This is a genomic window from Janthinobacterium sp. Ant5-2-1, from assembly GCF_001445815.1.
Taxonomy (GTDB): Bacteria; Pseudomonadota; Gammaproteobacteria; order Burkholderiales; family Burkholderiaceae_D; genus Janthinobacterium; species Janthinobacterium lividum_E.
This window is the reverse complement of record NZ_LNCE01000030.1, coordinates 1-42,048: the sequence shown is the minus strand read 5'-3', so window position 1 is coordinate 42,048 and position 42,048 is coordinate 1. Positions and strand designations below refer to the sequence as shown.

The following is a 42,048-nucleotide window of genomic DNA, read 5'->3' as shown; positions in this document are numbered from 1 at the left end:
TAACCTTAAAACGTCAGTTTCCGGAACATCCGGTTTCGATTTTCATGGAAAAGCATGGACATCGCTAGCTCATCGTGTATTATTAAAAAACGAGATGAAATGTCCCAATTTTTTAAACATTATGAGCGGACCCGCATGAAAACCAACTCCTCAGCGATAACACGCGTTGTCGACAAGAACATTCCCTACCTGTCTTCCGCCGTTGCCATCTGGCGTCCCCGCGCCGTACTGCGCAGCTGGCCGGGCGTGGCCATCGCGCTGGTGATCGCCCTGTCGGCTACCTTTATTTCCAGCAATTATGGCGGCCCGCAACTGCTGTATGCGCTGTTCTTCGGTCTGGCCTTCCACTTCCTCGCGTCCGATCCCACCTGCAAGCCCGGCATCGAGTTTTGCAGCAAGGTGTTGTTGCGCACGGGCGTGGCCCTGCTGGGGGCGCGCATCACCTTCAACCAGATCGCGTCGGTCGGCGTGACGCCGTTATTGATCGTCGTCGGCGGCCTGGTGGCGACTTTGGGCTTCGGCTATCTGCTGGCCAGGTGGCTCAAGCGCCCCATCACGGAAGGGATCTTGTCCGGCGGTTCCGTCGCCATCTGCGGCGCGTCGGCCGCGCTGGCTATCTCGGCCGTGCTGCCGCAAACGAAGGAAAACGAAAAATTCACCCTGCTGACGGTGGTCGGCGTGACGACCTTGTCGACTCTGGCCATGATCGTCTACCCGCTGCTGGTCAAGCTGCTGGGTTTTGATCCCACGGAAGCGGGCGTGTTCATTGGCGGCACTATCCACGACGTGGCGCAAGTGGTGGGCGCCGGCTACCTGGTCAGTAACCACACGGGCGACGTGGCCACCTTCGTGAAACTGACGCGCGTTGCCTGCCTCGTGCCCGTCGTGCTGGGCCTGTCGATCATGTTCAAGCGCAAGGAAGGCAAGAGCGAAGTCGACGCGCCGCCGCTCGTGCCTTTCTTCCTGATCGGCTTTGTCTGGCTCGTCATTACCAACAGCCTGGGCCTGATTCCGCAGGAAGTGAATGGCTGGATCAACAACGCTTCGCGCGCCTGCCTCGTCATCGCCATTGCCGCACTGGGCGTGAAAACGTCGTTCCAGTCGCTGGCCTCGCTGGGCTGGCGTCCCGTGATCATGCTGGTGATGGAAACCGTGTGGATCGCCGCCTTCGTCGCCATCGCCGTGCTGCTGACGCGCTAAGCCAGGGCCAGCCGCCATGAATATCCTAGTCCTCGGCGCCGGCGTGGTCGGCACGGCATCGGCCTGGTACTTGCGCCAGGCGGGCCACGACGTGCGCGTGCTCGAGCGCCAGGCGGGCGCTGCGCAGGAAACGAGCTTTGGCAATGGCGGCCAGATTTCCGTCTCGCACGCGGAGCCGTGGGCCAATCCCGCCACCCTGCACAAGGTCGTGCGCTGGCTGGGCAAGGACGACGCGCCGCTGCTGTTCCGTCCCCGTCTCGATACGCTGCAATGGCAGTGGGCCTTGCATTATTTGCGCGAATGCCTGCCGGCTAGGGTGTCGCGCAACATGCGCCAGATCGTCGCCCTGGCCGAGTACAGCCGCCAGAGCCTGCAAGCCTTGCGCCGCGAGACGGGCATCGCGTATGACCACCTCGAGCGGGGTATTTTGCATTTCTATACGGACCAGCAGGAGTTCGATAAATCGCAGTCGGGCGCCGCGCTCTTGCGCGAGCTGGGCTGCCCGCGCAACACCGTCAGCGCCGATGAAGTGATCCGGCTGGAACCGGCCCTGCGCCACGCGCGCGGCCAGATTGTCGGCGGCGATTTTACGGCCAGCGACGAGTCGGGCGACGTGCATTTGTTTACCACGGCCTTGGCGGTCCGCGCGGCCGCTGCCGGCGTGGATTTTCAGTACGGCACGACGGTGACGCGCCTGCTGGCGGATGGCGAACGCATCACGGGCGTGGAATGCATCGATGCGCACGGTCGCCACCGCCTGGAATACGCGGATGCCGTGGTGGTGGCCATGGGCAGCTTTTCCGCACCGCTGCTGCAGCCGCTGGGCATCCGCCTGATGCTGTATCCGGGCAAAGGTTATTCCGCCACGTATCCGATACTCGACCCCGTCAGCGCACCGGTCGTGTCGCTGACGGACGACGGCCACAAACTGGTGTTTTCACGGCTGGGCGAGCGCCTGCGCGTGGCGGGCACGTGCGAGCTGAACGGCTACACGCGCGAACTGAACCCCGTGCGCTGCGCCGCCATCACGCGCAGAGTGCAGGCGCTGTTTCCTGGTGCTTGCGATTACAGCGACCCCGTCTATTGGGCCGGCTTGCGCCCGCTCACGCCATCGAACGTGCCGTACATCGGTACGACGCGCTACCGCCAGCTCTACCTCAACACGGGCCACGGCACTCTGGGCTGGACCATGGGCTGCGGCGCGGGCAGGGCGATCGCCGACCTCGTGTCGGGACGACGGCCGGAAGTCGATTTTGCGTTTTGCGGGGAACGCTTGGCGCCGCAGTCTGCGGTAGAGGAATTCCGGGGTCAGACCCGCCGGGGAAATGTACCCCAATGGGGCACATTTCAATCCCGACGGGACTGACCCCAGCTTTAACTTAGGAGATCACGATGAGAGACGACGCCACCCCCAGCCAGCCACCGATCGGCCTGACCCTGGCCGGCACCACCTACCAGTCGCGCCTGCTGGTCGGCACGGGCAAGTACAAGGATTTCGAGGAAACGCGCCTGGCCATCGAAGAGAGCGGCGCCGAGATCGTCACGGTCACGATCCGCAGGGTCAACATTGGCCAGGAAAAGGGCGAGCCGAACCTGCTCGACTTCATTCCGCCATCGAAATATACGATCCTGCCCAACACGGGCGGCTGCTACAACGCGCGCGACGCCGTCTACACCTTGCAGCTGGCGCGCGAGCTGCTGGGCGGGCACCAGTTGTGCAAGCTGGAAGTGCTCGGCGATGAAAAGACCCTGTTCCCGAACATGCCGGAAACGCTGAAAGCGGCGCAGGAGCTGGTGCGCGACGGCTTCCAGGTGATGGTGTACTGCAGCGACGACCCCATCCAGGCGCGCATGCTGGAAGACATCGGCTGCATCGCCGTCATGCCGCTGGCGTCCCTGATCGGCTCGGGCATGGGCATTTTGAATCCGTGGAACCTGTCGCTGATCATCGAGCAAGCTCGTGTGCCCGTGCTGGTCGACGCCGGTGTCGGCACGGCGTCGGACGCGGCCATCGCCATGGAGCTCGGTTGCGACGGCATCCTGATGAATACCGCCATCGCGGCGGCGCGCGAACCGGTGCGCATGGCGCGTGCCATGAAACTGGCAGTGCAGGGCGGACGCGAGGCCTATCTGGCCGGACGCATGCCCCGGAGGGCAGGCGTCATGAGCGCCTCGCCCTCGTCGCCGATGGCCGGGCTGATCGCCTGAGCCCGATTTGCAGCAAGGCAGTTGATGATTGTTTCAAGCGTTTATAAAAACCACAATACCTGGAGATGACATGAAACACACACTCGTAGCGGCAGCCGTCCTGGCTTCCTTCTTCGCCGGCAGCGCCAGCGCCCAGTCGTCCGTCACTGTGTACGGCTTGCTCGACGCGGGCCTGACGTCCGAACACGGCGGCGCGGACGGTTCCGTCACCAAGCTGGCGACCGGCGTGCAGTCGGGCAGCCGCATCGGCTTCAAGGGCACGGAAGACCTGGGCAACAACCTGAAAGCCAACTTCCTGCTGGAAAATGGTCTCGACGTGGACACGGGCGCCAACCGCCAGGGCGCCCTGTTCGGGCGCAAGGCTTACGTGGGCCTGTCGGGCGGCTTTGGCGCCGTGAACCTAGGCTTGCAGCATAACCCGCTGTTCACCGCGCTGGACAATATCGACCCCTTCGAGACGGGCATGACGGGCGCCTCGATCAACCTGATGAGCGTGGCCAGCCTGCGCACGAAAAACTCCATCATGTATGAAACGCCGAAGGTGAACGGCTTGTCGGCCGCCGTGATGGTTGGCCTCGGCGAAAAGCCGGACAGCAACACCCTGGGCCGCACCATCGACTTTTCAATCGATTACGCCAACGGCCCGCTCGTGCTGACCCTGGCGCACGACAACCGCAAGGACACGCCGCTGAACACGGCCAAGGTGACCTTGCTGGGCGGCACCTACGACTTCGGCCCCGCCAAGCTGCACGCCGCGTATGAGACGGACAAGGATGACGCGGGCACGGATTTCCGCAGCTACATGCTGGGCGCGTCGGCCCCCGTGGGCGCGGCGGGCAGCGTGATGGCGTCTTATATCAAGAAGGATGACCGCACGAATGCGCGCCGCGGCGGGCGCCAGCTGGCCATCGGCTACACCTATGCCTTGTCCAAGCGCACGAACCTGTACACCTCGTACGGCCGCATCAACAACGATGGCGCGGGCACCAACTTTGTCGGCGACGCATCGAGCGGCGGCAGCGTGCCCTTGCCTGGGCATAACTCGAGCGCCTTCACGGCCGGCATGCGTTTGAAGTTTTAAGCACGGCGAGGCTGGTAGAGATGGCGGCTTGTCTGTTGCGGATAAGCCGCCATTGTTGTTTCAGCGGTGGACCTAAGTCGCGGATTCCGGATTCAGGAATGAAACAGTCCGATTTTTCATGAATTTTCATTGACAGCACATTTCGCAACCGTTAAATTGAACATGTATTTCAAATATCGGAACAAAATATACCGATTTTTCATAAAACTGTAAGGAGACTGAGCCATGACCGATTTGTCCGACCAAAAAGCCGCCGCCGCTGCCGTTCCCGTTGGCCCGCAAAAGATGACGCCTTCCGAAGCGTTCGTGGAAACCCTGGCCGCCAATGGCGTGACCGACATGTTCGGCATCATGGGCTCGGCCTTCATGGACCCGATGGATATCTTTGCCCCCGCCGGCATCCGCCTGATCCCTGTCGTGCACGAGCAGGGCGCCGGCCACATGGCTGACGGTTACGCCCGCGTCTCGGGCCGCCATGGCGTCGTCATCGGCCAGAACGGCCCCGGCATCAGCAATTGCGTGACGGCGATTGCCGCCGCCTACTGGGCGCACACGCCGGTCGTGATCATTACCCCGGAAACGGGCACGATGAGCATGGGCCTGGGCGGCTTCCAGGAAGCGAACCAGTTGCCGATGTTCGAGGAATTTACGAAGTACCAGGGTCACGTCACCAATCCGGCCCGCATGGCGGAATTCACGGGCCGCTGCTTTGACCGCGCCATGTCCGAAATGGGCCCGACCCAGCTGAACATCCCGCGCGACTATTTTTATGGCGAAATCAAGGCCGAGATCCCGAAGCCGAACCGCCTGGACCGTGGTGCCGGCGGCGAACAAAGCCTCAACGATGCGGCCGAACTGCTGGCCAAGGCCAAGTTCCCCGTGATCATCTCGGGCGGCGGCGTCGTCATGGGCGAAGCGATTGACGAGTGCAAGGCGCTGGCCGAGCGCCTGGGCGCCCCGGTGGTGAACAGCTATCTGCACAACGACTCGTTCCCCGCCAGCCATCCGCTGTGGTGCGGTCCGCTCGGTTATCAAGGTTCGAAAGCGGCGATGAAACTGATCGCCAAGGCCGACGTCGTCGTCGCGCTCGGTTCGCGCCTGGGCCCGTTCGGCACCTTGCCGCAGCACGGCATGGATTACTGGCCAAAGAACGCGAAGATCATCCAGATCGACGCGGACAACAAGATGCTGGGTCTGGTAAAGAAAATCTCCGTCGGTATCTGCGGCGACGCCAAGGCGGCCGCCAAGGCCATCCTGTCCCGCCTGGACGGCAAGAGCCTCGACTGCGACGCGACGCGCGACGAGCGCTATGCCACTGTGCAAGCGGAGAAGGCCGCGTGGGAAGAGGAATTGACCGACTGGACGCATGAAAAAGATGCGTACAGCCTGGACATGATCGAAGAGCAGAAGAAAGAGCCGGGCAACTACCTGCACCCGCGCCAGGTCTTGCGCGAGCTGGAAAAAGCCATGCCGGAAGACGTGATGGTGTCGACCGACATCGGCAACATCAACTCGGTGGCGAACAGCTACCTGCGCTTTGAAAAGCCGCGCAGCTTCTTTGCGGCGATGAGCTTTGGCAACTGCGGCTATGCCTTCCCGACCATCATCGGCGCGAAAGTGGCCGCACCGCACCGTCCGGCCGTGTCGTATGCGGGCGATGGCGCCTGGGGCATGAGCCTGATGGAAACGATGACCTGCGTGCGCCACAACATACCCGTGACGGCCGTGGTCTTCCACAACCGCCAGTGGGGCGCGGAAAAGAAAAACCAGGTCGATTTCTACAACCGCCGTTTCGTTGCCGGTGAGCTCGACAACCAGAGCTTTGCCGAGATTGCGCGGGCCATGGGCGCCGAAGGTATCACGGTCGACAAGCTGGAAGACGTGGGTCCGGCCTTGAAAAAGGCGATCGACATGCAGATGAATGAAGGCAAGACGACCATCATCGAAATCATGTGCACGCGCGAGCTGGGCGACCCGTTCCGCCGCGATGCGCTGAGCAAGCCTGTTCGTCATTTGGACAAGTACAAAGACTACGTTTGATGCGCTGGTGTTGTTGGATTACGCCCTCTGGGCTAATCCAACCTACGGGTACTGCATCCGCATGCGCGTAATCCCACAGCACCCTGACCGATCCTTGTATGACCCCGGCAATCGCGCCGGGTTTTATGTGCCGGAACCATGCCTCATGCTTCCATGGTTCCGGCATTTTTTTACCGAATTGGAGTCGCCATGAAAGCCCTGCACCGCATCATCGCGCAAGCCCGCGCCGTGCCGAAACACATCGTCTTGTGCGAGGGCGGCGATGCGCGCGTATTGCAGGCGGCCGCGCGTGCCGCTGCCGAAGGTCTGGCGCACATCACCATCGTCGGCCAGCCGGCCGGCATCCTGGCCCTGGCGCAAGAGCACGCGCTGGACCTGGACGCCGTGCGCCTGGTCGACCCGGTAGAGTCCAGCGAGTCGGAACACTACGCCCAGCAATTGTTCGTGCTGCGCCAGGCCAAGGGCATGACGGTGGAGCAAGCGAGGATCGCCGTGCAGGACCCGCTGTGCTACGCCAACCTGATGGTGCGCCTGGGCGATGCGGACGGCTGCGTGGCGGGAGCCGTGCACACGACCGCCGACGTGGTGCGCAGCGCCATCCAGATCATCGGCGTCGATCCGGCCTTCAAGCTCGTGTCGAGCTTTTTCCTGATGATGCTGTGCGAACCTTTCCACAGCCTCAAGGGCGGTTTCATCTTTTCCGACTGCGCTTTGGTGGTCGATCCGAAGGCCGAGGAATTGGCCGACATTGCCATGGCCGCCGCCGACAGCGCGCAAGCCTTGCTGATGGAAGAGCCACGCGTGGCCATGCTGTCGTTTTCCACCAGCGGCAGCGCCCACCACGCGGCCGTCGACAAGGTGCACGCGGCAACGGACAAGGTCAAGGCCCAGCGCCCGCTGCTGGCCATCGATGGCGACGTGCAGCTCGATGCGGCCATCGTGGCCGAGATTTCGCAGCGCAAGGTCAAGGATTCAGTCGTCAACGGCCGCGCCAATGTGCTGGTGTTCCCGAACCTCGATGCGGGCAATATCGGCTACAAGCTGGCCGAACGCATGGGCGGCGCCGTCGCCATTGGCCCCTTGTTGCAAGGCTTGAAGAAACCGGCCAACGATCTGTCGCGCGGCTGCAGCGCGATTGACGTGTATAACGTGATTGCGGTCACGTCTGTGCAGGCCCAGGGTGGGCGCTGAGTTGTTCAGCTGGCCCGTGCTGGCGCTGCTGGGCGTGGTGGCGGCGGGCACGTATTTCCAGACCGTCACGGGCTTTGGCCTGGGCATGATCGTCATGGGCGTGGCCAGCGGCCTGGGCCTGGCGCCCGTGCCCGCGCTGGCGGCCCTCGTCAGTTTGCTTTCCCTGGCCAATTGCCTCGTGGCCTTGCCGGGCGCCTTGCACCACCTGGACTGGCGCGCCATCCGCGCGGCCAGCATCGGCTTGCTGCCGGCCATGGCGGCCGGCGTCTTGCTGTTGGGATATTTGGACCAGGCGTATGCGCCCATCCTGAAACTCTTGCTGGGCGCGGCCATCGTGTATGGCGGCGTCAGCATCTTGCTGCAGGCGCCGCCGGGGCCGGGCGCGGCCGACAAGCGCAGCTTCTTCATTAGCGGCGTGTGCGGCGGCCTGTTCTCGGGCCTGTTTTCGCTGGCCGGACCGCCGCTCGTGTACCAGTTCTACCGCCAGGAAATGAGTTTAAAGACCATCCGCTACAGCCTGATTTTTTTGTTCGCCATCAGCGCGGGCGGGCGCTCCTTGATGGCGGGCAGCCAGGGCCAGCTCGACGCAAAAGTGCTGTTGCTGTGCGCGCTGGCCTTGCCCGTGGGCGTGCTGGCCACCATGGCCGGCAAGCGCTACCCGCCGCCGATCGCGCAGCGCGGCATGCGCCGTATCGCGTTTGCCGTGCTGACCTTGATTGGTCTTTCCTTGATGGCGGCGGCCGTGCCGCAATTGTTCGGTTAATCGTGCGGCGCTTGCAAAATATGCAAACAGCCTTTATATTCGCGGTTCTTTCTAGAACCTCTTCCTTATTGGAGCCAAAAGTGCCTCGCTTCTTCGCCATCACCTGCTAACGCTGACGAAATGCTCTTTGCAGCATCGTTCGGCGCGTTGACGCCCCCGATTGCTGCGGCACTGCTCTTTCCGCACACGTATCCAAGACTACGCTCTTGATCGTCCACGCCCGAACACGTCGTCAGCACCCCTGACCCTGTATGGACACGCCCCGGTGAACGCGGCGTGGGACGCTATGTTTTTACAATCTCTACCCTTATTCAAATACCCGCGCACGCCGCACCTGGAAGGCTCGCGCCTGCAGGATGGCGACGACGGCTCGGACCAGATGCCCCTGAAAAAGCTGGCCGGACAGTACGTCGTCATCGAGGAAAAAATCGATGGCGCCAACTCCGCCGTGTCGTTCAGCGATGCGGGCGAAGTGCTGCTGCAGTCGCGCGGCCATTACTTGGCGGGCGGCGGCAGCGAACGCCAGTTCAACCTGTTGAAACCGTGGGCGCATGCGCACGAACACGCCTTGCTGGGCTTGCTGGAAGACCAGTATGTGCTGTTTGGCGAATGGTCGTACAGCAAGCATTCCGTGTATTACGACCGCTTGCCCCATTACTTCAATGAGTTCGACGTGTATTGCCGCCGCAGCCAGATGTTTTTGTCGACGGCGCGCCGCCACGCCATGCTGGCCGGCTCGCCCGTGCTGTCCGTGCCCGTGCTGTATGCAGGATTGATGCCGGCCACGCCGAAGCAGTTGTGGCAGTTGCTGCGCCATTCGCTGGCCAAGTCCCGTCTGTGGCGCGACGCTTTTGAAAGTGCGGTGGCGCGCGAGCGCCTGCCTTTGGACTTGTGCTGGAAGCAGACGGACAAGTCCGACCACGCGGAAGGCCTGTACCTGAAAGTGGAAGACGACGAGCAAGTGCTGGCCCGCTACAAGCTGGTGCGCCATGACTTCACGCAAACCATCCTCGACAGCGGTTCGCACCACAGCACGCGGCCCTTGATCCCGAACCAGCTGGCCGAGGGCGTGGACCTGTACGCGCCGCAGCCGCTCGTCAGCTGGGAAAGCCTGGGCTTGCATACCTGCCGTTCGCTCGACGAACTGGCAGCTTTATCGAGGAGTACAACATGATGAACTGGAAAACCCTGCAGCAACTGGTGCCCGTGCCTGGCCAGTCGCCCGATTTCAACGCTTGCCTGGCCGCCTTCCCGCAGCTGGAACTGGCGAAGATGACGCCGCAAAATCCCGTGTACCACGCGGAAGGCGATGTGTGGACGCATACGATGATGGTGGTGGAGTCCTTGCTGGCCATGCCCGAGTACCAGACTGCCACGCGCGCGGAACAGGAAATCGTGTTTCTTGCCGCCTTGCTGCACGACGTGGCCAAGTGCAGCACCACGGTGATCGACCCGGTAACGGGCGCTATCGGCCAGCCCGGCCACTCGCGCAAGGGCGCACTCGATGCACGTATCGCCCTGTGGGATTGCGACGTGCCGTTTGCCGTGCGCGAAGAAATCTGCCGCCTGATTAATGTGCACCAGGTGCCGTTCTTTGCGCTGGAAACGTCGCGGCGCGGCGTCACGCCAGAGTTCACCGTGCGCGAACTGTCGTGGCAAGTCGATATCCGCTTGCTGGCCATGCTGGCCGAGGCCGATATCCGCGGCCGCATCTGCCCCGATCCGCAGCGCATACTCGACGCCATCGAGCTGTTCCGCGAACTGGCGCGCGAGGAGGGCTGCTATGGCCAGCGGCGCGCATTCGTCGACGATCACACGCGCGTCAAATATTTTCGCGGCGCCGAGGCGCATCCCGATTACCCCCTGTTCCAGGAGCCGGGTTCGCACGTGATCGTCATGTCGGGCTTGCCCGCGTCGGGCAAGAATACGTGGGTGGACAAGCACCATCCGCGCCTGCCCGTCGTGTCGTTCGACGATGCACGCATCGCCCTGGGTTTGAAGCACGGCAAGAACGAAGGGCAGGTGGGCGACTATGCGGAAGAGCGGGCGCGCGAACTGTTGCGCCGTAGCGAGCCGTTCGTGTGGAACGCCACGCATCTGTCCAAACTGATGCGCGAAAAGACGCTCAACCTGCTGTACAAGTACCACGCGCAGGTGGAGCTCGTGTACCTGGAGCAGCCGCGCAAGGAATTACTGCGGCGCAACGGCCAGCGCGACACGTCGCTCAGCAACAAAAAGCTGCAGGGCATGCTGTGGAACTGGGAAATCCCGCTGCCGATGGAAGCGCATGCCGTGCGTTACTGTGTGGACTAGCCCTGCCGCGGTCAAGCGCCGTTGAAAGCGCTTGACCGGGCGGGCGCCACGCGCCATGCTGGGCGCATGACACTTGTTTTCCCTTCTTTCCTGTAAGCCAGCCGCAGTGCCGCCCCGCTGGGGGTGGGCCGCCGCATGGCCATCTTTGATCTCATCACATCATCTGCGAGCGCTGCCGCCCCGGCATGGGGTGCGCCTGCGCTCGCCAAAGGAAAAGAACATGAAAACAATGCATCTCGCCGTCGCCGGCGCCTCCGGACAAATGGGCACCCTCGTCGTCAATGAGCTCATCGAGCTGCGCGCCCGCCATCCGGGCATGACGCTCACCGCCATCACCCGCACGCCTGAGCGTCATGCGGCGTGGCAAGAACAGGGTATCTGCGTGCGCTTCGGCGACTTTGACCAGCCGCAGGGCCTGGCCGCCGCTTTCCACGGCGTCGAGCGCCTGCTGTTGATCAGTACGAATACCATCGACGATACGGGACGGCGGCTGGCGCAGCACCGCCATGCCATCGAAGCGGCGCGCCAGGCCGGCGTCGGGCATATCGTCTACACCTCGTTCATGCAGCCGGAAGAGGGCAAGAGCTCGCTGCTGAACGACGACCACCGGGCCACGGAAGCGTTGCTGAAAGAGAGTGGCATCGGCCACACGATCTTGCGCAATGCGTTTTACCAGGATTTGCTGCTGGTGGTGCTCGGCACTGCCGCCGTGGATGGCCAGTTGCGCACGGCGATGGGGCAAGGCCATGTGTCATACGTAGCGCGCGAGGATTGCGCCCATGCCGCCGCCGCGGCCCTGGCGGATGGCTACCTTGGCAGCCGCATCCTGGACATTACCGGCCCGGCTGCCATCGATGCGCAGGCGCTGGCCGCTATCGCCGCCCAGGTATTCGACAGGCCCATTCAGGTCGTGGCTCTCGATGCGGAAGAGCGCGTGCGCCATTTCATTGCCGGCGGCATGGCGGCGCCGATGGCGCAGATGCTGGCAGGCATCGAGCGCTGGCTGGCCACCGATGCGATGCACATTGTCAGTGACGACTATGGCGCGTTGACGGGCAGGCATGCGTCGCCCGTGCAAGCCTTCCTGCAGGCGCTTACGCCGGCATAACGATCACTTTTTCCGCCCACCGAGCAACTGCGCGATCTCGCTGAACAGTTCATTGTTCAGCGAGGCGGGCAGGGTGGTGGCCAGGCTGCGGCTGTAGTAGGCGCCCAGGTCCAGCCCCAATCCCAGACCGCAGATTTCCACGGCGCCCTGCGCTTCGCGGCGCGCCACCACTTGTTTCAGATGTTGCGCCAGGTAAAACTCGTCGTTGGCCAGATTCGTGGCCGTGTCCATCGGGCAACCGTCGGATACGACGAGCAGGATGCGCCGTCGTTCCGGGCGCGCCAGCATGCGCTTGCACGACCAGTCCACGGCTTCGCCATCGACGCCTTCGCGGTACAAATCCGCCTTCAGCAAGGCCGCGATGTCGGGCCGCGCGCGGCGCCAGCTGGTATCGCCATCCTTGAAGACCATGTGCACGAGTTCATTCAAGCGGCCGGGGTTGGCGGGCGAGCGGGCGCGCATCCAGTCGCGTTTGGCTCGTCCGCCGTTCCACTCGCCCGTCGTAAAGCCCAGCAACTCGGTGGCAACGCTGGCCTGATCCAGCGCGCGCAGCAATATGTCGAGCAGCACGGCCACGGATTCCGCATGCGTCTTCATGGAACCGGAGCAGTCGACGAGAAAGGTGACGAGGCAATCGGTCTGGGGCAGGAATTGTTCCTTGCGAAACAGTCTGCGCTCTGACGGTGAGCTGATCAGCTGCGCCAGCCGCCGGCCGTCGATGTATCCCTCTTCCTCGCCAAACGACCAGCCGTCGCGCTGAGGCACGGCCAGCAATTGCGTGAAACGTCGCGCCAGGCGGGCCGTGTTGATGCCCAGGCTGGCGATGCGAGCATCCATGCGTTCGCGGTATTCGAGCAGCAGGGCGCGGCGGACCAATTCACCCGCTTTTTCTTCGCGGTCGTATGGGGTGGAATAGGCCTTGTAGCCGCCATCGCCGTCGCTGAAGGCGCGGCTCTCGCCCAGCGGGGCGGCATCGGGAAGGTGGTCGTTATCGCTGTCGAAATCGAGCAGCAGCTTGAAGGCGGCCTGCGCCTTGGCGTCGCCTGCGTCGTCCTGGCCGCCATCGCGAGCCGATTGCGCGTCTTTCAGCATGGCATCGACGGCGTGGGCAATAGCCAGTGCATGGTGTGCAAAGGCCGCCTGGGACAACCGGTGGCGGCGCAATCCTGCCAGGTCGCCGCTCAGTTGCGAGGACACAGACCAGCGTGTCGCTTCGATAAAATCTTCCGTCTTTTCCAGCACGGGCCTGGCCGTCAGGCGCGACCAGCACATCTGGAATACCGTGTACAGCAGCAAGCCCGAAGCGCCCTCGGCCAGGCCGGAATCGTAGAACGCGTGCGACCAGGCCGTGAAACGGTGGCGCAGGTTGCCGATCACGCCAGCGTGCTGTTCGGGCGCCAAGGTTTCAACCCTTAACTGTTCCAGTAATTCAAAGACGAGGCGCGCCACCGGTTCGGCCGGACACAGTGAGCGGTGCAGCTTGGCGTCCGTATGCAGCAGGCGCAGGGCCACGCTGTCGGCCGCGCCGCGCAAGGACGGCAAGTCCCGCAGCGCCGCATCGGGCTGCAGATGGGCTGCGTGGATGGGCAGCGGTCGGTGGCCGTCGTGCAGGCGCCGGCCCCGGTAGCGTATCGAGGGAGCAGCGCTGAGGGCGCGGATGGCGCCCGCGCACAGTTCATCCGTTTCCTGCTGCTCGCGCGTGTAGGCGGCAGGCGCCGTTGCTTCGGCGCTCATGCCTGGCTCGCCAGCAATTCCTCATTGAAACAGCGCTGGTAATACTCGGCCACCATGGGCCGCTCTGCCTCGTCGCATTTATTGAGGAAGGACAGGCGGAAGGCCAGCGCCGGGTCGCGGAAGATCTGGCAGTTTTCCGCCCAGGTAATCACCGTGCGTGGCGACATCAGGCAAGCCAGGTCGCCCGCCGCATAACCATGGCGCGTGAGGCTGGCCACGGCCACCATGCTGGCGGCCAGCTGGCGGCCCGCCTCGTCGTTCATCGCGGGGACACGCGCCAGCACGATCTCCGTTTCCTCCTCCTGCGGCAAGTAGTTCAAGGTGGCAACGATGTTCCAGCGGTCGATCTGCGCGTGGTTGAGCACTTGGGTGCCGTGGTACATGCCGTTCAAGTTGCCAAGACCCACCGTGTTCGAGGTGGCGAACAGGCGGAAGTGGGGATGGGGCGTGATGACCCGGTTCTGGTCGAGCAGGGTGAACTTGCCGTCGCGCTCGAGGATGCGCTGGATGACGAACATCACGTCGGGGCGGCCCGCGTCGTACTCGTCGAAGATCAGGGCCACGGGCCGTTGCAGCGACCAGGGCACGATGCCTTCCTGGAATTCCGTCACCTGCTGCTGTTCGCGCAGCACGATGGCGTCCTTGCCGACCAGATCCAGGCGGCTGATGTGGCCGTCGAGGTTGACCCGCACGCAAGGCCAGTTCAGGCGCGCCGCCACCTGCTCGATATGCGTGGACTTGCCCGTGCCGTGCAAGCCTTGCACCATCACGCGGCGGTTGTGTGTGAAGCCGGCCAGTATCGCCAGGGTCACGTCCTTGTTGAAGCGGTAGGCGGGGTCGATGTCGGGCACGTGCGGGTCGCGCTCCGTGAAAACGGGCACGAGCAGGTCGCTGTCGATATGGAACAGGCTGCGCACGGACTGCAAGGTTTGCGCTGCTGCGGCGGGGGGATGTTGGCGTGAATCTGGCACCTTGTTCTCCTGTGAAACCGCAGCATGGGCGCTACGGCGGTTATGAATGACCGGTTTGCAATGCGTCGTCGTCCCCGCCCGTCGTCGGCATGGTTTCCGATTCGATGGCGGCCAGGGCTTGCGCGGCGCGCTGCAATGCTGGCAAGAAATGTAAAGCTTTGTCGTGCGTCAAGCGGATGATGGGCGCCTGGATGGCCACGGCCAGGTTCGAGCGGCCGTTCGGGTTCGGCACCAGCACGGCCACGCACAGCAGGCCGGGCAGGAATTCCTCGTCGTCCAGCGCATAGCCGTTGCGGCGCACCAGTTCCAGTTCGCGTTCGAGCTTGACGGGGTCCGTTTCCGTCTTGTCCGTAAAGCGCGTCAATTCCATGTGGCCCAGCAGGCGGCGTCGTTGCACGGGCGTCATTTGCGCCAGGAACAGCTTGCCACTGGACGAGCAGTGGGCCGGCACGCGCGAACCTGGATGCAGATAGAAGCGCAGCGGGGCCGCCGTTTCCACGCGGTCCAGGTACACCACTTCGCTGCCGCTGAAGGCCGTCAGGTTGCAGCTTTCGCCCACTTCCTCGACCAGCTGGCGCAAGACCATGCGGCGGGCGCCATGGAAAGTGTTGTTAATCAGGAGGTTCGACGCCAGGCGGCGCAGGCGCACGCCCGTGCTGTAGTGGCGGCCATCGCTTTCGCGCTGCAGCACGCCCACGCTTTCCAGCTGTTGCAGCATGCGGTGCAGGGTGGGTTTCGGTAGCCCCGTTTCTTCCACCAGCGCCTGCAGCGACAGCAACTGGTCTTTTTCGGCAATCACTTCCAGCAAAGCAAACAAACGCATCGTGGGCGTGTCGCCTTCCAGTTTTTCCGGCTCAAGTTTTGGGGATGAAATCATGTCCATGGTGGCCTCGGTTGTCTGTCTGAGTGTTATTTCATTTTCGAACTCAAATTGTACCGTTTCCTCGAAATTCTGTTTGACTTTTGATTGCTGAACGCTTAAATTGAATTGTATATCAAATTTCGGAACAAAATATACCGTTTTTTGATAATTCAACCGAAGCTTATCACCACAGACCAGGAGACACCCCATGAATGACATGACCGACCAAAAAGCCGCCGCCGCCGCCGTCCCCGTTGGCCCGCAAAAGATGACGCCTTCCGAAGCGTTCGTGGAAACCCTGGCCGCCAATGGCGTGACCGATATGTTCGGCATCATGGGCTCGGCCTTCATGGACCCGATGGACATTTTTGCACCCGCCGGCATCCGCCTGATCCCCGTCGTGCACGAGCAGGGCGCCGGCCACATGGCTGACGGTTACGCCCGCGTCTCGGGCCGCCATGGCGTCGTCATCGGCCAGAACGGCCCCGGCATCAGCAATTGCGTCACCGCCATCGCGGCCGCCTACTGGGCGCACACGCCCGTCGTGATCATCACGCCGGAGACGGGCACCATGAGCATGGGCCTGGGCGGCTTCCAGGAAGCGAACCAGCTGCCGATGTTCGAAGAATTTACGAAGTACCAAGGTCACGTGACCAATCCGGCCCGCATGGCGGAATTTACAGGCCGTTGTTTCGACCGCGCCATGTCGGAAATGGGCCCGACCCAGCTGAACATTCCGCGCGACTATTTTTATGGGGAAATCAAGGCCGAGATTCCAAAGCCGAACCGCCTGGACCGCGGCGCCGGCGGCGAACAAAGCCTCGACGATGCGGCCGAATTGCTGGCCAAGGCCAAGTTCCCCGTGATTATCTCGGGCGGCGGCGTCGTCATGGGCGAAGCCATCGAAGAGTGCAAGGCGCTGGCCGAGCGCCTGGGTGCCCCCGTCGTCAACAGCTATCTGCACAACGACTCGTTTCCCGCCAGCCACCCGCTGTGGTGTGGTCCACTCGGCTACCAGGGTTCGAAAGCGGCGATGAAACTGATCGCCAAGGCCGACGTTGTCGTCGCCTTAGGCTCGCGCCTGGGCCCGTTCGGCACCTTGCCGCAGCACGGCATGGATTACTGGCCAAAGAACGCGAAGATCATCCAGATCGACGCGGACAACAAGATGCTGGGCCTGGTCAAAAAGATTTCCGTGGGCATCTGCGGCGATGCCAAGGCGGCCGCCAAAGCCATCCTGGCACGCCTGGACGGCAAGACGCTCGACTGCGACGCGACGCGCGACGAGCGCTATGCCACCGTGCAAGCCGAAAAAGCGGCATGGGAAGAGGAATTGACGAACTGGACGCATGAAAAAGATGCGTACAGCCTGGACATGATCGAAGAGCAAAAGAAGGAGCCTGGCAGCTATCTGCACCCGCGCCAGGTCTTGCGCGAGCTGGAAAAAGCCATGCCGGAAGACGTGATGGTGTCGACCGACATCGGCAACATCAACTCGGTGGCGAACAGCTATCTGCGCTTTGAAAAGCCGCGCAGCTTCTTTGCGGCGATGAGCTTTGGCAACTGCGGCTATGCGTTCCCGACCATCATCGGCGCGAAAGTGGCCGCACCGCACCGTCCGGCCGTGTCGTATGCGGGCGATGGCGCCTGGGGCATGAGCTTGATGGAAACGATGACCTGCGTGCGCCACAACATTCCCGTGACGGCCGTGGTCTTCCACAACCGCCAGTGGGGCGCGGAAAAGAAAAACCAGGTCGATTTCTACAACCGACGTTTTGTTGCCGGTGAGCTCGACAACCAGAGCTTTGCCGAGATCGCGCGGGCCATGGGTGCCGAAGGCATCACGGTCGACAAGCTGGAAGACGTGGGTCCGGCCTTGAAAAAGGCGATCGACATGCAGATGAATGAAGGCAAGACGACCATCATTGAAATCATGTGCACGCGCGAGCTGGGCGACCCGTTCCGCCGCGATGCGCTGAGCAAACCTGTGCGGCATCTGGACAAGTATAAAGATTACGTTTGATGCGCTGGTGTTGTTGGATTACGCCCTCTGGGCTAATCCAACCTACCCAACCTACCCAACCTACCCAACCTACCCAACCTACGCGTGGTGCTGGCGTAGGTCGGATTAGCCGGGCCTCGGCCCGGCGTAATCCGACACAGCGTTGTGACGAAATTCTCACACATTGTCACTTCTGCATCGCTATTTCAATAAAGAATACAAACCGTCCCGGTATTTGAATTATTTGATTTGACAAGCCCAGGCATTCAGCTTAAATTCAATAAAATACTAAAAAACGGAACGAAAAGTACCAAATTCCACTCACGGAGACAAAAATGAACACACGAGTACCTACCGACGCCGTCACCACTGACTTCCTGCAAGCGTTCGGCGATGCCTGGAACCGCCACGATATCGATGCCCTGATGGCTGCCATGGCCGACGACTGCGAATTCCACGCCGTGGCCGGCCCTGATCTGCTGGGCAAGAGTTTTATTGGCCGCGACGCCGTGCGCGCCGGCTTCGAGCTGGCCTGGCAAACCTTCCCTGACGCCGCCTGGCTCAATCCCGTGCACTTCGTCAGCGGCGAGCGCGGCGTGACGGAATCGACGTTTGCCGGCACCAAGGCGGACGGCACGCGCATCGAAGCGCGCATGGTCGATATCTTCACCTTCCGCGACGGCAAGATAGCAGTAAAAAATGCCTTCCGCAAGGATCGCCCACCCGTCGCGACCGGCAACAAAGCCGCCTGAGCCAGCACGTTCACCGGGAATGATCATGAACAAACCTGTCGACACCCCATCTGACGTACTGGGCACCAGCACCGCCGCCCGCACGTCCTACGATCCCGCCTACGATCCGCTGGTGGCCCAGCGCCCCGGCCACGGCAATGCCTACGCGCCCACCTACTGGATCGGCACGGCCGGCGAGCCGCCTGCCGACGACGGCCCCATCACGCATGACATCGACGTCGACGTGGCCATCATCGGCTCGGGTTTTACCGGCCTCTCCTGCGCCATCTTCCTGGCCCAGGAGCACGGCATCAAGGCGACCGTGCTGGAAGCGAACCGGGTCAGCTGGGGCTGCAGCACGCGCAATGGCGGCCAGGCGCAATGCACGACGGGCCGCCTGAAGCGCTCGCAGTGGATTGATCGCTACGGCATGGACACGGCCCTGAAACTGCACGCGGAAGTGTGCGACGCGATGGAAACGTTCAAGAAGATCACGGCCGACATCGATTGCGAGCCGCAGCCGGGCGGCCACCTGTACATCGCCCATAAGGCGAAAGCCATGCCCGCGCTGGAAAAAGAAGCCAAGATCATGCGCGAGATCTTCAAGTACGACGCGCGCATCCTCGACGCCGACACCGTCAAGCGCGAATTCGTCGACGACAAGGAAGCGGCCGGCGCGCTGCACGAGCCGGAAGGCATCGGCATCCATGCGGGCAAGCTGGCGTTCGGCTACCTGCGCAAGGCCCGTGCGCTGGGCGCCAAGGTGCACCCGTCGAGCCCCGTGATGGGCTGGGAAACGCGCAACGGCGTGCATTATCTGCAAACGCCGGGCGGCGTGGTGCGTGCCCGTTCCGTGGCCGTGGCCACGGGCGGCTACACCTCGCCGCATCTGCATCCGCAAGTGAAGAACCGCCTGTTGCCGATCTTGTCCAACTCGCTCGTCACGCGCCCGTTGACGCCGGCGGAAATCGAGGCGTGCAACTTCCGCACCCACCAGGTGATCACGGATACGCGCATCTTGCGCCACTACTACCGCCTGATGCCGGACAACCGCGTGCAGATCGGCAGCCGCAGCGCCATCACGGGCGCCGACGCGCCGGACGAGAAGTACAAACAGTTTTTGATCAACGATCTGCACCGCAAGTTCCCTGCGCTGACGGGCATCGCCATCGATTACTCGTGGTGGGGCTGGGTCGACGTCAGCCACGACATGATGCCGCGCATCGTGCAACCGGATCCGAAGCAATCGATCTTCTATTCGCTCGGCTACGGCGGCAACGGCGTCATGTACTCGGCGCAGGCGGGCCGGCGCATGGCCGAGCGCATCGCCGGCAAGGCCAGCGACACGGGCTTGCCGATCTTCAATTCGAAACTGCCGTACCCGAACATGATGGAACTGGTCGAGTCGCAAGCGTTCGCCCCGTTCCGCCGCCTGGGCCAGCGCTTCTTGTACCGCTGGTATCACCTGAAAGATGAAGTGTTTTAAATCGCAGTAGCCGTACCAAGCCGCCGTATGGTTGACAAAGAGCAACCAGCGGCGCCTGTTCCGCAAGGAGCAGATATTGCCCGAACGTTCACACATAACAATAAATCTTGGAGTGAGACATGAACACAAATACGAGCAAAACGGTTTTTTCAACGATGCGCCGCGCCGTCCTCGGCACCCTGGTGCTGGGTGTAGTGGCGGCCTCCAGCGGTACCGCCTTCGCGCAAAGCAAGGAAGTGACGATTGCCTACCAGGAAATCAACGGTCCCTTCCTCGTCGCGATCGCCAGCGGCGAAGTGGAAAAAACCACCGGCTATAAAATCAACTGGCGCAAGTTCGATTCGGGCGCCAAGGTAGCCACCGGCATGGCGTCCGGCGACGTGCAGATCGGTGTCATCGGTTCGAGTCCCTTGACGGCGGCCGTCAGCCGCGGCGTCGATCTGCAGCTGTTCTGGATCATCGACGACATCAATGAAGCCGAAGCCATGGTGGCCCGCAATGGCGCCGGCATCGCCAAGCCGACGGACTTGCGCGGCAAGAAGATCGCCGTGCCTTTCGTTTCCACCACGCACTTCCATACCATGTTCGCGCTGGAAACGTGGGGCATCAAGCCCACGGAAGTGAAATTGCTCAACATGCAGCCGAACCAGATCGCCGCCGCCTGGGAACGGGGCGACATCGATGCCGCCTTCGTGTGGGATCCGGCCTTGAGCAAGCTCAAGCAAAACGGCAAGGTACTCGTCACTTCCGGCGAATTGAGCAAGAAGGGCAAGGCCACGTTCGACGGCATGGCCGTCGAACGCGCCTGGGGCGAAGCGAATGCCGACTTCATGGCCAAGTTCGTCAAGGTGATGGCTACCGCCGACGCCGACTACCGCGCCAATCCGAAGGCGTGGACCATCGATTCCCCGCAAGTGAAGGCCAACGTCAAGCATTCGGGCGCGGCCGCCAAGGACGTGGCCGCTTCCGTGGCTCTGTACGCCTACCCATCGCTGCAGGAGCAGGCTTCGCCGGCCTGGCTCGGTGGCGGCGCGAAGGGCGGCGTGGCGCAAGCCTTGCTGGCCACGGCGCAATTCCTCAAGGGCGAAGGCAAGATCGACACCCTGGCAACTGATTACGCCAAGTATGTGACACCCAGGTATGCACAGGCCGCCGGCCTGCTGAAGTAAACGTTGTGCGATGGCGCGCCTGCGGGCGCGCTGACTGAACAGAGAGCGTTGAACTGAAGTGATTACACCTATGCGGGGCACATGATGGAAAATCTCTACGTCAAGGATGTCAGCGTGATTTATCCGGGCAAGACGGCCGGTGAACGCGTACATGCCTTAAATAATATTAATCTCACCATCAATAGCGGCGACTTCGTCGTCGCGCTGGGCGCCTCGGGCTGCGGCAAGACTACCTTGCTGAGCCTGATGGCGGGCTTTATCGCCCCGTCCAAGGGCGAAATCATGTTGGGCAGCAACAAAGTGGAAGGGCCGGGCGCCGACCGTGGCGTCGTGTTCCAGAAACATGCCTTGCTGCCATGGCTGAACGTGATGGAAAACGTGGAATTCGGCTTGAAGCTGCAAGGGGTTGCTAAAGCCGTGCGGCGCGAACAGGCGGCAAAAAACCTGGCGCTGGTCGGCTTGAAGGACTTTCACGACAATATGATTTATCAGTTGTCAGGCGGCATGCAGCAAAGGGTGGGCATCGCCCGCGCCCTGACCAGCAATCCCGCCATGCTGCTGATGGATGAACCGATGGCGGCGCTCGATGCGCTCACGCGCGAAACCATCCAGGAATTGCTGCTCGATATCTGGGCCAAGTCCAGCACCATGTTCTTCTTCATCACCCACAGCGTCGACGAGGCGCTGTTCCTGGCGAACCGGCTGATCGTCATGTCGCCCCGCCCGGGCCGCATCACGCACACGTATGAACTCGATTTCAACAAGCGCTTCCTCGAATGCCGCGATGCGCGCGCCGTGAAATCGAGCCCGGACTTCATCAAGATGCGCGAAACTGTGCTCAACATCATTTATGGCGACGAGCGCGCAGTCAATAAAGAGCTGGAGGTGTCCCATGCATAGCCCATCCGCCGTGGGATTTCCTCCCACCACCGCCAAGCGCGCCGGCTTCTTTGGCCGCCTGTTCGCTCCCCGCTGCGCCATGCCCGGCGAAGCGTTCGGCGCGCCGGGGCAGGGCAATTCCAGCCGCATCGCCACCGTCACCGTCATCGCTGTATTGCTGTTGTGGTTTGGCGTGACGGCCAGCGGCATGGTCAAACCGCTGTTCCTGCCGTCGCCGCAAGCCGTGTATGAAAAATTCATCATGGCCGCCACCACCGGTTTCGGCGGCGCCACCTTGTGGGAACACACTGTCGCCAGTCTGGTGCGGGTGTTCGGCGCGTTTGGCCTGGCGTGCCTGTTCGCCATTCCCGTCGGCGTGATGATGGGCGTCAACCGCGTGGCACGCGGCATCTTCGATCCCTTGATCGAGTTCTACCGCCCGCTGCCGCCGCTCGCTTACTTGCCACTGGTTATCATCTGGTTCGGCATTGGCGAGTTTTCGAAGGTCTACCTGATCTTCCTGGCCATCTTTGCACCGATGGCCATCGCGGCCCGCGCCGGCGTCAGCTCCGTGTCGCTGGAGCAAATCCACGCGGCGTACTCGATGGGCGCCACCCGTTTCCAAGTGATCGTGCACGTGATTCTGCGTGCCGCGATTCCGGAAATCCTCACCGGCATGCGCATCGGCATCGGCGTGGGCTGGACCACCCTGGTGGCGGGCGAAATGGTGGCGGCCACACGCGGCCTCGGCTACATGGTGCTCAGCGCTTCCGAGTTCCTGGCCAGCGATGTGGTGATCATGGGCATTATCGTGATCGGCTTCTTTGCTTTCCTGTTTGATTTGATGATGCGTTACCTCGAACGTACCCTCGTGCCATGGAAGGGCAAGGTGTAAGACGTTCTTGGGAGTGGCGCGCACGCCACAAGTGTTGCCGCCGCTCCCATTTTTAAAGCAGCAATAGTTCAGCAATAACCCGCAATACCCCGTACTTACTCTCCAGCGCGATTGCCCCTTGGGCGCCGCGCCGGGCCGCTGCATTTCCAGATTGACTTATGGCATGCAGCCAACCAGACTGATTTGATGATGTATCGATGCTGCTTGACGGTGTTGCCTAAATAAAACAAAGCCGCGCGGCTGAAACCAGCCGCAGCAGGCGAGGGCGCACCGAGCTTCAGATATTACTAGGAGACACAAATGATTAGCGAATCGCATAACAGTACCGGCTTGCAGCACTCGCTGAAGCAACGCCACATGAGCATGATCGCCATCGGCGGCGTGATCGGCGCCGGCCTCTTTGTCGGCAGCGGCGTCATCGCCAAGGCCGCCGGCCCGGCCGCCATCCTGTCCTTCCTGCTCACGGGCGGCCTCGTCGTCCTGATCATGCGCATGCTGGGCGAGCTGGCTTCGTCCCTGCCCGTGGTCGGCTCCTTCTACGAATACGCGCGCCTGGCCTTCGACGACAAGCCGAAGGTCTCGAAATTCCTCGGTTTCATGAGCGGCTGGATGTACTGGTATTTCTGGGTCGTCGTCGTGGCCTTGGAAGCCATCGCCGGCGCCAAGCTCGTCAACTTCTGGCTGCCCGACGTGCCGTCGTGGTCGATCAGCCTGGTGCTGCTCGTCTCGATGACCATCCTTAACCTGTTCTCCGTGAAAGCGTTCGGCGAATTCGAATTCTGGTTCGCCTCGATCAAGGTGGTCGCCATCATCGTCTTCCTGTTCGTCGGCGCCCTGTTCATCACGGGCAGCTTGCCCAACAGCATCCCGACTCTGGGCTTTTTGACGAGCAACGGCGGCTTCATGCCGCACGGCTGGGGACCGGTGCTCAGTGGCGCCGTCGCCGCCACGGCCTTTTATTCGGGCGCCGAAATCGTTACCATCGCCGCCGCCGAAACGTCGGACCCGGCCAAAGCCATCGCCCGCGCCACCAATTCCGTCATCACGCGCGTGCTGATGTTCTATGTCGGCTCCATGTTTGTTGTCGTCTGCATCGTGCCCTGGGATTCGCCGGCCATCGCCACGCCATTCGTCAGTGCTCTGACCGTCATGAATATCCCGTACGCGGCCCACATCATGAACGCCATCATTTTGACGGCCGTGCTGTCAGCCCTGAATTCCAGCCTGTACGCTTCGTCGCGCATGATCTTTGCATTGACGCGCCGCGGCGATGCGCCCACGGGCCTGGTCAAGCTGAGCAAGAATGGCGTGCCGATTCGCGCCATCCTGTTCAGCACCCTGTTCGCCTACTTCGCCATTGCCGTATCGTATGTGTCGGCCGACCTCGTGTTTCCCTTCATCGTCAACTCCTACGGCATCCTGATCCTGTTCGTCTACCTGCTCATTGCGATATCTCAATTGCGTTTGCGCCGCCGCCTGGAACGCGAATGCCCGGAACGCATCAAGGTGCGCATGTGGCTGTTCCCCTACCTGACGTATTTTACCATCATCGCCATGCTGGTGATCCTCGGCGCCATGAGCGTGTCGTCCGATACGGAGCAGCGCGTGTCGTTCTGGTTCGGCCTGTTGAGCGTGGTCATCATGAGCGTCATGTACTACATCAAGAAGCTCGTCAACGACGACCGCAACGGTGACAACGAAGCCAAAGTGGAGCTCAAACATGTCTGACACGACCTTGTTGCCCGCAGGCCGGCGCCGCTTCCTGCGCACGACGGCCACCCTGGGCGCCGCCGCCATGGCGGCGCCATCCTTGGCCGCCTCCGCTTCCGTCACCTTGCCATTTGAAAACGGCGAGCGCGAACTGGTGGCGTTTCCGCAAAAGCGCCCGCTGATCCTGCTGACCAGCCGACCGCCCCAGCTGGAAACGCCGTTCAGCGTCTTCAGCGAGGGTGCGATCACGCCCAACGATGCGTTTTTCGTGCGCTACCACTGGAGTGGCTTGCCCACCAGCATCGATGGCGGCAGCTACCGGCTGCGCATCGCCGGTCTGGTGAAGACGCCTTTGGAATTGTCGCTGGCCGAACTGAAGCAGCTGGCCGATCCGGTCGACGTGGTGGCTGTCACGCAATGTTCGGGCAACAGCCGCGGCTTCTTTGCCCCGCGCGCGAATGGCGGGCAGCTGAGCAATGGCGCCATGGGCAATGCCCGCTGGACGGGCATCCCCCTGAAAACCGTGCTGGAAAGGGCCGGCATTGCGGCCAGTGCCGTGCAGGTCGCCTTCAATGGCCTGGAAACGCCGCCCGTGGGCGATGGTCCCGACTTTCAAAAAGCGTTGTCCGTCGAGCACATCATGGCCGGCGACGTGATGCTGGCCTGGGCCATGAATGGCGAGGACATTCCTTTCCTCAACGGCTATCCGCTGCGCCTGATCGTGCCGGGCTTCTATGGCACTTACTGGGTCAAGCACCTGAGCGAAATCACGGTGCTCGACAAGCCGTTCGACGGCTTCTGGATGAGCACGGGCTACCGCATTCCCGACAATGGCTCCGGCTTCATCGAGCCGGGCGCGCCCGTGGGCAAGACGACGCCGATCAGCCGCCTCAACGTGCGCTCCTTCATTACCAGCGTGCAAGATGGCGCGCAAGTGAAGGCGGGGCGCGACCTGGCCCTGCGCGGCATCGCTTTTGATGGCGGCCAAGGCATCAGCGAGGTAGCCGTGTCGGTGGACGGCGGCCAGACGTGGCAGGAGGCGAAGCTGGGCAAGGACCTGGGACGCTTTTCGTTCCGCGAATGGACGATGGTCATGAAGGCGCCGCGCAAGGGCAAGCACGTGCTGATGGTGCGCGCCGTCAACCGCATCGGCCAGAGCCAGCCCATGAAAGCCCTGTGGAATCCCATGGGTTATATGCGCAACGTGGTGGAAACCACGCGCATCCAGGCAGTGTGAGGAGAACCATATGAAGATTTTGTTTGCCGCGCTGGCACTGTCGGCGGCGGGTGGCGCGTGCGCGCTGGAAATCCATTTGCCGCCGGAAACGGCGACCTACAAACCCAGCGAATTGCCCGGCTACCAGCTTGTGCAGCGCAACTGCATGACATGCCACGCGGCCCAGTATGCATCGAGCCAGCCGCCCGCTTCGCCGCGCGCCTACTGGGAAGCGACCGTCAAGAAGATGAAAAAGCCGTTCGGCGCCCAGTTTGACGACGCGGACGTGCCGGCCATGGTCGATTACCTGGTGAAAACCTATGGCGTGGAGCGGGGCGCCGTTGCACCGGGCGCGGTCATCGCCAAACCCGTTGCCGCCGCTGCCCCGGCCGCCAGCGGCAAGGATGTCAAGACCTTGCTGGCGACGAACGGCTGTATGGCTTGCCACGCCCTCGACCAGAAAGTGGTCGGCCCCGGCTTTGCGGAGGTGGCGGCCAGGTACAAGGGCAAGGACGGAGTCGCTGCCGTGGCGGCGAATATCCGCAATGGCGGCGCCGGCAAATGGGGCCCCGTGCCCATGCCGCCATTCAGCCAGCTCAGTGCAGCCGATGCTGCGGCCCTGGCGAAGTACGTGCTGAACAGATAAGGTTGTCCCGGACGCGCGGCAACCCTTAATACCACTTGCTTTCACCCATCTTGCGCGGTATTGCCCGCTGCCATTGCGCAGCGGGCTTTTTTTTACCTGTCTCATTCACCGCCGCATCGCTTGCCAACGCAGCGGTCAACAGCACTGGTACTGTAAAAAACACCGTTATATAAAACCACTTGACTACCAATTTAGGGCGTCGCATTCTCTGTGCAGAAAGCCGATGCTTCGCTGTGCTTTCTTTACGTACAACATAAAAAGCTACTTCGATAGTTTTCGTATAACGTTCAGGAGACATTGTGAAGACACGGCAAATTAGCCGGCTGGCCTCGCCATTGATGGCTGGCCTGCTGGGCAGCGCGCTGCTCGCATGCGGCGGCAATTCCACCACCGAACCCCCATCGACCCTGCTGGCCGCCACGGCCGCCAGCGACAGTTGCGCGGCCTGGAGCGCCGCTGCCGTCTACACGGCGGGCCAGTGCGCCGTCTATGACGGCAAGGTGTATCGGGCCAAATGGTGGGTGCAGGGCACGGCGCCGAACAACGACCAGTGGGGACCGTGGAGCCTCGATACGAGCACTCCAACCCCGACGCCCACCCCGACGCCAACGCCCACTCCAACGCCGACACCGACCCCAACGCCAACGCCAACGCCAACGCCTGGCATTCCCACCAAGGCCCAGGCCGAGGCCAACGAGGCGGCGCTGACGAACAACGATTTCTTCCGCAAGGTCAAGGCGTCGATCCGTACCCTGGGCAATACGGCCGTCGAGGCCGTGCAGCCGGGACTGGCCAGCAACCCGCTCAACGTCAAGCGGGTCGAGCGCCTGCTGCCGGCGGCGAAATGGGATTACTATTTTGCCGCGCGCGACGCCAGCTACACCTACCAGCGCTTCCTGCAAGCCGTGGCCAAGTTCCCCGCCGTGTGCGACGACTACAGCGACGGGCGCAATGCGGACGCCATCTGCCGCCACAGCCTGGCCACCATGTTCGCCCACTTCGTGCAGGAAACGGGCGACCATAACGCCAGCAGCCCGCTGCCGCAATGGCGCCAGGGCTTGAAGTATCTGCGCGAGCTGGGCTGCGACGAGACGGGCGCCGGCTGCGGCTACAACGTCGAGTGCGCCGATCCCGTCTTCAACAAGGTCTGGACCTGCGGCAAGAATGCGGACGGCAGCTTCAAGAAATATTTCGGCCGCGGCGCCAAGCAGCTGTCGTACAACTACAACTACGGTCCCTTCTCGCAAGCCATGCATGACGGCGACCAGTCCGTGCTGCTGAAGAATCCGGACCTGGTGGCGTCGACCTGGCTGAACCTGGCGTCGGCCACGTTCTTCTTTGTCTATCCGCAACCGCCGAAACCGTCGATGCTGCATGTGCTCGACGGCACGTGGGTGCCGAACGCGGCCGACACGACGGCTGGCGCCGGTAATAACTTTGCCACCACCATCATGATCATCAACGCCGAATGCGGACAGGGCACGGAAAAGCAGGCCGCGCAAAACCGCATCGATTACTACAAGCAGTTTGCCGCCGACATGGGCTGGGATTATTCCGGCGAACAATTGTCTTGCGCCAACATGCAGCGCTTCACCCCGGCCAGTTCCGCTTCCTACAACATTTATTGGGAAAAGAACTGGAGCGCCGGTGGCGAGAACCAATGCCAGCTGGTCAGCTATCAAACCCCGTACAGCGCCTTGCTGGCCGGGAACTACGTGAAATGCGTGGAAGCCAACTGGAATGTGAAGTTGCAGTAGCAGTAAAGGCAGGACCAGCCAGCCAGGGATAACAGTTGACAAGAGCCCCTCGAGGGGCCTGCAACAGCTCACAACGTACAAGCTGTAAAACCATAACGGAGACCAATACAACATGAAATCGAATGCATTATTGATGGCCCTGCTCAGCGGCGTGCTCGTCGCTTGCGGAGGCGGCGGCCAGGACGGCACGACCGCCACCCCGAACACCTTGCTCGCCGCCGTGGAAGCGTGCGCCGTCTGGGATGCCGCCACCGTCTACACGGGCGGCCAGTGCGTGCTTTACCAGGGCGTCACCTACAAGGCAAAATGGTGGACGCAGGGCAATGTCCCCAGCGCCGCCGACCAGTGGGGGCCATGGGCTGTGACGGATACGCCGACTCCAACCCCGACGCCGACGCCAACACCAACGCCGACGCCAACACCAACACCAACACCAACACCAACACCAACACCAACACCAACACCAACACCAACACCAACACCAACACCAACACCAACGCCAACACCAACACCAACACCAACGCCAACACCGACACCAACGCCGACACCGACGCCCACGCCCACGGCTTGCCGTCCAGACGGTCTCATCTCGGCCGTACCGAACGTGCCGTACTGCAAGGTGTACGACGCAAATGGCCGCGAAGTGCTGGGCAATGGCTTGAACCGGCGCATCGTCGGCTATTTTGCCAGCTGGCGCACGGGCGTCGATGGCAGCCCCACGTATCTGGTGAATAACCTGCCATGGGACAAGATCACCCACCTGAACTATGCGTTCGCTTCCGTCGACCCGGCGACGTCGAAAATCGCCATCGGCAGCGGCGCGGCCAATCCCGATACGGGCCTCACGTGGCCGAACGTGCCGGCCGCGGCCATGGACCCGTCCCTGCCGTACAAGGGCCACTTCAATTTGCTGGCGCAATACAAGAAGAAGTATCCGGGCGTGAAACTGATGATTTCCGTGGGCGGCTGGGCCGGCAGCGGCGGCTTCTACACGGCCACGACGAATGCGGATGGCAGCATCAACACGGCCGGCATCAACACCCTGGCCGATTCCATGGTGGCCTTCGTGCGCCAGTACAACTTCTTCGATGGCGTCGATGTCGATTACGAACATCCGACCACCAACAATGAAGCGGGAAATCCGAACGACTTCGCCGTCTCGAAACCGCGCCTGGCCGGTTTGATGACGAGCTACAACGTGCTGCTGAAAGTGCTGCGCCAGAAGCTCGACGAAGCGGCCGTGCAGGACAACAAGTATTACTTGCTGACCATCGCCGGCTCCGCTTCGGGCTGGGTCTTGCGCGGCGAGGAAAATATGTCGGGATTGAAATATCTCGATTACGCCAGCCTGATGACCTACGACTTGCACGGCGCGTGGAACCAGTACGTGGGACCAAACGCGGCGCTGTTTGACGACGGCAACGATGGCGAATTGCGTGCCGGTAATGCCTACCAGTACCAGAACATCGGCTACCTGAATACGGACTGGGCCTACCGCTATTACCGGGGCGCCATGCAGGCGGGGCGCATCAATATCGGCGTTCCGTTCTACACGCGCGGCTGGAAGGATGTGACGGGCGGCACGAATGGCCTGTGGGGCACGACGGCGCTGACCAATTCGACGGTCACTTGCGCGGGCGTAAAAACCTGCGGCATGGGCGCCACCGGCATCGACAACGTCTGGTACGACCTCGACTCGCAAGGTAAACCGACCCCAGGCGGCGGCAACCCCATCTGGCATGCGCTGAACTTGCAAAACGGTATCGTGCCGAGCTACCTGGACGCCTATAAAGTCACGGACAAGGCGCTGGTGGGCACCTATGTGCCGTACTACAGCAGCACCATGGTGGCGCCGTGGCTGTGGAATGCGACCAAGAAAGTGTTCATTTCCACGGAAACCACGCAGTCGATCGCGGCCAAGGCCCAGTACATCGTCAACAACAATATCGGCGGCGTGATGATCTGGGAAATGGCGGGCGACTATGCCTGGGATGCCACGCGCAATGGCGGCAAGGGCGAGTACTTCATGGGCACCACCCTGACGGACGTGCTGTACCAGGCCTTCCGCACGGCTGGCGTGTACGGCAACAAGCGCGCCGAAATCGCCATGCCGGGCACGGCGGCCAATGTCAGCATCACCCTGGGCGGCTGGAAGCTGGGCGACAACAACTTCCCCATCAATCCCGTCATGACGGTGAAGAACAACACGGCCTCGACCCTGCCGGGCGGCACCGTGGTGGAGTTCGACTATCCCGTGTCGGCGCCATCGGACATGAGCGACCAGTCCGGATTCGGCTTGACGGTGATCAATGCCGGCTACACGGGGCCGAACAATATCGGCGGCTTCACGAAGAACTACAACCGGGCCCGCTTCGCGATCCCTGCCTGGCAATCGCTGGCGCCGGGCGGCTCCGTGGCGCTGACCTTGAACTACCGCCTGCCGATCTCGGGACCGGCCAATTACACGGTGACCGTGGGCGGCACCAAGTATGCGCTGACGCAGGAGTATCCGGAACTGCCGGTGGCCTTGCCGTAAGTTGAATCCGGTAGTGTAAACAGAGAAGGGCGGAACCGAGGTTCCGCCCTTTTTCAATGGCTGCCGTTAAGCTGGCTTAAAACCAGGTCTCTACCTGGAAACCATACGACGTGCCGCTGGTATTGTTGTTGTAGATCGGGCCGCCGTTGTTCGACGCGTTGACCGAGGCGGTGGCCGCATCGTTCCATTTGCCGTACGTCACGAAAGCGCGCAGTTCAGGACGCGACCACAGGCCAGGACCGGCGGAGATCGTCGGTGCGATGGTCAGCTTGGTCAAGCGCTTGGCTGGCTGGCCGCCCGATTGCGTCACGCGGTCCGTGCCCAGTTCGCCCACCAGCTTGAAGTTGTCGGTGAAGGCGTACACGGGACGCACGCCGACCGAGGTCCAGGTCGAGGAACCGGTGGCTTTCGACTCGTCTTTTTGCCACAGGGCGACAAATTCCATGCCGAAGTTGGCCATCGGCTGGATCGCCATGTCATTGAAGATGCGCGTGCGTTTCACGTCCGAACCGAAACCGGTGTCGCCCGATGCGCCGAACTGCGCGCCCTTGCCCGTGCCAGGACCGACGCCGTACTGCACGCCGAAGGTATTGCCGCCGCCAAATACCTTACCTTGACGGTGGAATGCCGACAACTGCCAGCCGTTGTGCTTTTCGCCAAAAGCGTCGGTGTCCTTGCCTTCGCCGATGATGTAGGTCGCGGCCAGGTCCAGGGTGCCGTTTTCATTGACGGGGATCTCGCCGTAGATGAAGTTCTGGCGCACGGCCGACTTGGTGCCACGGATGGTGCCGTCGGCATTGCGGTCGTTGATGTCGTTGTCCTTGAAGAAGGCATACGAGAATTTACCAGGACCGGCAGGAATGCGGTCCAGGCCGGCGCCCGTGCCGTTCATGTTGATGTATTGCAGATCCAGCATGTGGATGTCAGGACGGTAGTAGAAGCGCTTACCGATCCAGGCCGTGCCGCCGTTCAGGAAATCGAGTCCCTGCGCTTCGACATAGGCTTTGACGATGCCCAGTTTGTTGTCGCCGAAATCCGAGTTTGGCGCGTAAGCGTTGACCCAGATGGTGGCCAGGTAGTTCACGCCGCCGGACTTGGCGACAGACTTGGTGTAGCCGAATTCCGTGTAGGCGTCGCACTCATTGCCCAGACGATATTTCATGGTATTGCCGCCGAGGCCGAAGCAGCCTTGCGAACCGCCGTCGCCCGAGGTATTGCTGCCGGCGCCAGCGCGCAGGTAGCCGTGGAAGCCTTCGGAGTCGGATGGGTACATGGGGTCGGCCATGGCGGAAGCGCTGGCGATGGCCAGGAGCAGGGCAGGTAAAGTTTTCAATGCAGTGCGATTCATGCGGTCTCCAGAAGAATGTTGGTGGTAGCGGTGACGCCCCGGAAGGTGGTCGCCGCACACGGTCTAATGCCGAAAACCAAGTCTAGCAGCGCTTTTTTAACCACCCTGATACAAAACGTGCAAGTACTGATACTTTCTTTCAGAGTGTTGTTTTTGCCACATATCGATACTCTTGCGCATGGCAGGCTTGCAAAGGAGTATCGAATTGCGGTTTTGGAGTATCAGAAAGTATCAAAGTCCGGTGCTACATTGTGGTCGTGGTGCTAAGTACCTGAGCATTGCCAACGACAAAAAACACTGGAGACACACAATGAAACGTTCCGCCATTGCCGCGCTGTGCGCCGGCGCTTTCTGCTTCGCTTCGTCCGCTTTTGCCGCCACCGACCTGGTCATCGCGACCGTCAACAACGGCCACATGATCGAAATGCAAAAGCTCAGCAAGTTCTTCGAGCAAGCCAATCCCGACATCAAGCTCAAATGGGTGACCCTGGAAGAGGGCGTCTTGCGTCAGCGCATGACCACCGATATCGCCACCAAGGGCGGCCAGTTCGACGTGATGACCATCGGCCTGTATGAAACACCCATCTGGGGCAAGAAAAACTGGCTGATCCCCATCAAGCCGGACGCCAAATACGATATCGACGACTTGCTGCCGGCCATCCGCGAAGGCTTGTCCGGCGACGGCAAGCTGTACGCGTCGCCGTTCTATGGTGAAAGCTCGATGATCATGTACCGCAGCGACCTCGTCAAAAAAGCGGGTGTAACGATCGAGGACCGCCCGTCCTGGAACCAGCTGCGCGACGTGGCGGCCAAGCTGCACGATCCGGCCAACGGCGTGTACGGCATCTGTCTGCGCGGCAAGCCGGGCTGGGGCGATAATATGGCGTTGATTACCACCATGGCCAATTCCTACGGCGGCCAGCTGTTCGACATGAAATGGAAGCCGCAATTTACCAGCAAGCCGTGGAAGGACGCCGTCAACATGTACGTCGACCTGATGAAGAAATACGGCCCGCCGGGCGCGGCCGCCAACAGTTTCAATGAAAACCTGGCGCTGTTCAACCAGGGCAAGTGCGGCATCTGGATCGACGCGACGATTGCCGCCTCCTTCATCACGGATCCCAAGCAAAGCAAGGTGGCCGACAAGGTGGCGTTCGCCCAGTCGCCCGTCGGCGTGACGGAGCGGGGCGCCAACTGGCTGTGGATCTGGTCGCTGGCGATTCCAGCCAGCTCCAAGCACCCGAACGAAGCGCAACGCTTCATCAACTGGGCCACGTCGCCCGACTACGTGAAACTGGTGGCCAAGGAAACGAGCTGGGCCAACGTGCCGACAGGCACGCGCAAGTCGACGTATGCGAGCCCCGAGTTCCAGAAAGTGGCGAAATTTGCCGCCGCCGAAGGCAAGGCCCTGGCCACCACGCGCGCCGTGCAAAGCACCTTGCCGCCATCGCCGTACGTGGGAGTGCAATTCGCGTCGATTCCCGAATTCCAGGTGATCGGCGTGGCAGCGGGCCAGCAGATGGCGGCAGCATTGCTGGGCAAGGTGACGGTGGACCAGGCGCTGGAATTGTCGCAGCAGACGGCGGAGCGTGAGATGCGCAAAGGCGGGTACTACAAGTAGGAAGATAGCCTGACCAAACCTACTGCGCGTCGCGCTTTGCGGCCGGCGATGCTCACCGTACTAAAGTACGGTTGCGCTTCTCGGCCACAAATCACTGTCGCTCGCTACGGTTTTGCCAGGCATCTTTGCTGTGCCGTTTGGTTTGTAAAACAGGTGACGTGACTGGCCTTGCTATTGCGCGAGATCAATTACTCACCTCACGTCTCAAGAGAATCCTATGAAACGCATTATCCCCCGGACTTTGCTGACGCCGGCCGTGGTCGCCGTCTCCGTCATTTCCGTGATCCCGCTGCTGATCACCCTGTATTACGCGTTCGTGCGCTATTCCATGCTCGATCCGAGCGGCCATCCTTTCCATGGCCTGGCCAATTTTCACTTTTTCTTTACCGATGCTTCGTTCCTGCCGGCCTTGCAGAACACGTTTACCCTGCTGTTTTCCGTGATGCTGGTCACGGTGGTGCTGGGCACGGCGCTGGGGCTGCTGATCAACGAGGCCTTCCCGGGGCGCGCCGTCGTGCGCGTGCTCCTGATTTCGCCCTTCCTCATCATGCCGGCCGTCAATGCCCTGATGTGGAAGAACATGCTGCTCAATCCGATCTACGGCCTGTTCGCGCAAATCAGTCTGTTCTTTGGCGCCACGCCCGTCGACTGGCTGTCGGCCCACCCGCTGTTTTCCATCATCATGATGGTTTCGTGGCAATGGCTGCCGTTTGCATGTTTGATTTTCATGACGGCCCTGCAGTCGATGGACCGCGAGCAGCTGGAAGCGGCGCGCATGGATGGCGCCACCTATCTGCAGCAGCTGCGCTACCTCTACATTCCCCACCTGGGCCGCGCCGTCTCGGTGGTGCTGATGATCGAGATGATCTTTTTGCTGTCGATCTTTGCGGAAATTTTTACCACCACGGGCGGCGGTCCCGGCTTCGACACGACCACCATCACCTTCATGATCTATCAGCAGGCACTGCTGTCGTATGACGTGGGAGCGGCCTCGGCCGGCGCCCTGTTCGCCGTGCTCATCGCCAACATCGCCGCCTTCTTCCTGATGCGCGTCATCGGCAAGAATCTGTCGAAATAAGGAGCCCTTGATGCATAGCAAACTCAATTTGTATAGCCGCACGGCCGCCGCCTGGCTGTTCGCGCTGCTGCTGTTCTTTCCCATCTTCTGGCTGGGCCTGATGGCTTTCAAGACGGAAGGGCAGGCCATTTCCACGCCGCCGCTGCTGTTCTTCACGCCGACCCTGGACAGTTTCCGCGAAGTGCTGGCGCGCGACAATTACTTCGGCTACGCGTGGAACTCGCTGTTTACCAGCGTGCTCTCGACGGCCATCGGCCTGCTGATCGCCATCCCGGCCGCCTATTCGATGGCTTTCTTTCCCACGGGCGGCACCATCGGCTTGCTGAAATTCATGCTCAGCTCGCGCTACATGCCCGGAGTGGGCGCCCTGATGCCGATCTATATCTGCTACCAGTACTTCGGCCTGCTCGACACGCGCATCGGCCTGACCATCATGTTCATGCTGATGAATTTGCCCATCATGATCTGGCTGCTGTACACGAGCATGAAGGAACTGCCGCGCGAAATCCTCGAAGCGTCGCGCATGGATGGCGCCACCGTGTGGGATGAATTCCGCCACGTCGTGCTGCCATTGTCCGTGGGCGGCATCGCGTCCACGGCGCTGGTCTGCATGGTGTGGTCTTGGAATGAATCGTTCTGGTCGCTGAACCTGGGCGCGTCCAACGCGGGCACCCTGGCCTGGCTCATCGCCTCGTATTCCAGCCCGGAAGGCTTGTTCTGGGCGAAATTGTCGGCCGCTTCGCTGATGGCCATTGCGCCCATCATGGCGCTGGGCTGGTTCTGCCAGAAGCAACTCGTGCAAGGCATGACTTTCGGCGCAGTCAAATAAACTACAGAATAGAGACACACACCATGGCCTACCTTCAATTGAGCAATATCGAAAAATTCTTTGGCGAGCACCGCGCCATCAAGGGCATTGACCTGGAGATCAAACAGGGCGAGTTCGTCGTCTTCGTCGGGCCGTCCGGCTGCGGCAAGTCCACCCTGCTGCGCCTGATCGCGGGCCTGGAACCGACCGACGGCGGCAAGCTGTCGCTCGACGGGCGCGACATCACGGCCCTGCCGTCGTCGAAGCGCGACCTGGCGATGGTCTTTCAATCGTATGCGCTGTATCCGCACATGACGGTGTTCCAGAACATGTCGTTCGCGCTGAAACTGGCTGGCGTCGATCCCGCCATCATCCGCGAGAAAGTCGACAAGGCGGCCGCCATCCTCGACCTGGGAAAATACCTGGAGCGCACGCCGAAGGAACTGTCGGGCGGCCAGCGCCAGCGGGTGGCCATCGGGCGCGCCATCGTGCGCGACCCGAAAGTGTTCCTGTTCGATGAACCGCTGTCGAATCTCGATGCGGCCTTGCGCGTGCAGACACGCATCGAGATCGCCAAGCTGCACCGCGAACTGGGCGCCACCACCATCTATGTCACGCATGACCAGGTCGAAGCGATGACCCTGGCCGACAGGGTGGTGGTGCTGCGCGACGGGCAGATCGAGCAGCATGGCTCGCCCCTGGAATTGTATGACCGCCCCGCGAACCGTTTTGTCGCGCAATTCATCGGCACGCCCAGCATGAACGTGGTGCCGGCCGATGCGGCGCCGCAGCTGCTGGCGCAGGCGGGCGGCGCGGCGCAGGCGGACGGCTTTGTCGGCATCCGTCCCGAACACGTACACCTGGGCGCGGCGCAGCCGGGCAGCGTGCCCGTCACCGTCGACCTGGTGGAATCCTTGGGCGTGGAAACCCTGACCTATGTGCGCTTGCCGAACAACGTGCAGGTGGTGTCGCGCGGCGCCGAGCGCAGCAGCCTGCAGCCGGGCCAGCAGACGCATTTGACGTTCGAGCCGGGCTGCGTCCATTATTTTGACCGCGCCGGCAAGACCTATGCCGCCGCCAAGGGAGTTTGAAATGAGCGCCATTGAACTGAAACCGGCGAACCTGGCAAAGCTGCCGGCCACCGTTACCGTGCCCGCGTACGTGCGCGAGACGCTCGTGCCCAGCATCGTGCACATCGGCGTGGGCGGTTTTTTCCGCGCCCACCAGGCCGTCTACCTCGACGATTTGCTGGCCTTGCCCGGCAATGTGGAATGGGGATACTGCGGCGTGGGCTTGCTGGCGCATGACGCGGCCATGCGCGACGCCATGCGGGCGCAGGATGGCTTGTACACGGTGGTCGAGCGCAGCGCGGCCGGCGACTCCGCCCGCATCATCGGCTGCATCGGCGACTACCTGTATGCGCCCGACGACCCGCAAGCCGTGCTGGAAAAGCTGGCCGACCCCGGCACGCGCATCGTCGCGCTGACCATCACCGAGGGCGGCTATTACGTGAACCAGGGCACGGGCGAATTCGATGCGGCTCACCCCGACATCGTGCATGAACTGGCGCATCCGGAATCGCCGCGCTGTTCGTTCGGCTACCTGGCCGCCGCGCTGGCCTTGCGCCACCAACGTGGCCTGGCGCCGTTTACCATCATGTCTTGCGATAACCTGCAAAACAATGGCGACGTCACGCGCAAGATGCTGCTGGCCTTTGTCGCCCTGCGCGATCTCGAGCTGGCGCGCTGGCTGGCCACCGATGGCAGCTTCCCCAACAGCATGGTCGACCGCATTACGCCAGCCACCACGGATGAACACCGGGCGCTCGTGCGCGACAGCTTCGGCATCGTCGATGCTTGGCCCGTCGTGTGCGAGCCGTTCCGCCAGTGGGTCATCGAAGACGAATTCCCGCAGGGCCGGCCGGCCTGGGAAAATGTGGGCGCGCAGATGACGCACGACGTGCTGCCGTATGAAAAGATGAAGCTGCGCCTCTTGAATGCCAGCCACCAGGCCCTGTGCTACATCGGCATGCAGCTCGGTTACACGTTTGCGCACGAAGCGATGGGCGATCCTGGCATCCGCGCACTGGTGCGGCGCATGATGGATGACGAGGTCACCCCGCTGCTGGACGAAGTGGAAGGCGTCGACCTGGCCAGTTATAAAGATACCCTGATCGAGCGCTTCTCGAATCCGGCCGTGCGTGACCAGCTGGCGCGCATCGGCACGGAGGGCTCGGCGCGCATCCCGAAATTCGTGCTGCCGTCCGTGCGCGAAGCGCTGGGGCAGGGCGGCGCCATCAAGCTGCTGGCGTTTACCGTGGCCTGCTGGTTCCGCTACCTGGAGGGCCATGACGAGCAGGGGCGCGAGATGCCCCTGAACGACCCGTATGCGGCGCGCCTGCGCGCGCTGGCGCTGCAGGGCGGGGCGGACGCTGCGGCGCTGCTGTCCCTGCGGGAGCTGTTCGGCGACTTGAGCGACACGCCAGCGTTCACGCAAGCGGTGGAGCAAGCGCTGGCCAGCCTGTACGGGCTGGGGGCGCGCGGAGCGCTGGAACAGATCGTGACCTGACGGGGAGGGCGCGCCATGCCACGCAAAGCCGATGCCTCACTGCCGCAGATGGAGCTGGAACAGCAGCGCGACGCCACGCCCGGCTTCGAGCCAAAAGGCAGTTTCGGCTTCATCCGCTACCTCGAGCACGGCTTTCCGAATGCGCTGGTGCGCTGGCATTATCACGACGAGTACGAGCTGCACCTGATCGTCGAGAGCAGCGGCAAGGTCTTCGTCGGCGACTACATCGGCCAGTTCACGCCCGGCCACCTGGTGCTGACGGGGCCGCGCGTGCCGCACAACTGGGTCTCGCTCGACACGCCGCCCGAAGGCGTGGCCCTGCGCGACATGGTGGTCCAGTTTTCGCATGCGCCGCTGGCGTCGATGGCCGCCGCCATTCCTGAATTGAAGGATGTTTTTCCGCTGCTGCAGCGCGCCCTGCACGGCGTGGAATTCTTTGGCGTCAGCGAACAGTCGTTGCGGCGCTTCCGGCGCATCCGCGACAGCAGCGGCCTGCCGCGCTTCATCGAATTTCTGACCCTGCTGGGCGAGCTGGCGCAGACCAGCGACTACCAGCTGCTGTCGACGGTGCCGATGCAGTCAAGCGACGACGACGTGGCGCTGGCGCGCATCAGTTCCGCCATCAACTACATCGTGCACAATTACAGCAGTCAGTTCTCGCTGAAGCAGCTGGCCGAGCAGGTGGACATGCCCGAGCGGACGTTTTCGCGCTTCTTTCGCAGCGCCACGGGCAACAGCTTCACGGACTTCGTCAACCGCCTGCGCATCAACAAGGCGTGCCAGCTGCTGATGGAGACGGAGCGCTACGTCAGCAACATCTGCTACGAGGCGGGATTCAATAACGTGGCCAATTTCAACCGGCGCTTCCTGGAATTGAAGGGCATGACGCCAAAGGAATTTCGCCAGCAGGCGCTGGGCCGCTTTGGCGAGTGACGCTTTTTGAGGTACATTGGATGGCACAGGCGGGGACAGCCTGGGAGAGACAAGCATGGAATACCGATGGCAGAAGGACAGCGAGCGCAAGGCGCCCGAACTGGAACGCGAAAGCTACGACGGCATCATCAATTACCTGGAACATGGCTATCCCAGCTCGCGCGTGCGCTGGCACTGCCATGAAGAGTATGAGCTGCACCTGATCGTCGCCACCAGCGGGCGATTGTTCGTGGGCGACTATATAGGTGAGTTTTCGCCGGGCCACCTGGTGCTGACGGGGCCGCGATTGCCGCATAACTGGATATCCAACGTGATGCCGGAAGGCGGCGTGGCCCTGCGCGACATGATCGTGCAATTCGCCCACGCACCGCTGGCGGGCGCCGCGCGCGTGATTCCCGAATTGCGCGAGCTGCTGCCGCTGCTCGAGCGCTCCAGCTATGGCGTGGAGTTTTTCGACATGGGTCACGAGGCCGAGCAGCATCTGGCGCGCATCCGCGCCACGCATGGCGCCGAGCGCTTCGCCGAATTCGTCCAGCTGATGAGCAAGCTGGCGCGCACGGCCAATTACCGCTTGCTGTCGAGCGCCTCCCTGCGCTCGTATGACGATGACGCCACCCTGGCCAAGGTCAATGCCGTCCTCAATTACATCACGGACAATTACCGCGAGCCGATTTCGGCGGAAATGCTGGCCGAGCAGGTGGGCATGTCGCTGAGTAAATTCTCGCGCTTCTTCCGCAAGGCGACGGGCAACAGCTTCACGGATTTCATGAACCGCCTGCGCATCAACAAGGCTTGCCAGCTGCTGATGGATACGGATCAATACGTATCCAACGTCTGTTACGACGTGGGTTTCCAGAACGTGGCCAACTTCAACCGGCGCTTTTTGCAGGTGAAGGGCGTCACGCCGAAGGAATTCCGGCGCCAGGCCGATGGACGCTTTGGCGGCATCGGCGGGCCTGTTGCGGATACGCCACCGCCGTGATGCCTGTCATGGGCTTGTCACTTTGAACAGTTATCCTCCACGGCTTCAATCCCACCCTAGCCGAGGAATGCATGAAGACTGCCGTAACGTCCACCCCGAAACTGACCCTGCTGGCCATCGCCGCCGGCCTGGCCCTGGCCGCCTGTGGCGGCAGCGACAGCCACAATGAGCCGGCCAAGCCCGTGGCGCAGACGGGCGTGTTCCTCGACGGCGCGGTGGAAGGCCTCGATTACGTGGCTGGCAGCGCGGCCAAGGCCAGCACCAATGCCAAGGGCGAATTCATTTGCAACCCGGGCGACACGGTAGCCTTCAGCGTGGGCGGCCTGGCCCTGGGCTCGGCGCCGTGCAGCGCCGTCGTCACGCCGCTGGCGCTGGCCGCCAGCACCAACGTGGCGGACGACAAGGTCGTCAACCGCCTGCTGGCGCTGCAATTGCTGGACGAGGACAGCGATCCGTCGAACGGCATCAAGCTGACGGCGGAAGTAAAGGCTGCGCTGGCCGGCAAGACGCTCGATTTCGCCACCGCACCGGCCGTCTTCAACGCGGCCCTGTCCGCGCATCTGGCGGCCGTGGGCGCTAAATTCGCCGGCCGCACGGTCGATGCGGAGCGCCGCGCCCTCGTGCGCGAGCATTTCGAAGACACCCTGGCCTCGAAAGCGGGCGCGCCCGTCAACGAGGCGCTGACGCAAGCCAATCCGGTCGGCGAAGTCAAAGTGACGGTGACGCGCTACCAGATCCAGGCGGACAGCAAGTTCTACGTGCCGTACGAAGGCGCCAACGCCAAGATCAAGGGCGAATTCCCGAACGGCTTTTTGCCATCGTATGGTTCGGGCCTGGCCTACAAGGGCAAGAATGCGGCCGGCGACCTGGAATTCTATGGCTTGACGGACCGGGGTCCGAACGGCGATGGCCCGCTCGTGCCCGATCCATCGGGCAAGGGCACCATCGGCAGCAAGATATTCCCGTCGCCGAGCTTTACGCCTTCGTTCGGCGTGCTCACTGTGGGCAAGAACGGCGCCGTCCTGAGTTCGTCGACGCCGATCAAGGTATCGGCCACCGTCAACAGCTCGGGTTTGCCCGTGCCAGTTGGCGCCGTCGGCAATTCGGCCGAGATTCCCGTCATGGATGCGATGAAGTTCGACGCCACCGGCAAGGCTGTCTTCAATGCGGGCGGCCTCGATTCGGAGTCCATCGTCGTCGATACAAAGCGCAACGCGCTGTGGGTGTCCGACGAATACGGTCCGTTCATCGTCAAGATCGACGCGGCCACCGGCATCATCCAGGCCAAGTACGAGCCGGGCAAGGGCTTGCCGGCGCTGTTCGCCAAGCGCCGCGCCAACCGCGGCATGGAAGGCATGGCGCTCGATACGAGCAACGACAAGCTGTACGCCTTCCTGCAAAGCCCCCTGTCCGACGGCAGCGCACCATATTCGGTGACGAAGAAGAATGAACAGGTCGAGCGCTTCGCCCGCTTCACGCGTTGGATCGAATTCGACCCGACGACGGGCACCAGCGGCAAGATGTATGCGTATCCCTTGAATGCGGCCGACTACCAGGATGGCCGCACGGGCAACGCCAAGCTGGGCGACATGGTGGCGCTGGGCGGCGGCAAATTCCTCGTCATCGAGCAGGGCGCCGCGCCGTCGGGCAAGGTGTTCAATAAACTGATGCTGGTTGAACTGAAGGGCGCCACGGACATCGCGGCCGCCGCCTTCAACGCGACGACGTCGGACCTGGAAAAAAGCAGCATGGGCGGCGTGGCCGTCAATGGCGCCGACTGGGCCACCGTCACACCGCTGAAGAAAACCCTGCTCTTGGACTTGAACGCCATCGGCTGGGCGGCGGAAAAGGCCGAGGGCCTGACCCTGATCGACGACTCCACCATCGCGCTGGCCAACGACAATGACTTCGGCCTGAAAACCAAGGTCTTTGACGCGAATGGCGTGGAAGTCGATGGCGCCGACGTGACCAAGTGCACGGTCGATGCGAACGGCACCATCGTCACCAGCAGCGCGGCCGGTTGCAACGCCGCCAACACCATCCGCGTGGCGCGCGGCGACGACCGCGAGCGTCCAAGCCGTTTGTGGATCGTGAAGTTTGCCAAGGCGCTTAATACGTATTGATGTGCTGCTGTGTCGGATTACGCGGCGCTGCGCGCCGCTAATCCGACCTACCATCCACTTGCACGATAAAAAGCCGCGCGGTGCATCTC

34 protein-coding genes are annotated in these 42,048 nt (G+C 62.2%); 29 read left to right on the top strand and 5 right to left on the bottom strand.

What is annotated here, in order from left to right:
* Positions 1 to 135: 135 nt before the first annotated feature.
* From ASN89_RS10800 to ASN89_RS10755, 10 genes are all read left to right on the top strand, one after another.
* Complete coding sequence (locus tag ASN89_RS10800) at positions 136 to 1,200, top strand: YeiH family protein (RefSeq protein ID WP_082654522.1); 1,065 nt, start codon at positions 136 to 138, stop codon at positions 1,198 to 1,200.
* A gap of 16 nt (positions 1,201 to 1,216) precedes the next feature.
* Positions 1,217 to 2,566: a D-amino acid dehydrogenase gene (locus ASN89_RS10795; RefSeq protein ID WP_082654521.1), complete on the top strand. Its 1,350-nt coding sequence runs from the start codon at positions 1,217 to 1,219 to the stop codon at positions 2,564 to 2,566.
* 26 nt (positions 2,567 to 2,592) lie between these two features.
* Entirely contained in the window at positions 2,593 to 3,408 is an 816-nt protein-coding gene (locus tag ASN89_RS10790; RefSeq protein ID WP_058049275.1) for a thiazole synthase, read from the top strand.
* A 70-nt stretch (positions 3,409 to 3,478) separates the two neighbouring features.
* Positions 3,479 to 4,489 carry a porin gene (locus tag ASN89_RS10785; protein WP_058049274.1) on the top strand — a complete coding sequence of 337 codons (1,011 nt, stop codon included), beginning with the start codon at positions 3,479 to 3,481 and terminating at the stop codon, positions 4,487 to 4,489.
* 225 nt (positions 4,490 to 4,714) lie between these two features.
* Positions 4,715 to 6,529, top strand: coding sequence for a sulfoacetaldehyde acetyltransferase (xsc, locus tag ASN89_RS10780; protein ID WP_058049273.1), 1,815 nt, complete (start codon positions 4,715 to 4,717; stop codon positions 6,527 to 6,529).
* A gap of 189 nt (positions 6,530 to 6,718) precedes the next feature.
* Complete coding sequence (pta, locus tag ASN89_RS10775) at positions 6,719 to 7,720, top strand: phosphate acetyltransferase (RefSeq protein ID WP_058049272.1); 1,002 nt, start codon at positions 6,719 to 6,721, stop codon at positions 7,718 to 7,720.
* A 1-nt stretch (position 7,721) separates the two neighbouring features.
* A complete protein-coding gene (locus tag ASN89_RS10770) occupies positions 7,722 to 8,483 on the top strand; it encodes a sulfite exporter TauE/SafE family protein (protein WP_235432947.1) in 762 nt (253 codons plus the stop codon).
* A 286-nt stretch (positions 8,484 to 8,769) separates the two neighbouring features.
* Positions 8,770 to 9,657, top strand: a complete 888-nt coding sequence (locus ASN89_RS10765) for an RNA ligase family protein (protein WP_058049271.1) — start codon at positions 8,770 to 8,772, stop codon at positions 9,655 to 9,657.
* A complete protein-coding gene (locus ASN89_RS10760) occupies positions 9,654 to 10,796 on the top strand; it encodes an AAA family ATPase (RefSeq protein WP_414842513.1) in 1,143 nt (380 codons plus the stop codon). The genes ASN89_RS10765 and ASN89_RS10760 overlap by 4 nt, the downstream gene beginning before the upstream one ends.
* Positions 10,797 to 11,016: 220 nt before the next feature.
* Positions 11,017 to 11,904: an NAD(P)H-binding protein gene (locus ASN89_RS10755; protein ID WP_082654520.1), complete on the top strand. Its 888-nt coding sequence runs from the start codon at positions 11,017 to 11,019 to the stop codon at positions 11,902 to 11,904.
* Between the two features lie 3 nt (positions 11,905 to 11,907).
* Here ASN89_RS10755 and ASN89_RS10750 read toward each other — a convergent pair whose 3' ends face one another.
* The 3 genes from ASN89_RS10750 to ASN89_RS10740 are packed head-to-tail and all read right to left on the bottom strand — an operon-like array spanning position 11,908 to position 15,486.
* Positions 11,908 to 13,638 (bottom strand): cobaltochelatase CobT-related protein, encoded by a 1,731-nt coding sequence (locus tag ASN89_RS10750; protein WP_058049269.1) that lies wholly within the window; start codon positions 13,636 to 13,638, stop codon positions 11,908 to 11,910.
* Positions 13,635 to 14,609 (bottom strand): AAA family ATPase, encoded by a 975-nt coding sequence (locus tag ASN89_RS10745; RefSeq protein WP_082654519.1) that lies wholly within the window; start codon positions 14,607 to 14,609, stop codon positions 13,635 to 13,637. The genes ASN89_RS10750 and ASN89_RS10745 overlap by 4 nt, the downstream gene beginning before the upstream one ends.
* Positions 14,610 to 14,649: 40 nt before the next feature.
* A complete protein-coding gene (locus ASN89_RS10740; RefSeq protein WP_374106902.1) occupies positions 14,650 to 15,486 on the bottom strand; it encodes an IclR family transcriptional regulator in 837 nt (278 codons plus the stop codon).
* Between the two features lie 202 nt (positions 15,487 to 15,688).
* Between ASN89_RS10740 and xsc (ASN89_RS10735) the strand changes: the two genes are divergently transcribed.
* From xsc (ASN89_RS10735) to ASN89_RS10695, 9 genes are all read left to right on the top strand, one after another.
* On the top strand, positions 15,689 to 17,494 hold the full coding sequence (gene xsc, locus ASN89_RS10735) for a sulfoacetaldehyde acetyltransferase (RefSeq protein WP_058049277.1): 1,806 nt from the start codon (positions 15,689 to 15,691) through the stop codon (positions 17,492 to 17,494).
* Between the two features lie 314 nt (positions 17,495 to 17,808).
* The gene (locus ASN89_RS10730; protein ID WP_046683317.1) at positions 17,809 to 18,225 is read left to right on the top strand and encodes a nuclear transport factor 2 family protein; all 417 of its coding nucleotides are present in this window, start codon (positions 17,809 to 17,811) and stop codon (positions 18,223 to 18,225) included.
* A 25-nt stretch (positions 18,226 to 18,250) separates the two neighbouring features.
* On the top strand, positions 18,251 to 19,690 hold the full coding sequence (locus ASN89_RS10725; RefSeq protein ID WP_046683325.1) for an NAD(P)/FAD-dependent oxidoreductase: 1,440 nt from the start codon (positions 18,251 to 18,253) through the stop codon (positions 19,688 to 19,690).
* Between the two features lie 119 nt (positions 19,691 to 19,809).
* The gene (tauA, locus tag ASN89_RS10720) at positions 19,810 to 20,859 is read left to right on the top strand and encodes a taurine ABC transporter substrate-binding protein (protein ID WP_058049268.1); all 1,050 of its coding nucleotides are present in this window, start codon (positions 19,810 to 19,812) and stop codon (positions 20,857 to 20,859) included.
* Between the two features lie 84 nt (positions 20,860 to 20,943).
* Positions 20,944 to 21,759, top strand: a complete 816-nt coding sequence (locus ASN89_RS10715) for a taurine ABC transporter ATP-binding protein (protein ID WP_035828937.1) — start codon at positions 20,944 to 20,946, stop codon at positions 21,757 to 21,759.
* A gap of 79 nt (positions 21,760 to 21,838) precedes the next feature.
* Positions 21,839 to 22,633, top strand: coding sequence for an ABC transporter permease subunit (locus tag ASN89_RS10710; protein ID WP_058049276.1), 795 nt, complete (start codon positions 21,839 to 21,841; stop codon positions 22,631 to 22,633).
* Between the two features lie 300 nt (positions 22,634 to 22,933).
* Positions 22,934 to 24,361 carry an amino acid permease gene (locus ASN89_RS10705; RefSeq protein ID WP_046683319.1) on the top strand — a complete coding sequence of 476 codons (1,428 nt, stop codon included), beginning with the start codon at positions 22,934 to 22,936 and terminating at the stop codon, positions 24,359 to 24,361.
* A complete protein-coding gene (locus ASN89_RS10700; RefSeq protein WP_058049267.1) occupies positions 24,354 to 25,580 on the top strand; it encodes a molybdopterin-dependent oxidoreductase in 1,227 nt (408 codons plus the stop codon). The genes ASN89_RS10705 and ASN89_RS10700 overlap by 8 nt, the downstream gene beginning before the upstream one ends.
* A 10-nt stretch (positions 25,581 to 25,590) precedes the next feature.
* The gene (locus ASN89_RS10695; RefSeq protein WP_058049266.1) at positions 25,591 to 26,205 is read left to right on the top strand and encodes a c-type cytochrome; all 615 of its coding nucleotides are present in this window, start codon (positions 25,591 to 25,593) and stop codon (positions 26,203 to 26,205) included.
* A 25-nt stretch (positions 26,206 to 26,230) separates the two neighbouring features.
* Here the strand turns inward: ASN89_RS10695 and ASN89_RS28660 are convergent, their stop codons facing one another.
* A complete protein-coding gene (locus ASN89_RS28660) occupies positions 26,231 to 26,503 on the bottom strand; it encodes a hypothetical protein (protein WP_152988535.1) in 273 nt (90 codons plus the stop codon).
* A gap of 1 nt (position 26,504) precedes the next feature.
* On the opposite strand from ASN89_RS28660, the gene ASN89_RS10690 reads away from it, so the two are divergent.
* Both ASN89_RS10690 and ASN89_RS10680 read left to right on the top strand, forming a co-directional pair.
* Positions 26,505 to 27,962 carry a glycoside hydrolase family 19 protein gene (locus tag ASN89_RS10690; RefSeq protein ID WP_235501932.1) on the top strand — a complete coding sequence of 486 codons (1,458 nt, stop codon included), beginning with the start codon at positions 26,505 to 26,507 and terminating at the stop codon, positions 27,960 to 27,962.
* Between the two features lie 112 nt (positions 27,963 to 28,074).
* Complete coding sequence (locus ASN89_RS10680; RefSeq protein ID WP_082654516.1) at positions 28,075 to 30,498, top strand: chitinase C-terminal domain-containing protein; 2,424 nt, start codon at positions 28,075 to 28,077, stop codon at positions 30,496 to 30,498.
* A gap of 76 nt (positions 30,499 to 30,574) precedes the next feature.
* Here ASN89_RS10680 and ASN89_RS10675 read toward each other — a convergent pair whose 3' ends face one another.
* Positions 30,575 to 31,846, bottom strand: coding sequence for a maltoporin (locus tag ASN89_RS10675; RefSeq protein ID WP_058049264.1), 1,272 nt, complete (start codon positions 31,844 to 31,846; stop codon positions 30,575 to 30,577).
* Positions 31,847 to 32,156: 310 nt separating this feature from the next.
* Between ASN89_RS10675 and ASN89_RS10670 the strand changes: the two genes are divergently transcribed.
* From ASN89_RS10670 to ASN89_RS10635, 8 genes are all read left to right on the top strand, one after another.
* Entirely contained in the window at positions 32,157 to 33,467 is a 1,311-nt protein-coding gene (locus ASN89_RS10670) for an ABC transporter substrate-binding protein (RefSeq protein WP_046684817.1), read from the top strand.
* 217 nt (positions 33,468 to 33,684) lie between these two features.
* Positions 33,685 to 34,545, top strand: a complete 861-nt coding sequence (locus tag ASN89_RS10665) for a carbohydrate ABC transporter permease (protein ID WP_058049263.1) — start codon at positions 33,685 to 33,687, stop codon at positions 34,543 to 34,545.
* 10 nt (positions 34,546 to 34,555) lie between these two features.
* On the top strand, positions 34,556 to 35,374 hold the full coding sequence (locus tag ASN89_RS10660; RefSeq protein WP_046684815.1) for a carbohydrate ABC transporter permease: 819 nt from the start codon (positions 34,556 to 34,558) through the stop codon (positions 35,372 to 35,374).
* Positions 35,375 to 35,397: 23 nt separating this feature from the next.
* Positions 35,398 to 36,444: an ABC transporter ATP-binding protein gene (locus tag ASN89_RS10655; protein ID WP_058049262.1), complete on the top strand. Its 1,047-nt coding sequence runs from the start codon at positions 35,398 to 35,400 to the stop codon at positions 36,442 to 36,444.
* 1 nt (position 36,445) lies between these two features.
* The gene (locus ASN89_RS10650; protein ID WP_200969019.1) at positions 36,446 to 37,921 is read left to right on the top strand and encodes a mannitol dehydrogenase family protein; all 1,476 of its coding nucleotides are present in this window, start codon (positions 36,446 to 36,448) and stop codon (positions 37,919 to 37,921) included.
* Positions 37,922 to 37,936: 15 nt separating this feature from the next.
* Positions 37,937 to 38,854 carry a helix-turn-helix domain-containing protein gene (locus ASN89_RS10645; RefSeq protein ID WP_046684812.1) on the top strand — a complete coding sequence of 306 codons (918 nt, stop codon included), beginning with the start codon at positions 37,937 to 37,939 and terminating at the stop codon, positions 38,852 to 38,854.
* Between the two features lie 55 nt (positions 38,855 to 38,909).
* Positions 38,910 to 39,836 (top strand): helix-turn-helix domain-containing protein, encoded by a 927-nt coding sequence (locus ASN89_RS10640; protein ID WP_046684811.1) that lies wholly within the window; start codon positions 38,910 to 38,912, stop codon positions 39,834 to 39,836.
* Between the two features lie 71 nt (positions 39,837 to 39,907).
* Positions 39,908 to 41,959, top strand: coding sequence for an esterase-like activity of phytase family protein (locus ASN89_RS10635; RefSeq protein WP_058049260.1), 2,052 nt, complete (start codon positions 39,908 to 39,910; stop codon positions 41,957 to 41,959).
* Positions 41,960 to 42,048: the final 89 nt, after the last annotated feature.

Coding starts and splice junctions, on each gene's coding strand:
- ASN89_RS10695 (WP_058049266.1), top strand. CDS start 25,591: ATGAAGATTTTGTTTGCCGCGCTGGCACTGTCGGCGGCGGGTGGCGCG.
- ASN89_RS10765 (WP_058049271.1), top strand. CDS start 8,770: ATGTTTTTACAATCTCTACCCTTATTCAAATACCCGCGCACGCCGCAC.
- ASN89_RS10790 (WP_058049275.1), top strand. CDS start 2,593: ATGAGAGACGACGCCACCCCCAGCCAGCCACCGATCGGCCTGACCCTG.
- ASN89_RS28660 (WP_152988535.1), bottom strand. CDS start 26,503: ATGTCTCCTGAACGTTATACGAAAACTATCGAAGTAGCTTTTTATGTT.
- pta (WP_058049272.1), top strand. CDS start 6,719: ATGAAAGCCCTGCACCGCATCATCGCGCAAGCCCGCGCCGTGCCGAAA.
- ASN89_RS10795 (WP_082654521.1), top strand. CDS start 1,217: ATGAATATCCTAGTCCTCGGCGCCGGCGTGGTCGGCACGGCATCGGCC.
- ASN89_RS10755 (WP_082654520.1), top strand. CDS start 11,017: ATGAAAACAATGCATCTCGCCGTCGCCGGCGCCTCCGGACAAATGGGC.
- ASN89_RS10645 (WP_046684812.1), top strand. CDS start 37,937: ATGCCACGCAAAGCCGATGCCTCACTGCCGCAGATGGAGCTGGAACAG.
- xsc (WP_058049273.1), top strand. CDS start 4,715: ATGACCGATTTGTCCGACCAAAAAGCCGCCGCCGCTGCCGTTCCCGTT.
- ASN89_RS10665 (WP_058049263.1), top strand. CDS start 33,685: ATGAAACGCATTATCCCCCGGACTTTGCTGACGCCGGCCGTGGTCGCC.
- ASN89_RS10800 (WP_082654522.1), top strand. CDS start 136: ATGAAAACCAACTCCTCAGCGATAACACGCGTTGTCGACAAGAACATT.
- ASN89_RS10750 (WP_058049269.1), bottom strand. CDS start 13,638: ATGAGCGCCGAAGCAACGGCGCCTGCCGCCTACACGCGCGAGCAGCAG.
- ASN89_RS10715 (WP_035828937.1), top strand. CDS start 20,944: ATGGAAAATCTCTACGTCAAGGATGTCAGCGTGATTTATCCGGGCAAG.
- ASN89_RS10710 (WP_058049276.1), top strand. CDS start 21,839: ATGCCCGGCGAAGCGTTCGGCGCGCCGGGGCAGGGCAATTCCAGCCGC.
- ASN89_RS10730 (WP_046683317.1), top strand. CDS start 17,809: ATGAACACACGAGTACCTACCGACGCCGTCACCACTGACTTCCTGCAA.
- ASN89_RS10705 (WP_046683319.1), top strand. CDS start 22,934: ATGATTAGCGAATCGCATAACAGTACCGGCTTGCAGCACTCGCTGAAG.
- ASN89_RS10635 (WP_058049260.1), top strand. CDS start 39,908: ATGAAGACTGCCGTAACGTCCACCCCGAAACTGACCCTGCTGGCCATC.
- ASN89_RS10660 (WP_046684815.1), top strand. CDS start 34,556: ATGCATAGCAAACTCAATTTGTATAGCCGCACGGCCGCCGCCTGGCTG.
- ASN89_RS10670 (WP_046684817.1), top strand. CDS start 32,157: ATGAAACGTTCCGCCATTGCCGCGCTGTGCGCCGGCGCTTTCTGCTTC.
- ASN89_RS10675 (WP_058049264.1), bottom strand. CDS start 31,846: ATGAATCGCACTGCATTGAAAACTTTACCTGCCCTGCTCCTGGCCATC.
- ASN89_RS10655 (WP_058049262.1), top strand. CDS start 35,398: ATGGCCTACCTTCAATTGAGCAATATCGAAAAATTCTTTGGCGAGCAC.
- ASN89_RS10740 (WP_374106902.1), bottom strand. CDS start 15,486: ATGATTTCATCCCCAAAACTTGAGCCGGAAAAACTGGAAGGCGACACG.
- ASN89_RS10700 (WP_058049267.1), top strand. CDS start 24,354: ATGTCTGACACGACCTTGTTGCCCGCAGGCCGGCGCCGCTTCCTGCGC.
- xsc (WP_058049277.1), top strand. CDS start 15,689: ATGACCGACCAAAAAGCCGCCGCCGCCGCCGTCCCCGTTGGCCCGCAA.
- ASN89_RS10725 (WP_046683325.1), top strand. CDS start 18,251: ATGAACAAACCTGTCGACACCCCATCTGACGTACTGGGCACCAGCACC.
- ASN89_RS10760 (WP_414842513.1), top strand. CDS start 9,654: ATGATGAACTGGAAAACCCTGCAGCAACTGGTGCCCGTGCCTGGCCAG.
- ASN89_RS10650 (WP_200969019.1), top strand. CDS start 36,446: ATGAGCGCCATTGAACTGAAACCGGCGAACCTGGCAAAGCTGCCGGCC.
- ASN89_RS10680 (WP_082654516.1), top strand. CDS start 28,075: ATGAAATCGAATGCATTATTGATGGCCCTGCTCAGCGGCGTGCTCGTC.
- ASN89_RS10785 (WP_058049274.1), top strand. CDS start 3,479: ATGAAACACACACTCGTAGCGGCAGCCGTCCTGGCTTCCTTCTTCGCC.
- ASN89_RS10640 (WP_046684811.1), top strand. CDS start 38,910: ATGGAATACCGATGGCAGAAGGACAGCGAGCGCAAGGCGCCCGAACTG.
- tauA (WP_058049268.1), top strand. CDS start 19,810: ATGAACACAAATACGAGCAAAACGGTTTTTTCAACGATGCGCCGCGCC.